Consider the following 55,471-nt stretch of genomic DNA (forward strand, 5'->3'; position numbering starts at 1 on the left):
GGGCTTCCCCATGTGAGAGTAGGTCATCGTCAAGCACCTATACGAAACCCCAGCTTCGAAAGAGGCTGGGGTTTCTTCTTTGTGCGCGGGAAAAAGCTGCCAGGCTGACTTTCGGAAATATCCGGCCTACTAAAAAGCCACCCGTAGGTGGCTTTTTAGTTTGTTCAGCGTTTCAGCTGGGGCTGGGTAAGTTCTCGCGACGCTTGATGTACTTCCAGTCAGCTTCGTCGATGTAGATACCCGCAGGGCCGCTGCCGGCCTCGAGGTCAATGGCCACGTGCGCGCACACCTGCGGCTTGACCGAAGCGAGGATTGGTACGAAGCCCAGTTGCAGGCTGGTTTCAATCAGGGCCTGTTGGTTACGTTCATCAATGTCGGCTGCCTCGTCGAGATAGTAGGGCAGGCGTACCTTGCCGGCCTGCTCGCGATCCATGAGGTGCAGCAGCAGATACATATTGGTCAGCGCCTTGATGGTCATGGTCGTGCCGTTCGACGCCGCACCATCGATATCGGTATGGATGATCGGTTGTCCCCCCATCTTGGTGATCTCGAAGGCCAGTTCAAACAGATCCTTGAGACCCAGTTGGTTGCCATTCGCCGCGACCAGGCGGGCCAAGTATTCCTTGGCTTCCTCGTTGCGCGCATCCTGATCGGCTGACTGGCTGAGGTCGAAGACCGACAGGGTTTCGCCCTCCTCGTATTGCCCGGCACTGTGAATGATCTGGTCGATGTGCCGCAGGGCTTCCTTGTTGGGAGCCAGTACGATGCGGAAACTCTCCAGGTTGGAAACCTGGCGCCGGTTGATCTCGCGGTTGAACAGCGCCAACTGGTGTTCCAGATTGTCATAGTCGCTGCGGATATTGCGCAGGGTGCGGGCGATATCGGTTACTGCGGCACGTCGTGCCTTGGCTAGGGTCAGCGCTTCGTCCTGGCGGTGCTGGTAAGCATTGAGCAATAGTTGCAGGCGTCGCTCGGGATCGTCTTCGCTGTCGAACTTGGCTACGCCTTTGAGGCGCACCTGGGCATACAGCGCTTCGATCTGCCCGTCGATGCGCTGCAACGCCTGCCAGCTGTCCTGGTAGTCGTTGAGCAGCGGCAGCAGGTTGTCCAGGCTGTCATCCAGCGCGTCCATGCAGGGCTGGCCGAAAGGCAGGTTGGCGGGTAGTAACTGGCGGCGCCGCAGGGCGTCATCCAGCGTGCGCTGTTTGGCTTCCATGTCGGCCAGCTGGCGGTTGACCAGCTGCAGTTTGGCGGCCAGTTGTTGAACGCGCTCAGTGAAGCTGTCGCTGTGCCGCTGGCATTCGTCCTGTGTTGCCTGCAACTGACTGAGTAGCTGCAGTTTGTCTTCTTCTTCAGCCGCCAGTGTTTCCAGTCGACGGTAATCTTCCAGCGCCTTCTGGGCATCCAGTACCGCCTGGTAGAGCTGCTCGGCCTGAGTCTTGCTGGCCGCGCGATCGGTGGCCACGGCCTGTTGTGCCTTGAGCTGCTTGAGTTCGCGCTCCAGGCGATCCTTCTGGTCGCGCAAGGCGGTACGGTCAGCCAGTGCCTGCAGTGCCGGAGGTTCGATGCTGGACAGGTCGATGGTCAGCCCAGGGGCCTGGAAGTGCTCGCCCTTGAAGTGCGCGAGGATGGCTTCCAGTGTCGGAATCCAGGCCTCGTCCTCGGTCTGAATGCCTTTTTCACCAACCGGCAAGCTGAACAGCTGACCATTGAACAGGCGCATCAGACGATCGACATCGGCCTGCGAGAACTCTTCGCGCAGGCGTGCGTAGCTGTTGTTGTCCGCGTGATCGAGCTGTTGGCGAACCGCTTTGAGGCGTTGCTGCAGGTCGCGTAGGCGTTCTTCGATGTCGCTGGTGGAAAACTGGCGGGCCTGGGCCAGCGCGCCGGCCAGTTCGTCATGCGCGTCCTTGGCCGCCAGCAACTGCTCTTCCAGTGGCCTGGCATCCTCCAGCAAGGCAAAGCGATGCTTGAGCACGGCCAGTTCGCCCAGCCAGCGTTGCAGTTCGCTGATCTCGCGCTGCAGGCGCAGTAGTTCAGCGGTGCCGTGGCGTTGTTCTTGTTGCAGGCCGTCCTGTTCGCGCTGGTAGTGTTCGGCCTGGATCAGCAGCTCTTCGCGGCGGGCACCGGCATAGTCCTGCCAACTGCCGAGCAGGTTGTCGAGCAGTGGCGACAGGCGATGCAGCCGGCCGCGCAGGATTTCACGCTGTGTCACGCCGCTGGCCAGTGCTTCGATCAGCGGCGCGGCATTGACCAGCGCCTGGTAGTCCTGCTCCATGCGGCGCACGTCGCGGAATGCCTCTTCCGTGGCGGCGATATAGTCGACGCTGCCGGAGCGCAGGCTGTGCTCGAAGGCATCGAGGAACAGCTGCTTGAGCTTCGCCGCGGTAATCTCGCGCATATGCAGCAGGTTGATGAACAGTGCGCGGAAGGTCTTCAGGCTTTGTTCGCTGGTCGAGCGCAGAGGGATCAGTGTCAGGTCCAGCGGTATGCTGGTATGCCCGCCGACCAGCAGTCGGCGCAGCTCCTCGGGCTTGATTTCATAAGCCTTGAGGCCGTGCTGCTCAAGGTTGGCGAACAATTCGCGTTGGCGCAGGCAGGTACCGTCTTTCTGGTAGTGGGCCAGATCCAGTGCGCCCTGGTAGGCGAAGAACTGGTGGCCAAAGCCCCCCCCGGGACCGCGACCGGCTACGCCGATGACATGCGGGCCGTGGGGCAGGGCGACTTCCACGAGGATGTAGCTAGTGTCTGCGGCAAAGTAGAACTTGCGCGATTGCTCCAGGCTGTACTTGCCGAAGCTCATGTCCGACATGCGGGCCAGGATGGGGAACTGCAAGGCGTTGATCGAAGCCGACTTGCCCAGGTTATTCGCGCCGTACACCGACAGCGGGTGCTCCAGTGGGAAGATCCCCAGGCTGTAGCCGGCGGTATTCAGCAGGGCAAAACGGCGAATGCCATAGCTTTCCTGGCTCATTGCAAGTCCTCCTGAGCCGCACGCTCCGCGGCGATGGCGCGGGCCAATTGCTGTTCTTCGTCGTCATCTTCAGCGGCGCTAGCGGATTCGCTGTCGTCGCCCAGCGCGGGGGTGGGCAGGGGCAGGTGGCTGTGCAGGCTGGCCGCCAGGTCGCGATCCTGCTGCACCGCCAGGCACACATCGAGAAAACGGTGCATGGGTGCCAGGAAGCGATACACCCCCTGTTCTTCGCTGGCGAAGCCCAGCTGGGTGAGGCGGCGCATGATTTTCTCTTCCAGTTCGTCCTGGCTGGCGACTTCGGCCTGGACGAACAGGTCGCTGTATTTGTCCAGCAGGCCGGGCAGTTCATCGCGGCCCAGGCTGCCGCCATCCAGCACGCTCAGGGGATCGCGCCCCTGGTCGGCGAGGTGTTCGACGAGGATGAAGGTGAACAGCGCCAGGCGTTGCGCAGTCTTGTTGACCTGGGCGCCCATCTGTTCCGGGACGAAGTAATAGAAACCGCGGCTGTCGCACACCAGCTCGAAGCCCTGTGCCTTGAACAGTGCGCGATAGGCGTCCTGCAGGTTGTTCAGCTGGGCATACAGCTCGGCATCGCGGCGGCTGATGTGGCCACCCTTGAGCAGCTCGCGAAAGATCGCCGCCAGCAGGGTCATTTCTTTGAGGTCGATGATCATGCGTGGGCCTCACAGACAGAGGGCGGTTGTGCGGGATGGCTGCCAGCACCAGCCGCTGCAAGAAAGGACAGGCCGCTCATGCTTGGCGTCCTGTCAGGGCATAGGAACTCAGGCTGACCTGATGTTCGCGGGTCAGGTAGTCGCGACGTGCCAGGCGCTCGCGCTGGAAGCGGCTGTCGCGCGACAAGCGGGAAAACCAGTAGAGCAGTTCGTCGGTAGCGCCCTCGGGCTCCTGATCAAGCAGCCATTGCATCAGGTCTGGCAGTGGCAGGGCCTGCTCGCAGCGCTCGATCATCTCCCGCGCAGTCAGTGGCGCCCTGCTGGTCATGTGGCGACGTGTCCCGCCTGCCCGCGGGAAGTGCGCCGGCTTGGCTTCGAAGCGCGCCAGCGCGTAGACATAGGCTTCCACCTGGTTGGCCGTGCCGAGGAAGATGCTTTGCGGGCGACTGAACAGCGGCAGCGCAGCTTGTGGGACGCCGTCCAGGCCCTTGCGGCGGATGGCTGCCAGGGCCAGCGCGGCGCCGCGGGTCACGGCATTGTGACGGCGCGCTTCTTCACGCAGCGGCAGGAGCAGCTCGCGGGCGCGGCGCAGCGTCAGTTGCGCGGTGGTCTGCATGTCGAGAATGCGTGCGTGGGTGCGTAGCAGCAGGTCGTCATCGACCAGTTGTCCCAGGCGCTGCTGCTCGCCGAGCAGGTGCAGCAGGACCTGTTCGGCGCGTCGCACGCCCTGCTCGAACGCGCCGTCGGCTGCCACCAGCTGGATCATTGGCTCGACGTACTCGTCCCAGGTGGCCAGTACCTCGGCGTAGCGTTGGCGCAGGGGAATCTGCCGGTCCGAGGTCTTGGCACGCTCGGCCACGCCAACCAGCGCCTGCTCATCGTTGGCGAGCTTCTTCAGGACGTCACGCACACGCATGTCGAGCAGGCGTAACTGGCGGGCGAGATCCTGGCTGTCGCGTTGCGCGAAGGCCTCCTGGATATGCCCGGCCAGGCGTTCCAGGTGGCGCAGGTAGGCTTCGATTTCCAGGCACAGGCCAAGCCGGTGTTCACGGCGCAGGTAGGCGAGGAAGTCGTGAATCTGTGCGTTGAGCTCAAAGCGGTTGGGGCTCTTGGCCACGGGCACCAGGATGTCCAGGCGGATCCACTGGTCAAGCAGGGCGGTGATTTCCGCCGCATCGGCCGTGCCGCGCTGAGCGGCCAGTTGGGCGCGCAGTTCGACCAGACTGAGCGTGCCGCTGTCAAAGCGTTCGCACAGTGGGTCGAGCAGCGACCAGTGTTCGGCAAGGGCGCGTAGCACGCGCTTGGGGTCAATCATGACGGGCTGTCTGGGCTGTCCATAATGGGCGCGCATTGTACTGCAGGGACCCGCGCGGTCGTGGAAAAACTCGACAGATCGGTGCTGCCGTGGATTGTCACAATGCAGCCATGCAGACGCTACATGCTGGCCAACAAATGACGAAAGGGTCACGAATACCCTTTCGATCCTGGCCGCGCATAGGCACAATTCGCCTCCGCTTTTCGGGGTGGGGACGCGGTGCCCCAGGTGGCCGGACCAAGAGGGGCCAGAAGATGCTCAAGACGCCTTACTATCTGATCGACAAGCAGAAGCTGCTGGGCAACCTGCAGAAGATTGCCTATGTGCGCGAGCACTCCGGGGCCAAGGCCCTGCTGGCACTCAAGTGCTTCGCCACCTGGTCGGTGTTCGACCTGATGGAACAGTACATGGACGGCACCACCTCCAGCTCGCTGTATGAGCTCAAGCTTGGCCGGCAAAAGTTCGCCGGTGAGACGCATGCCTACAGCGTGGCCTGGGCGGATGACGAAATCCCCGAGATGCTGGAAAACTGCGACAAGATCATTTTCAACACCATCAGCCAGCTGGAGCGTTTCGACGCAGCGACCGCCGGGGCCATTCGCGGCCTGCGCGTCAACCCGCAGGTAAGCAGCTCCGACTACCTGCTGGCTGACCCGGCGCGCCCGTTCAGCCGCCTCGGCGAGTGGGACCCGGTGAAGGTCGAGGCGGTGATCGGCAAGATCTCCGGCTTCATGTTCCACAACAACTGCGAGAATGGTCGTTTCGAGCTGTTCGATGAAATGCTCGGGGTGATCGAAGCGCGCTTTGGCCACCTGCTGCACCAGGTCGAGTGGGTCAGCCTGGGCGGCGGCATCCATTTCACCGGCGAAGGCTATCCGCTGGAACAGTTCTGTGCGCGACTCAAGGCGTTCTCCGAGAAGTACGCCGTGCAGGTTTACCTGGAGCCGGGCGAGGCAGCCATCACGCAGAGCGCGTCGCTGGAAGTGACAGTGCTCGACACCCTCTACAACGGCAAACACCTGGCCGTGGTGGACAGCTCGATCGAGGCGCACATGCTCGACCTGCTGATCTACCGACTGAATGCAAAGATGGCGCCTTGTGCCGGCGAGTACACCTACATGGTGTGCGGCAAGTCCTGCCTGGCCGGCGACATCTTCGGGGAGTACCAATTCGATCGTCCGCTGGCCATCGGCGATCGCCTGTCGTTCATTGATGCGGCGGGGTACACCATGGTCAAGAAAAACTGGTTTAACGGACTCAAGATGCCGGCGATCGCCGTGCGCCAGCTCGACGGCAGCGTCGAAGTGGTTCGCGAGTTTGGTTTTGACGACTACCTGCAGAGCCTGTCCTGACGGCCTGCGATTGGGGGAGCTAAATTGAAGAAAAACGTTCTGATCATCGGTGCGGGAGGTGTGGCCAAGGTTGTGGCCCATAAATGTGCACAACACAATGATGAGCTGGGCCAGATCGCCATTGCCTCGCGCAATGTCAACAAGTGCCGGGCGATCATCGACAGCGTGACGGCCAAGGGCAGCCTCAGGCAGCCGGCCGAGCTCAAGGCCTATGCCCTGAACGCGCTGGATATCGAGGCGACCAAGGCGCTGATCCGCGAGACCCACTCGCAGATCGTCATCAACGTCGGCTCGGCCTTCCTCAACATGTCGGTGCTGCGCGCCTGCATGGATACCGGTGCGGCGTATCTCGATACCGCGATCCACGAAGAACCGGGGAAAATCTGTGAAACCCCGCCGTGGTACGGCAACTACGAGTGGAAACACCTGGCCGAATGCCAGGAGAAGGGCGTCACCGCCATTCTCGGCGTGGGCTTCGATCCGGGCGTAGTCAACGCCTGGGCGGCGCTGGCGGCCAAGCAGCATTTCGATCAGATCGACTCGATCGACATCCTCGACGTCAATGCCGGCTCGCACGGCAAGTACTTCGCCACCAATTTCGACCCGGAAATCAACTTCCGCGAGTTCACCGGTCAGGTGTGGAGCTGGCAGAACCGCCAGTGGACCAGCAACAGCATGTTCGAGGTGAAGCGGACTGATGACCTGCCGGTGGTCGGCGTGCAGAACCTGTACATGACCGGGCATGACGAGGTGCACTCGCTGTCCAAGCACCTCGATGTGCCGAACATCCGTTTCTGGATGAGCTTTGGTGATCACTACATCAACGTCTTCAGCGTGCTGAAGAACCTTGGCCTGCTCTCCGAGCAGCCGGTGAAAACCGCCGAAGGTGTCGAAGTGGTGCCGCTCAAGGTGGTCAAGGCCGTGCTGCCCGATCCGGCTTCACTGGCGCCGGGCTACAGCGGCAAGACCTGCATTGCCGACCTGGTCAAAGGCCGCAAGGATGGCCAGGCGCGCGAGGTGCTGATCTACAACGTCGCCGACCACGCCGAAGCCTATGCCGAGACCGACAGTCAGGGCATTTCCTATACCGCCGGTGTGCCACCGGTCGCTGCCGCGCGGCTGATTGCCCGTGGTGACTGGGACGCCGGGCAGATGGTCAACGTCGAACAGCTGCCGCCGGAGCCCTTCCTGCACCTGCTGGATGAAATGGGGCTGCCGACCCGCATCAAGGATGAACAGGGCGACCGTCCCTGGAATCAATAAGGGCGTATCCGCTCGTCAGCCATCAGCAAAAGCCCTGCGGTCTTGGCCGTGGGGCTTTTTGCTGTCTGCCATGCGCCAGCGTGCAGCTGCTCCTTCCCGCCCGCGGTATTTCACGCGACAATCACTCGTATAAGGGCCCACCCGGCACGCGTGGGTTGAGATAGCCGTGAGGAGTTTTCCATGAGCAGCAATGATCGCGTCATCATCTTCGACACCACGCTGCGCGATGGCGAGCAGAGCCCTGGCGCGTCGATGACCAAGGAAGAAAAGCTGCGCATTGCCCGGGCCCTCGAACGCCTGCGTGTGGATGTCATCGAGGCGGGTTTTGCGATTGCCAGTCCCGGTGATTTCGAAGCGGTCAAACTGATCGCCGACAGCATCAAGGACAGCACCGTGTGCAGCCTGTCGCGGGCTGTCGATGCCGATATCGAGCGCGCCGCCGAGGCGCTGCGCGGGGCCAATTCCGGGCGTATCCACACCTTCATTGCCACCAGCCCGATCCATATGCAGTACAAGCTGCGCATGCAGCCCGATCAGGTAGTCGAGCAGGCGGTGCGTGCGGTGAAGAAGGCGCGCAACCTGTGCAGCGACGTGGAGTTCTCCTGCGAGGACGCCGGGCGCTCGGAGATCGACTTCCTCTGCCGCATCATCGAGGCAGCCATCGATGCCGGCGCACGCACCATCAATATTCCGGACACTGTCGGCTACGCCATCCCGCACCAGTACGCCGACACCATCCGCCAGCTGCTGGAGCGCATCCCCAATGCCGACCAGGCGGTGTTCTCCGTGCACTGCCACAATGACCTCGGCCTGGCCGTGGCCAACTCGCTGGCTGCGGTGGTCGCTGGTGCGCGCCAGGTCGAGTGCACCATCAACGGCCTGGGCGAGCGCGCCGGTAACGCCGCGCTGGAAGAAATCGTCATGGCCATCAAGACCCGCCAGGACCTGCTCAAGGTGCATACGCGCATCGAGACCGAGCATATCCTCGCCGCCTCGCGTCTGGTTTCCGGCATCACCGGGTTTCCGGTACAGCCGAACAAGGCCATCGTCGGCGCCAATGCCTTCGCCCACGAGTCGGGTATCCACCAGGATGGCGTGCTCAAGCACCGCGAAACCTACGAGATCATGTCGGCGCAGTCGGTGGGCTGGAACACCAACAAAATGGTCATGGGCAAGCACTCTGGACGTGCGGCGTTCCGTGCCCGCCTGGAAGAGCTGGGTATCGAGCTGGCCGGCGAGGCGGAGCTGAACGCGGCCTTTGCGCGCTTCAAGGAGCTGGCCGACAAGAAACACGAGATCTTCGACGAAGACCTGCAGGCGCTGGTCAGCGACACGCTGGCCGAGGAAGCGCCGGAGCACTTCAAGCTGGTGACCCTGGAAGTGGCCAGCAAGACCGGCGAGGTGCCCCAGGCGCAGATCGTGGTCAGCGTGGCAGGGCAGGAGCAGCGTGCCACGGCGCAGGGCTCAGGGCCGGTAGATGCCGCCTTCAAGGCCATCGAGTCGATCGCTCATTCCGAGGCCAGCCTGCAGCTCTATTCGGTCAACGCCATCACCCAGGGTACCGACTCGCAGGGTGAAGTGACGGTGCGTCTGGAGAAGGGCGGGCGCATCGTCAATGGCAACGGCGCCGACACCGATATCCTGGTGGCATCGGCCAAGGCCTACATCAATGCGCTGAACCTGATGCAGGCCGGAGCCCCCAAGGCCCATCCGCAAGCGGCTGACGTGTGATCGAAGAAAGCCGTCGTCGTGCCTACCTGAGCGCCATGCAGGTCGACTGCTGGCTGCCGCGCCTGTCGCTGCCGTTTGCCGCGCCCTCGCGCCCGGACTGCCTGGCCGAAGTGGTTGCCGCACCCAGCCTGACGCCGCCGCGCCCGGCCAGTGCCGCGCCCGCGCCGAGCGCAGTGCCGGCCGAGCCGGCGTTGCCCGGAGAAGTACTGGCGCGCCTGCCATTGCGGCGTCCGGCGCCCGTTGCCCGTGCGCCACTGGAAACCCCGGATAGTCCGCCCGAGGTGCCGGTCGAGCCCGTCGCCCGTCCGGTTACTCCGCGTTTTACCCTGCAGTTGTACCGCGCCGGCGCTTGCCTGCTGCTGGTTGAATTGCCGACCGGTGAGCCGTTTCAGCGGCGCGATCCCTCCTACCTGCTGCTCAAGGACCTGTTGCGCGCTGCCGGTCTGCCGGACAGCCCGCAACTGCTTGGCGAACCGCTGCGCTGGCCGTTGCTCAATAGCCGTGATTTCGACCAGGGCCCGCAGGCGGCGCGTGCGGTGATCGAGGACCTGCTGTACGCCCAGCGCGAGCGTGGCGAGCAGTGGGCCTGCCTGTGGTTGCTCGGCCTGCCGGCACTGCGCTATGCCGCGGGAGCGGATAGCCAGGATTACCTGCGCGAGCTGGACCTGGCGCAGCTGGGGCGTGCCTGGGCGCTGCCGGGGCTGGAGTTGCTGATCGACGAACCGCAGCGCAAGGCTGCGCTGTGGCAGGCCATGCAGGGTGTGCAGGCGCGCTGGAGGGATGATGAGCCAGGTTGAATTCAGCCCCATGCAGGCGGCAGACCTGGACCGGGTGGTGGCCATCGAACAGGCGGCCTTCTCGCATCCCTGGTCGCGTGCCCTGTTTGCCGACGCGCTGAACAGTTACCAGTGCTGGGTGATGCGTGTGGACGGCGAGCAGGTCGGCCATGCGGTATTGCAGATGATCCTCGATGAGGCGCACCTGCTGAATATCACCGTGGCGCCGGCCTGGCAGGGGCGTGGCCTGGGGTTGCGGCTGTTGCAGCAGATCATGCAGGAGGCCGGGCGACAGGGAGCATGCGAGTGTTTCCTGGAGGTACGCGCGAGTAATCAGCAGGCCTACCGGTTGTACGAGCGCTATGGCTTCAATGAAGTCGGCCGGCGTCGTGACTACTACCCGGCCGCCCAGGGCGGGCGCGAGGATGCCCTGGTGATGGTTTGCACCCTGCTCGACTGATGCGCCACTGTGACCCTTGCCGGGGCAGGCCAGTCCAACCGGGCCACGCACTGAGAATGACAGCCCCGCCGGGAGAGCTGACGGATGAATGAGCTGCAACACCTGTTCGACAACAATGCACGCTGGGCCGAAGCGATCAAGGAGGAGGACCCGCAGTTCTTCGCCAAGCTGGCCCAGCAACAGCTGCCGGAATACCTGTGGATTGGCTGTTCGGATGCCCGCGTGCCGGCCAACGAGATCGTCGGCTTGCTGCCGGGTGATCTGTTCGTGCACCGCAACGTCGCCAACGTGGTGCTGCATACCGATCTCAACTGCCTGTCGGTGATCCAGTACGCGGTGGACGTGCTCAAGGTCAAACATATCCTGGTGACCGGTCACTACGGTTGCGGTGGTGTGCGGGCGGCGATGCAGGACACCCAGTTCGGCCTGATCGATGGCTGGCTGCGCAGCATTCGCGACCTCTGCTACGAGCAGCGCGAGCACCTGGCGCAGTTCGCCTGCGAGGAGGAACGTGTCGACCGGCTGTGTGAGCTCAACGTGATCCAGCAGGTGGCCAATGTCAGCCATACCAGCATCGTGCAGAACGCCTGGCATCGCGGCCAGTCGCTGGCCGTGCATGGCTGCATCTACGGTATCCGCGATGGTCGCTGGAAGAACCTGAATGTCACGGTCAGCAGCCTGGAGCAGGTGCCGCCACAATACCGTCTGCGCTCGCCTGCTCGTGTGACATGACCCGCCCGCTGCTGTGGGCCTGGCTGGGTCTGGCCCTGGCCAGCCTGTGCTGGGCGGGCAATGCCCTGGTAGCTCGTGCCTTTGCCGGGGATATTCCGCCGTTCAGCCTGGGCTTCTGGCGTTGGGCGCTGGCCCTGGGCTTGTTGTTGCCGCTGGCTGGAGCCTCGCTGTGGCGACATCGTCAGGTGCTGCGCCGCGCGGGCTGGCGCCTGTGGCTGGCCGCGCTGCTGGCCATCACCACCTTCAACAGCCTGCTGTACAGCGCCGCGCATAGCACGGCGGCGATCAATATCACCCTGCTGAGTACCTGTTTGCCGCTGGCGACGTTTCTCATGGCCGGCCTGTTGCTCGGCGAGTGGCCGCCGCGGCGTGCCTGGTTGGGGTTGTTACTGGCGTTCGCCGGGTTGCTCTGGCTGCTTTCGCGGGGGCAGTTGAGCCTGCTCTGGCAGTTGTCCTTCAGTCGCGGTGATCTGCTCATGCTGCTGGCTACCCTCGACTGGGCGCTTTACTCGGTGCTGCTGCGCCGCTGGCAAGGCTATTTCCAGGTGCCGCCGCTGACCCTGCTGACGGCCCTGGTGCTGCTCGGCCTGCCATTGCAGGCGCCGCTCTACCTGTATGAGTTGAGCCAGGGGCTGCGTTTCGCGCCAAGCTCGGGCAACCTGCTGGCGATTGCCTACACCGCCGCCTGTGCCTCGGTGCTCGCCTACTTCCTGTGGAACCAGGGCGTGCGTGTGCTGGGCGCTGCACGTGCGGCGATGAGCAATTACCTGATGCCGGTGTTTGCCGCGCTGCTGGGCAGTCTGTGGCTGGATGAGCAGCTGCAGCATTACCACTGGAGTGGGGCGGCGCTGATTTTCATTGGCCTGCTGCTGGCCGGGCGCGGTACAGGCTTCAATGCGCCGCGCGTGCCGCCAGCCGCCACGGCTGGGGCGCCTGGCCGCTCCAGCGTTTGAACGCGCGGGAAAACGCAGTCTCGTCGGCATAGCCGAGGTGCAGGGCCAGGTCGGTGATCGACTGGTTGGATTGACGCAACTGCTGCCGTGCTTCGGCATAGCGCACTTCATCGAGCAGCCGGCGAAAGTTCAGGCCCTGCGCGTGCAGCGCCTGTTGCAGGCTGCGTGGGTGCTTGTCGAGCAGACGGGCAACCACCGGCAGGCTGGCTTCGCCAGTGGAGAGAATCGACTGCAGGACGAAACGAATCCGTGTGGCCAGGTCATCGACCAGTTGATGACGCTGGGCATATTGCTGCAGTAGGTGGGATTTCAGCTGCTGACGTTGCTCCAGAGGTCGCAGGGTGGCGGTCGCCGGATCGGCGACGAGCGCAGTGAGCGGTTGCTCGAACAGCACCGGGCAGTTGAAGAAGCGCTGGTAGTCGCTCGGCTGCCCCTGGCAGGCGTGGCGGATGAGAAGCTGGCGCAGTTGCCACTGCTCGCCAAACAGGCTCTGCATGGAACGATGTACCACGCCCAGACCCAGTTCAAGCAGCTGCCGCTGGTCGACGTTTTCCTGCAATTGCAGGCGGTATTCCACCTGCAGATGCTGGCGGTCCAGCCTGGCCTGCAGAGCTATGCCCTGGGCGTGCAGGTGCACGTACTGCTGGGTGAGCTTGAGGACATCGGCAAAACTCTCGGCCTGGGCGAGCAGCAGGCCGAAGGGGCCCAGCACCAGGTAGTCGTGGTATTCGCTGAGTTGCAGGCCGAAGCTCGGACACTCGGCCTGTGCCGCGGCGAGGCTGAGAACCTGGGCGAAGCGCGCATAGGGTAGGTAAAGATCCTGGCGACGCAGCAGCAGTGGGTCGAGCTGGCACTGTTGCAGCAGCGCATGGGGATTCAGCCCATGTTGTCGACACAGGCTGTCGAAACCGATGAATACGGCACTGCGGGCTATCTGGGTCATCGCGGCGTGTGGCTCGGTGTGCGGTGCTCCAGCGTGCCTGCGTATTCGTAAAATGTCAGCCTTTGCTTCGTAAAATGTCAGGCTGCATGACGGTTCTCTGCCTATTCTCTGCGCAGCAACAGGAGAAGCGGTCATGTCGAGCAAGCAATACCACTGTGACACCCTGGTTATCGGTGCCGGCCTGGCCGGTATTGCCACGGCCCTGGAGTTGCTGGATCTGGGGCGTAGCGTGCTGTTGGTGGATGGCGCGCCGCGCAGTCAGTGCGGTGGGCAGGCCAATGATGCCTTTGGCGGATTGCTGCTGTGCGACACCCCGGAGCAGCGGCGCAACGGCGTACATGACTCGCCGCAGTTGTTGCTGGATGACTGGCTGCGCAGCGCTGCTTTTGCCGAGGAAGACCTGTGGGGGCAGCGCTGGGCGGCGGCCTACGCCGAGCGCAACCGGGCGGACATCTACGACTGGCTGCGTGCGCGGGGCATTAGCTTCTTTCCGGCGGTGCAGTGGGTGGAACGGGGCAATCACGGCGATGGCAATTCGTTGCCGCGCTATCACGTGGCCTGGGGCTGTGGACGTGGCATTGTCCAGCCGCTGGTGCGGCAGCTCTTCGAACACTCCGCGGCTGAGCGCCTGCGTAGCCTGTTCGAACACCGCGTGGAGCGCCTGCTGCAACACAACGGGGCGATTGTCGGCTGCCAGGGGCGCGGCCCGGACGGTGACTTCAGCGTGGCGGCCGAGCAGGTAGTGTTGTGCAGTGGCGGCATCAACGGCAACCTGGAACTGGTGCGGCGTCACTGGGACCCGCTCTACGGACCCTGCCCGGACAACCTGCTCAACGGCACCGATCCGCGTGCCGACGGTGCTTTGCATGGCGAAGTGCAGCGCCTGGGCGGCCAGGTGGTGCGGCTGGGGCAGATGTGGAACTACGCTGCCGGCATTGCCCACCCGCAACCGCGCTTCCCGGCGCATGGCATCAGTCTGATCCCGGCACGTTCGGCGCTCTGGCTGGATGCCAGTGGCCGACGCATCGGCCCGCAGCCGCTGGTGACCGGCTTCGATACCCATGACCTGTGCAAACGGATTGGCCATCTGCCCGGGCAGTACGGTTGGCAACTGCTCAATTGGCGGATTGCCATCAAGGAACTGGCGGTATCCGGTACCGATGCCAATCCGTTGTTCCGTGACCGCAAGCTGTTGCGTCTGCTCTGGCAGACCCTGACGGGTAACCAGGCGCTGGTGCACGAGTTGATCGACACCTGTGCGGATGTGCTGGCCGCCGACAGCCTGGAGGCGCTGGCTGCACAGATGGCCGAGCTGGCCGGCGATGGGCGACTGGACCTGGCGGCCATGCGTGCTGATATCCAGCGCTACGATGCCATGCTGGCGCGGGGGGCGGCGCTGCACAATGATGAACAGTTGCGCCGCCTGCAGCAGTTGCGGCAATGGCGCAGTGACCGCCTGCGTACTTGCCGCTTCCAGGCGATCCTCGATCCCAAGGCCGGGCCGCTGATCGCCATCCGTACCCGGCTGATCAGCCGCAAGAGCATGGGTGGCATGCTGACCGACCTGCAGTCGCGGGTGCTCGATGCCCAGGGCCAGCCAATCCGCGGGCTGTATGCCGCTGGCGAGGCCGCGGGGTTTGGCGGCGGTGGCATCAGCGGTATTCGTTCGCTGGAAGGCACCTTTCTCTCCAACTGCATCTTCAACGGCCGGCGAGCGGCGCAAGCCATCGCCAACCGTCCGGCACAATAATGACAAGCGAGGACCGACCCATGAAGAAAACCGGCGCAGCACTGGCGCGCTTTGCCCTGGAGCAACTGGGCGTCAGCCACACCTTCGGCATTCCGGGTGTGCACAACACCGAGTTGTATGACGAGCTGAACGCCTCGCCACACATCCAGCCGGTGTTGGTCGCCCACGAGTGCGGGGCGGCCTTCATGGCCGACGCCTTCAGCCGCACCGGGCAGCGTATCGGCACGCTGGTGATCGTCCCGGCAGCCGGGGTGACGCATGCCGCCAGCGGCATCGGTGAGGCGGGGCTGGATGGCATTCCCATGCTGATCATTTCCGGCGGTATCCATAGCGAGAATGGCCGGCAGTACCAGTTGCACGATATCGACCAGCATGCCCTGCTCAAGCCGATCACCAAGGCGACCTTTCGCATTCTCAGCCATGCCGAGGTGATTCCCACGCTGTACGAGGCCTACCGCATCGCCACAGGTGGCGAACCGGGGCCGGTGTTTGTCGAACTGCCCTACAACATCGGCAATTTCCTCGGCGAGGTTGAGGACATGCCGTTGTTCCAGCCGGCGCCTCCGGCAGCGGTGGCCGACCAGCAGACCCTCCGCGAGATGGCCCGGCAACTGGTTGCGGCGCGTCATCCCGGGCTGTTTCTCGGCTGGGGGGCAATGGCTGCCCAGCGCGAACTGATCGAGCTGGCCGAATGGCTGGGCGCGCCGGTCTGTACCACCCTGCAGGGCTTGAGTGCGTTCCCGGCCAACCATCCCCTGCATGTCGGCATGGGCTTCGGCGCCTATGCCGTGCCCGCTGCCGAGCAGGCCTTCGTGGCATGTGACTGCCTGCTGGCGGTAGGCACCCGCTTCTCGGAAATCCCCACCGGCAGTTACAGCATGCCGGTGCCGGAACAGTTGCTGCACATCGACATCAACCCGCAGGTGTTCAATGCCAACTTCCCCGCCAGCCTGTGCCTGGCAGGTGATGCTGCGCTGATTATTCCCGCCCTGCTCGGTGAAGTGCGCGCGTTGCTCGGCCAGCCGCGCAGCAGCAGCCTGCCGGCGCAGATTGCCCGTGACAAGGCCGCCTACCTGCAGCAGTGGCTGCAGCACGACAGCGGCAGCCGGGTCAATCCGGCCGTGTTCTGTCAGGCCCTGCGCGCACAGCTGGCCGATGATGCGCTGGTGGTGGCCGATGATGGCAATCACACCTTCCTGCTTGCCGAGCTGCTGCCTATCCACGGTCCGCGCGGCTTCATTTCGCCCAGTGACTTCAATGCGATGGGCTACTGCGTGCCGGCCGTCATCGGTGCCAAGCTGGCCAATCCACAGCGACAGGTCGTTGGGGTGGTGGGCGATGGTGCGCTGCGCATGACCGGACTGGAGCTGGTCACCGCCAGTAGTCTGCAGCTAGGCGTGCCGCTGTTTGTGTTCAACGACGGCGAGCTGTCGCAGATCGCCCAGGCCCAGGAAATTCCCTACAACCGCAAGACCTGCACGGTGCTCAAGCCGCTCAACCTGGCCGCACTGGCCGAAGCCACCGGTGCGGCCTTCCTGAGTATCGAAAGCAATGCCGAGTGTGCCGCCGGTATCGCTCAGGCCATGCAGCTGGCCGAGGCCGGGCAGCCGGTTCTGGTGGATGTGCGCATCGACTACAGCAAGCGCACGCGCTTTACCGAAGGCGTGGTCAAGGCCACCCTCAAGCGCTTCACGCCGCGCGATAAGGTACGCGTTATAGGCCGTGCACTGTGGCGCCGGGTGACCGGCTAGGCCGAGGTACAGCCACCCCGTCACGGCAGGGTGACGGGGTGGCTGAGCAGGTTCCTGCCGGCCAATAAAAAGGGGCCTGCCTTGTGCTGCCGCTCGGCATTCCGCAGTGCCTACCAGCGTTGCGGCTTTGATACTCCGGGGCAGATGACCCACATTCTTCGGCGTACCTTCGCCAGCCATTACATGATGGCCGGAGGCGACATTCTCGGCCTGCAGCGGATCCTGGGGCATTCCTCAATCACCATGACCATGCGTTACGCGCACCTGTCGCCTGGTCACTTGGAGTCTGCATTGCGCTTATCTCCGCGTGCTCAGATTGGCAGCGTGACAGCTTGAGTGGGGCGGGGTATGATCACATTAACGCTTAACGTTAAGGATTAAAGCGTGATCCTGAGTTTCAGATGTGCAGAAACCCAGGCTCTGTTCGACTCAGGGAGTTCAAGGCGCTGGGCTAACGTTCTTAACGTGGCCACACGGAAACTGACGATGCTGAATGCGGCTGTTGAACTGCGGGATCTGCGCTCGCCACCGGGTAACCGGCTGGAGCAGTTACAGGGTGATCGCGCTGGCCAACATAGCATCAGGATTAACGATCAATGGCGGATCTGCTTTGTTTGGACTGACTCCGGCCCAAGCCAAGTAGAAATAGTCGACTACCACTGAGGAGGTGGAACATGGCAATCAACGGCATGCGCCCCGTTCACCCTGGTGAAGTGCTGCGCGAAGAGTTCCTTGAGCCGCTGGGAATTACCCCGGCTGCATTGGCTCGCGCTCTGCATGTGTCGGCTCCGACCATCAATGACATTGTGCGGGAGCGTCGGGGGATCACTGCCGATACGGCGATTCGCCTGGGTCGTTACTTCGACACGTCCGCGCAGTTCTGGATGAATCTGCAGACGGAATACGCCCTGGCGACTACGTATGCGGTGGCCGGCGAAGAGATTGAGCATGAGATCGAACCGCTGCGGGCAGTCGGCTAGCAGCAATCGCCCTGGGGCCTGTTAGCGTCAACGGTTCAAGCTGAGATCGGCGCTGAAGGCCTTGGGGAGCGATGTAGGCAAGGGGTAGTCACTTTGTAGTGACTACCCCAAAAGCACAAAGGCCTACCCGAAGGTAAGCCTTTGTTTTGTATGGTAGCAACGAGTGGACTTGAACCACCGACCCCAGCATTATGAAAATAATGCCTTTACTGTCGCTGCGTGTCGTTACCAGTAAAAATGCGGCTTTCAGGTGCTTGATCTTGTCGCAGGTGATCGTTGTTTATAGTGTTTTGCCCTTTTGCGGACACTTCCTTTGACTGCTCTTCCAGTCCTGATCTTACCTGGGCGTACTGTCCTATTCCTTGAGTCATTGTCCATACAGCCCATATTCCGGCTGCTGTAATTAAAACCTTCCAAATTTCCCGTTCCATATCTTCACTTCCTTGTAAACCAGCGTCGGGCCACTACTGCTGTTATCTGCTGCCCGTTTTTTGTGCTGCTAAATTTAAGTCTGCTTCGACATATGCCGGGCTTATTTGTCCTTTTGCTGGGTCTATTTCGCCCCTGATTATATAAAGCTCGAACTGCGGATATGCCTTCAAAAGTTCAGAAAGGTCTTCGACCCTTGTGCTTGTTCTAATGTCTGTTGCCACTGTCTGCCATCTACGGCGATTTGTTATTGCCGTATTTTTGGCCAGGTTTGACGGGCCTATATGCCTGACAACCTCTCTTAGCCTATCTTCCATATTCCAAATCCGTCTAAAGGATTGACGAATATTTCGACACGACGAATATTTCGTCATGTATCATTTGGCCATGTGACGAATATTTCGTCACGCGAAACACCCTTTAACGACAGTTTATGAGTATTTCGAGGGTAGGTATAGGGAATGGCCGCACAACACCTGGAACAGCCTCCGTTCGATGTGAGCTTTGATCTCGACGGCAAGCGCGTTGTCTACCTGGATTGCCGCAATGCTCTGCTTTGCAGCAAGGAAACGTTCGCAATGATGATGGGTGTCACTGAGGATACGGTCACTAGCTGGATGCAAACCGGCACTGTCCCCAGCGTCAAGATGGGCCGTCCCCGTCTTGTAAACCTTGCTCAGCTTCGTGCTGATCTGTCCAAGGGCAAGACTGTTTTTGCTCAGGGGGATTATGCAGATGAGTGATTTTCCTTCTCTTATGCTCTGCCAGGACTGCTTACAGGTTCTCCCTTACTCTGAGTCCTCACATATTGGTCAGTGGCGCTGTAACTGCGGTGGTGACTTCTGCGGCTGTGATTCCTGTAATGATTTTGCCCTTGGTAAGGGTTCCGCTGATCTTTCCAATGGCAAGACTGTTTTTGCTCAGGGGGATTATGCAGATGAATAGTTGCCTGAAAGAGCTTCTTCGTTCTCTGTGTTCGCTTCGCCTTTCGGCTGATGCCGGCATGCGTCAGTTTTATATAGGGCAAGTCCTTGGCGCTGTTAATGCCCTGGTCGCGGCTCAGGTTTTTACGTTTGAGCAGCGTTGCCTTGTTGAGTCCGTCGCTTTTAATGCTTTGGAGCATTCAGGTAAGCCGTTCCCTTGCCCTCAAAATGCCGGGCCTGTCATTTCTTCTTATCAACTGTGGCAACGCGAAAGGGCTGCTGCTTTGGAAAAGCAACAGGCGCAGGTGTTGTCTCATGAGCGCCCTGAATCGATACCTGCGCCTGCCTCACCCCGTGGATTGCGCTTGCTCTGTCTGCTGGTCGAAAAGTCAGGCCGCAAGCAATACGTACCTGCCGTTACTTTGCAACCAGTGCCTCCCCGTGCGCCTGTCTCAGGAAGCTGGGCGCTGGTATGTGACCCGGCCTTCTCCTTGCGCGAAACACAAGCCAAGCCTCCGCGCTCCTCGTTATTGGCACGTTATTTACGACAGTGGCAAGCCAACACCTTACGTCCCTCTTTTTGAATAGTTGGGGTGAGTTATGTTTTTTGAATCTGTTTATCTTATTTTTGGTTTGACCATTGTTTTTGTTGTTGTTTTCTTTATTCAGCTTCTCTGTGTTTTTCTTCTTGTTGAAGCTAAAAAGCCGTTCTCAAAATTTAAATCTTTACCCTCTGATGCCTCTTCCGGTGATTTCTTCCTTTGTCAGGACTGTGGAAAGGCTCAACGTTTTACCTCTTCGCCTACTGGTTTGAAGTGTGAGTGTGGCGGTTCTTTTTGTGGCGGTACTACCTGCGCCAGGGTTGCTTCTCTCAATTATCAGTTTCAGCAGGATTTTGATTTTTTCGACTCAAAACTTAGTAGGTCGCCAGGTTGACCAGGTGCTGCATGCAGCGCCTGGTTAAGGTGGCGAAACGGGATTACAAGGGCCGTGGCCCTTGGTTTAGGCGGACTAATTAGCGGCTTGGCATTTCGCTTGTTCTTGGCGGTCTTTGTGTAATTAAAAACACTTGCTGCCTGGTGTTCTGCGTCTTGCTTAAGTCATTTAGCGCAAATCGCGCATAATGTGAGGTGATGAAAATGGCACGTGCTACTGCAAACTTTGCTTTCCTGGGTATTCAGAAAACTGAATTTGATAACGTCAAGAATGCCCGTCTTTTTGTCGGTGATGAGCCGGACAATAAAACGGATGTTGGCCTTTCTGTTTTGTCTATGGTTATTCATGATGATGTTATTGATGAATTGTTTTCTCTCGGCGCTGGAATTGATCCGCTTGAGCAGATCGAAGTAACTTTCGATATTGATCGTGGTTCTAAGAATGCCGGGAAAATGATTGCCCTGGCTCTTAATCCTGTTAAGAAGCCGTCTGTTTCTCATGTGTCCGCTAAGCCTGCTGGCACTCCTGCCAAGCCTGAATAAGGTGGCTCCGTGAATTTCCTTGCTTGCTCTAGTGGCTGGGTTGCTGATGCTAACGGTGTTCCCGTTTGTACTGGCACCTTAGTTTCTATGAGTGAGCAGGAAATGCAGTCCCTTTATGGTACTGCGTTAACTTGGGATCATGTGGCTGAATTGCAGGGTGAGGTTATTACCTTATTTGCACTTGTGTTTGGCTTCCTGGTTCTTAAAAAACTCCTGCACTGAGGTTTGAAAAAATGAAACAACTGAAGACTATGTTTGCCCGTTCGCGTGTTGTTACTGGCGCGGTTGCTGCTGGTTCTGCTCTGATCGGTTCTTCTGCATTTGCTGCTGTACCGGCTGAAGCTACCACTGCGCTCACTACTGCCGGTGCTGATGTCGGCACTATCGGTTGGGCCGTGTTTGGCGTCCTGGTTGCTGCTGCTGCGTTCAAGTATATGCGCCGCGCCCTGTAAGCCTGCTCGCCACGTCCGTGCCGGGCAAGACTAACCCCGCTCCGGCGGGGTTTTCTTTTCTTGGTGTTTGTTATGACTCTTGAATGGTTTGTTTTGCTGGTAACTGCCGCTGCTGCTTGGGCTGTTTTTTTTGGGCGGGTTTAGCTATGCGCGTTTTCTTTTTTATCTTGCTTTTGCCTTGTGCTGCCTTTGCTTCTCGTCCTGTTACTAATGACATAACTGGGCCTGATGTTTTTTACGTTAACTCTACTGAGGCTTGCACTGCGGTCATTCCAAATTTGCAAAAAGTTATTAACGGGCTTTCTGTTACTCATACATTTGAGGGTGTGTCTGACGGTTCTTGCATTTATCGTTATGAGCGCTCTGACGGTATGAAGGGTTCTTCTGCTGCTTCGTCTAGTGATGGTGTTTCTTCTAGAGTTCGTTACGGTGATGCTTGTGTCTCTGGTAAACCTGATTCTGTAACTTGGCCTTTTGGCATGCGTGACCCTGCAACTGGTGAGGTTCCGCAATCCTCCGCTATTTTGCCTCCCTGGCCGTTGTGTTCTGCTGGCTGCTCTGTTGAGTCCTCTTCTCCTCCTGTTAATTCCTGCTTTTCGTTTCCTGATGATGGCAATCCTCATCAGGTCTTTTGCGAGTGGAACGCGCAACAAACTGGTTCTACTTGCTCAACTGGTGATTCTCCTGTTCCTCCTACTCTGCCTCCTTGCCCTCCTGGTTATTCGTCTGGTGAGTCAGGTTGTACAAAAGATGATACGGGCGGCGGTGATACAGGCGGTGGCGATACGGGCGGGGGTGATACAGGCGGCGGCGATACGGGCGGCGGCGATACGGGCGGGGGCGATACGGGCGGCGGTGATACAGGCGGTGGCGATACGGGCGGGGGTGATACAGGCGGCGGCGATACGGGCGGCGGTGATACTCCAGGTGGTGAGGTTTCCGGTCTTCTCTGTACCCAACAGTTTTCTTGCACTGGTGATGCTATTGCCTGCGCTCAAGCCCGTATTGCTAAAGAGCAATTCTGTAACTCTGAATACAGGGAGGTTTTTGATAAAGAAGTTAAGGATGATATTGGAAAATTCTTTCAGCATCCTGATTTTAAAGGCCAGGATGATGAGTTAATAAATGTTGGTGAGCTTTTTAATCAAGGCACTCGCTTTCTTCCTTCTTCTGGTTGTCCTCAGCCTAAAGTTGTTAATTTGCGTTCTTTTGGTGGCCATTCTTTTCAATTTGAATTTGACCCGCTTTGTCAATTTGCTACTGATTTGAGCTATTTGATTGTTGTGGCTGCTGGTGTCTTTTTCGCTGTTTATGTCGGTCGGGCATTTGGGGGGCAGTGATGCAATTTTTTTGGGCTTTACAAGTTTTGGTGTTTTTTGCGCGGCCTTTAATAAATTTTGTTTTTCGCGTTCTTGGTGTCGGATTTGTTACTTATGTTGGCTTTAACGCTTTAATCTCTCTTGTTGTTGATTACATTACCTCGAATATGAGCAGGGGGAATATTGATATTCAAATGATCCTTGGCCTTGCTAAAGTCGATGTTGCCATAAATATCATGATTTCTGCCGTTACTACTCGGATGATTATTGCCGGTCTTGATAAGGTACAGGATCGTAAACGCAATCAAGTTTGGCGTGCTCCTGGTGGCACCTCTATTGATGCTTGAGCTTAGGGAGGGGCTTTCTTATGTTGGTTATTCGTACAGGTAAGCCGGGTCATGGCAAAACCCTAAATTCTATTAAGGAGGTTGATCAAAAGGCATTTAAGGAGGGTCGCACTGTTTATTTTCATAACATTCGTGATTTGCAGACGGATAAGTTGCGTGCTTCTTGGTTTGAATTTGATGATCCTCTGAAGTGGTTTGAGCTTCCGCAAAATTCTATTATTGTTGTTGATGAGGCTCAGGGCTGGTTTGGCAAGCGCGATGATAGAACGCGCCCCCCTGAACATATTACGCGCTTTGAGGTTATGCGGCATGATGGGTTTGAGGTTCATTTAATTACACAAGACCCGCGCTATCTTGATGTTCATTTGCGTCGTCTTTGCAATCATCACATTCACTATTGGCGCGTTTTTAAGTCTACTCAGGTTATACGCTTTGAGTCTGAGGCTGTTGTTGAGAAGGTTGAACTAAAGACAAGCTTTAAGGATGCGGATAAGCGGCATATTAAGCTTGATAAAAAGTTTTTTGATATTTACTCAAGCTCTAAGGCTGATCATCATTTTAGATTTAATCCACCTAAAAAGATGATAATGGCTCTTTGTGTTATCTTTGCTGCTGGTTTTCTTTTATTTCGTGCTTATGATCGTTATTCGCAGGCTTCTCAAATAGATCAAGGTTCTGTTTCTTCTGCTGATCTTTCTTCTGTGGATAAAGTCAAGGAATCTGTTGTTAATATCATTAAGCCTGCTTCGTCGTCTGAGTCTCCTTTGTCGCCTGATCAATATATTGCCATTCATACGCCAAGGATACCTGATGTTCCTTCTTCTGCTCCCATATATGACGAACTAACCAAGCCTAAAACTTACCCTAAGCTTTCTTGTGTTATGTCTTCTGATCCTTCTTATATTGAACGAAACAAGCGTCGCTATCGTGTTGTCTCTGCTGGTGATCGTTCATATATGTGCGAGTGCTATACCCAGCAAGGCACCTGGTACAAAACCTCTTTTTCGTTTTGTCAGAATGCTGTTAATAGAGGGTATTTTGATCATGCCCGGCCTGATCGTGAGCTATTGGCAAAAAATGCTTCGCCTCCTTCTGACCGTCCACGCTTCGACTCTCCGCCTTCTGCTGATCCTTCTCCTGGTACAGCGGTTAATGTTGTCCCTTATGAAAAGGAACGTTTCCTATGGTGATTCTCTGCTATGTTGCGCTTGTAGGGACGCGGCTTGAGCCTGCGAGCGCCGCGCCCTACAAGCGCGACTGACGTCCTTGTAACACGTCAGATAAACGGATTTCGAAAGCGTCAAAAGCTGTCAATTTTGGGAAATTTGAAAAATGCAGATCAAGGATAATGAGGGACTGATATGAAACAAAAACGCCCGTCATACGTTAAACCTGACGCTTCAGGTTATTGGTTGCCGCCTAAGCGCTGGAAAATGCGCCTCTATAGGTTTTTTGGCCGTACCGCGCCTGATCGCTTCATTCGCTTTACTGATTGATTCTTTGGCTTCGCATAATGGGTGGCCTTATGTTTGGAACACGTCAGATAAACTGATTTCGAAAGCGTCAAAAGCTGTCAATTTTGGGAAATTTGAAAAATGCAGATCAAGGATTATGTCCGCATCGGTTTAGATGCTCTTCCGTCGCCTGTAGGTCGTATCTTTGTGCATCCTCGTGATGCTCAGATTGTCGATCTTTCAAGGGTTAAGATTCTTTCCTGTGGTGTTGATACAGTCCGTCAGTTATATCGTGGCCTTATTCGTCCTGAAGTGATGTGCCTTTTTGATAAGCCCGGTTCTATTGTTGATTTCGCTGGCCAGCGCTGGCATTCCGGTCGTGTTAGTAAAGACTCCGGTTATCAATATAAATTGCAGAATGCTGATCTCGGTTTAATTCTTCTTGTAAAGAATTTTAATTCTAAGATTGATACTGTCGGGCCTCATTTGAAAATTGAGGTTTCGCCACATGCTATTGATGCTTTCAGTCCTGGTCGTCTTCAGCAGCGACTTGATTATTACGCTGATTGCATTTTGACTAGCCTTGAGCGCAATCAGTGTGCTGTTCATTTGGCTTTGGATTTACAGGGCTGGTTGCCTCCTTCTGATCTTGTTTCTCGTATGCATTGTCGCGCCCGTACTCATCGTGATATTTCTGGCATTAGTGAGATTTCTTGGGCCACTAAATCAAGTATTTATGGTCGTGGTGAAACTTCAATGTTTGGTTCTGCTAGTGGTATTCAGCTTTCCATTTATAACAAAACTGAGCAGGCCCGTGCTATTGATAAGCTTGATTATTGGGAACAGGTCTGGCGGCGTCGTGATAGTTTAGACCCTTCTGATCCTCAAAATTATAATCCTGATTTTGATGTTTGGCGTATTGAATTGCGCTTTCATCATTCTGTTATTCAGCAGTTTGCATCAGGCTCCGTTGATGTTCATACAGGGGAGCTTCTTAAGACTAGCTCTTTTGCTGACTTCTCTGCTCACCTTGATGGCCTTTGGCGTTATGGCCTTCGCCAGTTTAAGCTTTTGGCTCGTCCTGGTTATTTTGATCCTCTTTGGACACTCATTCGTGATGATGTCCGTGTTGATTTGCCCGTTGATTCCCTGGTTGATCGCACTGAATATAAGCGCCAATACAAAACATCACGCGGATTTTCTGGCAAGAATGTTGAGCTTTTCTTAGGTAATTTTGTAAGCCTTGTTGCTCGTGAGCGTGTTGGTGCTAAGAAGGCTTTTGATCGTTTAAAGGATTGGGAATGCTGGCCTGTTATCCGTGATCATTATTCTTCTAAAGGCATGTCAGAGCTTGATATTTATAAGCATATAAAAAGCCTTCTTGAGGATCGGCATATTCGTTGGGGGCGGGCCGTATGATCTTCAAGGGTTCAAGCGGTTGGGATGTTGATTTTTGGCTTGATTACTCTGCGGGCATTCGTAAGCGTAAGCGCGGCTTTCGTACTAAGTCTGAGGCTGAACGGTGGGTTTCTGATCTTCGTCGCCAGTATCAACAGCGTGGCCGTGATCCTGGTGAGCGTCTTTCTGACTTGGTTGAAATATGGCAAGAGCTTCACGGCTCTACGCTTAAGGATAAATATCGCTTCAGCCGTACCATGGCCATTGTTGAGGCTTTGGGCAATCCTATTGCGTCCAGCTTCACTGCATTGGATTTTGGTCGTTATCGTACGAATCGCCTCAAGACGTGCACGCCTTCAACGGTCAATCATGAGCATCGTTATTTAAAGTCGGTTTTTAATGAGTTGATCCGGCTTGGCGTATGGCATCACGAAAACCCACTTGCCAAGCTTCGCCAGCTCAAGGTTGATGAGTCTGAGCGTGCTTTTCTTACATTGGATGAGTGTCGTGTTTTGCTGGCTGAATGTGCTGCTTCTTCAAACAGTCACACGCTCCCTGTTGCTCAGATTTGCTTGGCTACTGGTGCGCGATGGGATGAGGCTGAATCGTTGACTCGTCCTCATGTTCGCAATGGCCAGGTTAGGTTCCTTGGTACCAAAAATGGTTCCAATCGTTCTATACCTATTCCGCCTGACCTGGAGCGCCTCATTCTGTCCCGTGGCCTACCTGGTGCTGGTAGGCTCTTTGGTTCCTGTCGATCCGCCTTCCGCAAGGCTTATGAGCGTAGTGGTCTGCACACGCCAGGGCAGCTTACCCACATTCTGCGCCATACATTCGCAAGTCATTACATGATGGGTGGGGGTAGCATCCTTTCCCTTCAGCGTATCTTGGGTCACGGCGACATTAAGATGACCATGCGCTATTCGCACCTTGCGCCTGATCATTTTTCAACGGCTCTCTTGCTGTCCCCGTTGGCTCGGCTGACTGGTCAAGATGCGGACACTCTGCGGACAGTGCCGGAAACAAAAAGGGGCTAGCTTTCGCTAACCCCTTGATTTGTATGGTAGCAACGAGTGGACTTGAACCACCGACCCCAGCATTATGAATGCCGTGCTCTAACCAACTGAGCTACGTTGCCATTTGTGGCGCGCATTATTCTCTTGCTCTTGTGCGCTGTCAACCTTGGCGGGCAAATTTTTTTCTTTGTGCATTCAGTCGCTTAGCGATGCTCATTGAGAGCGCATAGTGGGTGCGGTATAGCGCCGCACAAACTCTTTCTTGACCAGGGTCAAGGGCAGTCTAAGGTTAGTCGGTAACCATGCACGCATCTTAACGGGCAAGTCAGAATTCTCATGTTCAGCCACGGGCGAGTCGGTACAGGGTTGCAGCTATCCATAAGATGGCTGTTGGTGTGGGGGCTGGTGCTGGCGGGGATGCAGCAGGCCCTTGCGGATCCACCGGGCGCGCTAGAGCGTGAGCGCATGCTGGTTGCCTTCCCGGCGCTGACCAGTATCTCCGAGCCTGCGGGCGAGTTTGCCGTACGTACCCTCAAGGCTGGGGAGGACGTACTGGGCTACGCCTTTCAGAGTAAGTCGGTGATCGATTTGCCGGCTTATTCGGGTAAGCCGATCAATATGCAGGTGGTGCTGGATCCTCAGGGGATCATCCAGGATGCCTATGTGCTTGAGCACCATGAGCCGATCCTGTTGACCGGTATTCCCGAGTCGAAACTGCATGAGTTCTCTGCCAAGTACACCGGCATCGGTGTCAACCAGCGCGTGGTGGTGGGGCGTTCCAGTGATCCCAATGCAGTGACTGTGGATGCGGTGACGGGGGCCACGGTGACGGTCATGGTACTCAGCGAGACCGTGATGCGTGCCGCGCATAAAGTGGCAGTGTCGCTGGGACTGGTCGAGGCGCATGCCGCGATCAAGAGTAAGCCGGCCACGATTCGCCAGGATGTCTACAGCCCCAGCGATTGGACAACCCTGACCGGCAATGGGGCGATTCGCCGGCTGCTGCTGACCCGTGGGCAGATCGACCAGGCCTTTGTTGGCAGTGAGGCCGAAGGTATTGATGAGGCAAGTGCCGAGCAGAAAGATGACACCTTCATCGATCTGTATGTGGCGCATCTCAATGCTCCGACCATCGGGCGCAATCTGCTTGGCGACAGCCAGTACGACTACCTGATGGGGCAGTTGAAAGAGGGTGAGCAGGCCATCGCGGTACTTGGCAATGGGCTGTATTCCTTCAAGGGCTCGGGTTATGTGCGTGGTGGGATTTTCGACCGCGTACAACTGCGCCAGTTTGGTGACCTGATCAGCTTCCGCGATCTCGATTTTCAGCGCCTGGATGATGTCTATCTGGACGGCATGCCGGCGTTTGCCGAGAAAGCGATTTTCATCGTGCGCAACCAGTATGCCTTCGATCCGGGGTCGGACTGGACGCTGGAGCTGTTGGTGCGTCGCCAGACCGGTCCTGTGGATGGCGTGTTCACCAGCTTCGAGATGTCCTACCAGATCCCTGAGGACTATATCGAGCGGCCACTGCCTACGGCTGAAGAACTGGCAGCCATCGAGGAGGCCAATCGGCCGATGTGGGTGAACATCTGGTATGCCAAGAGCTTCCAGGTGGCCGTGCTGGGCGCGGCATTGTTGCTGCTGATGGCCATTTTGTTCCTGCAGGATCGTTTTACCCGCTATCCGGCTTTCCTGCACTGGTTGCGCCGAGGCTATCTGATGTTCACCGTGGTGTTCATTGGCTGGTATGCCCTGGGGCAGCTGTCGGTGGTCAATGTGCTGACCTTCGTGCATGCGGTGATGCAGGACTTCCGCTGGGAGCTGTTCCTCAGTGACCCGGTGATCTTCATGCTCTGGGTGTTCACCGCAGGGAGCATCCTGCTCTGGGGGCGTGGCGTGTTCTGTGGCTGGCTGTGCCCGTTTGGTGCTTTGCAGGAGCTGATCAACGAGGCTGCACGCAAGCTGAAGATTCGTCAGTACGAGCTGCCCTTCGCCGTACATGAGCGGTTGTGGGCGGTGAAGTACATCATCCTGCTGTTGCTGTTCGGCATCTCCCTGGAATCGCTGGCCACGGCCGAGCGTTACGCCGAGGTCGAACCCTTCAAGACCGCGATTACCCTGAAGTTCGGTCGTGAGTGGTGGTTCGTGGCCTACGCCGTGCTGCTCCTGGTGATCAATATCTTCACCCGCAAGGTGTACTGCCGCTATATCTGCCCGCTGGGGGCAGCCTTGGCCATACCGACCAAGCTACGCCTGTTCGACTGGCTGAAGCGCCGCAAGGAGTGCGGTCAGCCTTGCCAGCTGTGCGCCAATGAATGCGAGATCCAGGCCATCCACCCGGATGGACGGATCAATGCCAACGAGTGCCACTACTGTCTGGATTGCCAGATGACCTACCACAACGAGCACAAGTGTCCCCCGCTTATCGCCCAGCAGAAGAAGCGAAAGCGCGACAAGGCGGCTCCGGCCGACCCGCAGCTGATCCCGGTAGTCGAGATGGATCCGCGCACTTAATAACGAGAAAGAAAAATCCCCTTCCCAAGGAGAAACACCATGTCTAACAGCAAGAAACCCGAGAACGAGGTGGAAAAAACCGGCCTGAGTCGCCGTGGCTTCCTCGGCGCCACAGCCATGACCGGTGCCGGTGCTGCCCTGGTGGGGGCTGCGGGTCTGGGTTCGGCGGTGATGAGCCGCGAATCCTGGGCGGCAGCGGTCAAGGATGCCAAGCTGAAATACCATGTGGCCCCCGGTGAACTGGATGACTACATCGGTTTCTGGAGCGGTGGCCACCAGGGCGAAGTGCGCGTACTGGGTATCCCGTCGATGCGCGAGCTGATGCGTATTCCGGTATTCAACGTCGATTCGGCTACCGGCTGGGGCATCACCAACGAGAGCCGGGCGATCATGGGCGAGAGCGCCAAGTTCCTCAACGGCGACTGCCACCACCCGCACATCTCGATGACCGACGGCAAGTACGACGGCAAGTATGTGTTCATCAACGACAAGGCCAACACCCGCGTTGCACGTATCCGCCTGGATATCATGAAGTGCGACAAGATGATCACTATCCCCAACTGCCAGGCCATTCACGGTCTGCGCCTGCAGAAGGTGCCCTACACCAAGTACGTGTTCGCCAACGCCGAATTCGTCATCCCGCACCCGAACGACGGCAAGATCTTCGACCTGCAGCATGAAAACAGCTACACCATGTACAACGTCATCGACGCCGAGAAAATGGAAGTGGCCTTCCAGATCATCGTCGACGGTAACCTCGACAACACCGATGCCGACTACACCGGGCGCTTCGCCGCTGCGACCTGCTACAACTCGGAAAAGGCCTACGACCTCGGTGGCATGATGCGCAACGAGCGCGACTGGGTCGTGGTATTCGATATCCACGCTGCCGAGAAAGCGGTCAAGGCCGGCAAGTTCATTACCCTGGGCGACTCCAAGGTGCCAGTACTGGATGGTCGCAAGAAAGGCGACCAGGACAGCGAATTCACCCGCTACATCCCGGTGCCGAAGAACCCGCACGGCTGCAATACCTCTTCGGATGGCAAATACTTCATCGCCAACGGCAAGCTGTCGCCGACCGTATCGATGATCGAGATCGCCAAGCTGCCTGACCTGTTTGCCGGCAAGCTCAAGGATCCGCGCGATACCATCGCCGCCGAGCCGGAGCTGGGCCTCGGCCCGCTGCATACCACCTTCGACGGCCGCGGCAATGCCTACACCACGCTGTTCATCGACAGCCAGGTGGTGAAGTGGAACATGGCTGACGCTGTGCGTGCCTACAAGGGCGAGAAGGTCAACTACATTAAGCAGAAGCTCGATGTGCACTACCAGCCGGGACACATCCATGCGTCGTTGTGTGAAACCAGCGAGGCCGATGGCAAATGGCTGGTGGCGCTGTGCAAATTCTCCAAGGACCGTTTCCTGCAAGTCGGCCCGCTGCACCCGGAGAATGACCAGCTGATCGATATTTCCGGTGAGGAAATGAAGCTGGTGCACGACGGCCCGACCTATGCCGAGCCGCATGACTGCATCATGGCGCGCCGTGATCAGGTCAAGACCAAGAAAATCTGGGAGCGCAACGATCCGTTCTTCGCCGGCACCGTAGCGATGGCCAAAAAGGACGGCATCAACCTGGAGACCGACAACAAGGTTATCCGTGACGGCAACAAGGTGCGTGTCTACATGACCTCCATGGCACCCAGCTATGGCGTGCAGGAGTTCACCGTCAAGCAGGGTGATGAAGTTACTGTGGTTGTCACCAACATCGACCAGATCGAAGACGTGTCGCACGGCTTTGTCATGGTCAACCATGGTGTGAGCATGGAAATCAGCCCGCAGCAGACCTCCTCGGTGACCTTCGTGGCCGACAAGCCGGGTCTGCACTGGTACTACTGCAGCTGGTTCTGCCATGCCCTGCACATGGAGATGGTTGGCCGCATGCTGGTAGAGCCGGCCTGAGTCCTGCCTGTGGATGTCCCGTTGCTTGTGCGACGGGGCAGCCGGGAGGCTTAGTGTCTATTGTTCCTGCCCGTCAGCAGACGGGCAGGAACAATTCTCTGGCTAGCTAAGGACAATTTCGTGCAGCTTTTCTCGGCGACTCGCCTGCGCCTGCTGGCGTTGTGCATGCCTCTTTTTTTCAGCGCGTCGGCCTTGGCCGAGTCGCGCGCGATCACCGAGCTGCCGCTGCAGGCGCTGGGTGATGATCGCTGGCAGCTGCCTGCCGGCGATTATTTCGGACAGTTCCATATCGAGAGCAGTCTGAGCCTTGAGTGTGCGCCAGGCGCGCGCATTGATGCCCAGGGAAAAGGGCACGCCCTGTTGATCAAGGCACCGCAGGTGCGCGTACAGGGCTGTACCCTGGAAAACTGGGGCCATGACCTCACCCAGATGGACTCGGCCATCTTCGTCGGCCGAGGTGCCGATGGCAGCGTGATACGGGGCAACCAGATACGCGGCCGTGGTTTTGGCATCTGGCTGGATGGTAATCGTGACGTGCAGGTGCTGGATAACCAGATTACCGGCGACGCCAGCGTGCGCTCGCAGGACCGTGGTAACGGCATCCACCTGTTTTCCGTGAAAGGCGCGCGGATTCTCGGCAATACCGTACGCGAGGCGCGGGATGGCATTTATATCGATACATCCCACGGTAACCACCTGGAAAACAATCTGCTGGAAGACCTGCGTTATGGCGTGCACTACATGTTCGCCAATGACAACACGGTGATCAGCAACATCACCCGGCGTACCCGGACCGGTTTCGCCTTGATGTCCAGCCGCAACCTGACGGTGGTTGGCAATCGCTCGGAGTTCGACCAGAACTACGGCATCCTGATGAACTACATCACCTATTCGCGCATTTACGACAACTACGTCAGCGATGTGCAGAGCGGCTCTACCGACGGCGACAGCATGATCAGTGGCGCCGAAGGCAAGGCGCTGTTCATCTACAACACGCTGTTCAACGATATTCGTGGCAATCATTTCCAACGCAGTGGCCTGGGTATTCACCTGACCGCCGGCTCGGAAGACAACCGCATCACCCTCAACAGCTTTATCGACAACCAGCAGCAGGTGAAATACGTCGCCATGCGTACCCAGGAGTGGTCTATTGATGGGCGTGGCAATTACTGGAGCGACTACCTGGGCTGGGATCGCAACGGCGATGGCCTGGGCGACGTGCCCTATGAGCCCAACGACAATGTCGATCGCCTGCTGTGGATGTACCCGCAGGTGCGTCTGTTGATGAACAGCCCGAGTATCGAAATGCTGCGCTGGGTGCAGCGAGCCTTCCCGGTGATGAAGTCGCCGGGCGTGCAGGACAGCCACCCCCTGATGCGTATGCCGACGGAAAAACTGCTGCCGGCAGCCAAGGAAACCCGACCATGAATGCAGTGGAAATCCAGCGCGTCCAGCAGCGCTACGGCAGCATGCAGGTGCTGCACGATCTTGACCTGACCCTCGGTGAAGGTGAAGTGCTGGGGTTGTTCGGCCACAACGGCGCGGGCAAGACCACTACCATGAAGCTGATTCTCGGCCTGCTCAGTGCCAGCGAAGGCAGCGTACGGGTGCTCGGTGGCGCGCCGGGCGATGCCCAGGTACGCCGTCTGCTTGGCTACCTGCCGGAGAACGTGACGTTCTACCCGCAGCTAAGCGGTCGGGAAACCCTCAGTCACTTTGCCCGTCTCAAGGGAGCGGAGCAGCGGCAGGTCGATCAGTTGCTCGAGCAGGTAGGCCTGGCTGGCGCGGCGCGGCGTCGGGTGAAAACCTATTCCAAGGGCATGCGTCAGCGCCTCGGGCTGGCGCAGGCCTTGCTGGGTACGCCCCGCCTGCTGCTGCTCGACGAGCCGACCGTGGGCCTCGACCCTATCGCCACCCAGGCGCTCTACCAGTTGATTGAGCGACTACGCAGCCAGGGCACCAGCATCATCCTCTGCTCCCACGTACTGCCGGGGGTGGAGCGCTATATCGACCGTGCGGCGATTCTCGCCAACGGACGCCTGCAGGCGGTGGGCGACTTGCCCAGCCTGCGTGCCGCGGCCGGTTTGCCCACGCTGATCCGCGCCAGCGGGCTGAGCCAGGCCCAGCACTGGCAGGCACGGTTCAGCGAGGCCGGGCATAGTGCCAGCAGCAGTGCCGAAGGCTTGCTTGAGGTGGCGGCGCACAATGGTCACAAGCTGGGCCTGTTGCGTCAGTTGCTGGGCGAGGGGCAGGTCGCGGACGTGGAAATCCAGCAGCCGTCCCTGGAGGACCTGTACTGCTACTACATGCAGCGTGCCGAAAGCACCGCACCTGCCGGGGAGTCGTGATGAATCAGATCTGGAATATCGCCCGCAAGGAACTCAGCGACGGCCTGCGCAATCGCTGGTTGCTGGCCATCAGCCTGTTGTTCGCCATGCTCGCCGCCGGTATCGCCTGGCTGGGCGCAGCCGCCTCCGGGCAGGTGGGGTTCACCTCGATTCCGGCGACCATTGCCAGCCTGTCCAGCCTGGCGACCTTCCTCATGCCGTTGATTGCCTTGCTGCTGGCCTATGACGCCATCGTCGGCGAGGAGGAGGGCGGTACGCTGCTGCTGCTGCTCACCTACCCACTGAGTCGTGCGCAGATCCTGCTAGGTAAGTTCATCGGCCACGGGCTGATCCTCGGTCTGGCGACGCTGATCGGTTTCGGCTGCGCAGCGCTGGCCATCGCCGTGCTGGTCGCCGATGTCGAGCTGGGCATGCTGGTCTGGGCCTTTGCCCGCTTCATGCTGTCGTCGACGCTGCTGGGCCTGGTGTTCATCGCCCTGGCTTACCTGCTGAGCAGCCTGGTGCAGGAAAAATCCAGCGCAGCCGGGCTGGCGCTGGGCGTGTGGTTCGTCTTTGTGCTGGTCTTCGACCTGGCCCTGCTGGCGATCCTGGTGCTCAGCGAAGGGCGCTTCAATCCCGAACTGCTGCCCTGGCTGCTGCTGCTCAACCCCACCGATGTGTTCCGCCTGATCAACCTGGCCGGTTTCGAGGGGGCCAGCAGCATGGTTGGGGTGATGGCTTTGGGCAGTGACCTGCCGGTGGGCAACGGTCTGCTCTGGCTGTGCTTGCTGGGCTGGGCGGGGCTGGCGCTGGGCCTGGCGTTTCTGGCCTTCCGCCGCCGCGAATTGTGAATTCTCCTGGGTGTAAGGTGATGACGATGCAAATCAATCTGGCAAAAAGTGCGGCGCTGGCCGCGTGTCTGTTGGGTGCCAGCCTGCTGGCCGGGTGTGGGGAAAAAGCCGAAGAGGTACGCGAGATCGTGCCGGTAGCCATCCATGACAGTGATGAATGCCATGTCTGCGGCATGATCATCGAAGAGTTCCCCGGAGCCAAAGGGCAGGCGGTGGAAAAGCGTGGCGCGGTGCGCAAGTTCTGTTCCAGTGCGGAAATGTTTGGCTGGTGGCTGCAGCCGGAAAACCGCCTGGCCACGGCAAAAATGTTTGTGCATGACATGGCGCGCAGCGACTGGCAGGCTCCCGATGATGAGCACCTGATCGACGCCAGCACGGCTTACTACGTGGTAGCGCCCAACCTGCAGGGGGCGATGGGTGTGCCGCTGGCTTCCTTTGCCGAGCAGGCGGCTGCCGAGCAGTTCGCGCAGATGCAGGGCGGTCAGGTGCTGCGCATCGACGACATCACGGCTGAGCTGCTGCAGCAGGGCGCCGCCATGGGACATGGGCATGCGCCCATGAGCCAGCAAGCCGACAGCCAGGCTGCCGAAGCCGGCCATGACGTCCACGCACACCATTAATCGAGGAGAGGACCATGGGAATCAGTGTCTGGCAATTGCTGATCATTTTGCTGATCGTTGCCTTGCTGTTCGGCACCAAGCGCCTGCGTGGCCTGGGCAGCGACCTGGGAGGCGCCATCAAGGGCTTGCGCCGTGCGCTAGGCAGTGACGAGCAGCCTGGCGAGAAGTCCTAAACGGCCGAGGCCGGATTCACTGGCTGGCCAGACGTTGCCGTTGCAGGCTGGCGAAACCATGCAGCAGCGGTAGCAAGACGGCCCAGCAGCCGGCGAGGATCAGCAAGCTGGGCCACAGGCCCAGCGGCATCCCGACACCGGCCAGTTGCGCGCCAGCGTAGTAGGACAACGGCCCGCCGCATGCGCCGAGCAGGCTGGCACGCCACCAGGGCCGTGCGCTCCAGGCCAGGCAATGATTGAGCGTGGTGCCGAACAGCAGCCACAGGGCGGCCAGCCAGAGTGGCAGCAGCAGGCTGTCGCCAGCAAAATCGAGCACGCCCATTTGCAGCAGGGTACTGTCCAGTGCCGCGCCGCTCAGCAGCACGCTGACCAGCAGGCGGCCTTCGGCGTGCCAGCCGGCCACCCAGCGCAGGTGGATGGCCAGCAGCAACGGCACGCCGAGCAGCAGCCAGGGCTGCTGAGCGGCGAATACGCAGAGGAACCAGCCGAGCTGAAACAGCAGGGCGTTGAGCAGCAGTTTATTCATCGAACTTTCCCAGGAGCGGCAATGGCCGGGCCTGCGGCTTGGCCAGCAGCAGGTGCGCGGTGCCGATGCTGCGCTCGAGGAAGCCGCCTTCGCAATAGCACAGGTAAAACTCCCAGAGACGGAAGAAGTACTCGTCGTAGCCCAGTTCGGCCAGTTTGCCGCGCGCCTGGCGCAGGCGTTCGTGCCAGTGGCGCAGGGTGCGGGCGTAATGCAGGCCGAAATCTTCCAGGTGGTGCAGGTTGAGGTCCGTGTCGCGGCCAACGATTTCCAGCATCTTGTGTACCGAGGGCAGGGCGCCGCCGGGGAAGATGTAACGCTGGATGAAGTCCACCGAGCGGCGGGCCATTTCATAGCGCTGCTCGCGGATGGTGATGGCCTGCAGCAGCATCAACCCGTCGGGTTTGAGCAGGCTGGCGCACTGGCGGAAATAGGTGGGCAGGAAGCGATGACCCACCGCTTCGATCATCTCGATCGACACCAGCTTGTCGTATTCGCCACGCAGGTCGCGGTAGTCCTCCAGCAGCAGGGTGATGCGATCCTGCAGGCCCTGAGCCTCGATGCGCGCCTGGGTGTAGGCAAACTGCTCGCGCGACAGGGTGGTGGTGGTCACCCGGCAGCCGTAGTGGCTGGCGGCATAGATGGCCATGCTGCCCCAGCCGGTGCCGATTTCCAGCAGGTGATCGCTGGGCTTGAGGTCGAGCTTCTGGCAGATGCGCTCCAGCTTGTGTAGTTGCGCCTGCTCCAGGTCGTCGCAACCGGGCGGGAACATCGCCGCCGAATACATCATGGTCGGATCAAGGAACTGCTCGAACAGGGCATTGCCCAGGTCATAGTGCGCGGCAATATTGCGGCGCGCGCCGCTGCGGGTATTGCGGTTGAGCCAGTGCAGGGCCTTGACCAGCGGTCGGCCGAGGCTGGCCAGGCCACGCTCCATGGCGTCGAGTACGTCGAGATTGGCGACGAACAGGCGCACCACGGCGGTCAGGTCGGGGCTGCACCAGTAACCATGGATATAGGCCTCGCCGGCACCGATCGAGCCGTTGCCGGCGATCAGGCCCCAGGCAGCGCTGTCGATAATTTCGATCTCGGCATGCGGACCGTGCCCACCCGGGCCGAACTCCATGCTTTCGCCCTGTTCGATGACGCGCAGCTGGCCATGGCGCAGTTGGCCAAGCTGGCGCAATACCGCGCTGCGCAGCAGGCCATTGGCCAGGCCGGTGTGGCTGAACAGGCGCGCTTTGCCGGTGAGGCTAGAGGTTTTCATCGGCTGACTCCTTGTGACGAAACTGAGCGACCTGGAACTGGCCCAGGGCCGGCTGATGGTCATGGATGGGGGTACGTTTGAGCAGCAGGCGCAAGGCCTGCCAGTAGATGCCTAGCACGGCCTTGCCGGTCATCCACGGAAAATGCCGCAGGTAGCGATGCAGGCTGCGCTGGTCCAGTGGCTCGCGGCGCAGGCTGAGGCTGGCATCGAACAGCTTGAGCGGGCCCTGCCAGTCGGCCATGTGAATGCCCAGGCGCTGGCCCGGTGGGCTGAAGTGCATGTGGTAATCCACCTCGCGGGGCAGGTAGGGCGAGACATGGAAACACTTCGCCACCGCGAAGAACTGCGGGCCGTCGCCCTGGGCGGGTAGCACGTAGTGATAGCGTTCGCGCCAGGGGGTATTGCTGACCTCGACGAGGATCGCCTGCAACTGTTCCTGGCGATCGAAACAGTAGAAAAAACTGGCCGGGTTGAAACTCAGTCCCCAGCAGCGCAGCTGGGTGAGCAGACGGACCGGGCCGTCGATATCGCGGCCGAGCGCCTCGTGCAGACGCTGGCGCACCGCTTCACGCAGTGACAGGCCGCTGCCGGTCAGGCCCGGCAGGTAGTCCTGCTCGCGGAACGCCAGTGGCCGCCAGCGCTGCGAGCCCAGGCAGCGACTGAGTTGCAGGAGCTGCGGCAGTTCGTCGAGGTCGAGGTAGAACAGGCCGATGGCATAGTTGAAGGCGTGTGCACGCGGAGCAAAACGCCGGTGCCCAACCTGGCCGAGGTACAGCGCGCTGTGCTGTAGCGCGCTCACAGTTGCTCCCCGAAGGCGCTGGCCACGCGCAGCGCGCTGACCACGCCGTCCTCGTGGAAACCGTTGGCCCAGTAGGCGCCGCAATAGTAGCTGTGCTGCACACCATGGATTTCTTCCCAGCGTGCCTGGGCGGCCATGCCGGCCAGGCTGTACTGTGGATGGGCATAGCGAAAGCGCGCCAGCACCTTGTCGGGTGCGATCGCCTCGCTCTGGTTGAGGCTGACGCAGAAGGTGTGCGGGGCCTTGATGCCCTGCAGGATGTTCATGTTGTAGGTGACCGCCGCCGGCTGCTGGCGTGGTCCGCCCAGCCGGTAGTTCCAGCTGGCCCAGGCCAGCGGGCGGCGCGGCAGCAGGCGGGTGTCGGTGTGCAACACCACATCGTTCTCGGCGTAGGGCAGGGCTCCGAGAATCTGTTGTTCGGCTTCGCTGGGTTTTGCCAGCAGGGCCAGCGCCTGATCGCTGTGACAGGCCAGTACTACCTTGTCGAAGCGTTCGCTACCCGCTGCGCTGTGTACGGTGACGCCGCTGGCATCGCGTTCGATGCGCTGTACCGGGCAGTTGCTGCGGATGTGCTGCAGGAAGTCGCGGGTCAGCGGTTCCACGTAGGCACTGGAGCCGCCCTCGATGACATACCACTGAGGGCGATCACTCACCGAGAGCAGCCCGTGGTTGCGGAAGAACCGCACGAAGAATTGCAGGGGGAAGCCGAGCATGCCTTCCAGCGACATCGACCAGATCGCTGCGCCCATCGGCACGATGTAGTGGTCGATGAAACGCTGCCCATAGCCATTCTGCTGCAGGTACTGGCCCAGGGTCAGGTCGGCGGCGATGCGCCCTTCCTCCAGGTCACGCAGCGCTTCGCGGTTGAAGCGCAAAATATCCTGCAGCATGCCCCAGAAGCGCGGTGACAGGAGGTTGCTGCGCTGGGCGAACAGGCTGTTGAGGTTATTGCCGTTGTACTCCACGCCGCTTCGTGGGTCGTGTACGGAAAAGCTCATCTCGGTGGGCTGGTAGCGCACGCCAAGCTGGCGCAGCAGGTGGATGAAGTTTGGATAGGTCCAGTCATTGAAGACGATAAAGCCGGTGTCGATGGCGTAGTGCTGGCCATCCAGGCTGACCGGTACGGTATGCGTATGCCCGCCTACCCAAGACTCGGCTTCGAAGAGGGTGATGGCATGGCGGCGATTGAGCAGGTAGGCGCAGGTCAGGCCGGCAATGCCGCTGCCGATGATGGCGATCTTCATGGTCGTGATTCCTTGTGAACGGGGCGCGCCAGGCGGCAGCCAATGGCCAGCTGCCAGCGTTGCGGCAAGCTGCCCAGCAGGCGCAGCAGGCTGATGAAGGGGCCGGGGAAACGGATTTCCAACGGGCGCGCCGGCAGGCGCGTGATGATCTCGCTGGCGGCACGCTCGGCTGTCCAGCGCATCGGCATGGGGAAATCGTTACGCTGGGTCAGCGGGGTGTCGACAAAGCCGGGGCTGATCAGCGTGACCGCGATGTCCTCACTGGCCAGGGCAATGCGCAGGCTTTGCAGCAGGTAGCGCAGGCCGGCCTTGGAGCAGCCGTAGGCTTCTGCGCGGGGCAGCGGCAGGTAGGTGACCGAACTGCCCACCGCGACCAGTTGCGCCTGTCGGCCACGGCGCAGCAGCGGCAGGCCCGCCTCGATGGCATAGGCCACCGAGAGCAGGTTGCTGCGCAGCATGCGTTCGATACTGGCTGCCTGGAAAGCGCCCGCTTCGACATATTCGCAACTGCCGGCATTGCACAGCAGCATATCCAGTGCGCCCCAGTGGGCATCGATGGCCTGGGCGACGGCCTGTACCTGGCTCTCCTGACCGAGGTCGCCCGGCAGGACCAGCACCTGTCCGGGATAACGTTCGGCAAGGGCCTGCAGCGGCGCCTCACGTCGCGCGCTGAGGGCCAGGCGTGCGCCCCGCTCGAGCAACTGTTCGGCCAGTGCCAAACCGATACCACTGCTGGCACCGGTCAGCCAGATCCGTTGTTCCGTCCAGCTCATGCCAACCTCCGTTTCAACCAGGCAATCACCCGCCCGAGTAGTGGCAGATGTTCATACAGCAGGGCGCCCGCATCGAAATAGTCGCGATGGCGGTAGACCCGGCCATCTCGCCACAACAGGTGCGAGCAACCGTCCACGCGGATCAGTGCACCACCTGCCAGACGCGGGTGGCGGTAGCTCATGGTCCAGCGCAGGTAGCCTTCGCCTTCGCGCAGGGTGTCGAAGGCGTAGACATCGAAGCGTAGTTCGCGCACGTTGCTGTACAGCTCGGCAAAGTAGCGCTGCAGGGCCGCCAGGCCCTGTATCTCGTGCAGCGGATCGCGGAACAGGATGTCCTCGCTGTACAGCTCCGCCAGCTGGTGCAAGTGTGCGGCATCCAGACTGGCGAAACGCTGGGCGAAGTGGCGCAGGAATTCACTCATGGCTGCGCTCCAGGGCCTTGAAGGCGGCAAGTGCGCGGCTGCGGCTGGCCGCCAGGTCGACCAGCGGACGTGGGTAGTCGGCTATCCCGAACAAGCCGCCGAGCCGCGCTGGGTCATGGATGTCGCGCTTGTTCAGGCCGGCCAGGGCTGGCAGCCAGTGGCGGATGAAGGTCCCGTCCGGGTCGAAGCGCTGTGATTGGGTGATCGGGTTGAACAGGCGGAAGTAGGGCACGGCATCGGTGCCGGTCGAGGCGCTCCACTGCCAACCGCCGTTGTTGGCGGCCAGGTCGCCGTCGATCAACTGCTCCATGAAGAAGCGCTCGCCATGTCGCCAGTCGATCAGCAGGTTCTTGCAGAGGAACATGGCGACGACCATGCGCAGGCGATTGTGCATCCAGCCGGTGGCGCGCAACTGCTGCATGGCCGCATCGATCAGCGGGAAACCGGTGCGTCCTTCCTGCCAGGCCAGCAGCTGGTGTGGAGCATCGCGCCAGGCCAGTGCCTCGGTCTCGCGGCGAAAGGCACGGCCCATGGAGAGGCGGGGATGGGCGACGAGGATATGTTTGTAGAACTCGCGCCAGAGCAGTTCGTTGATCCAGCAGACCACACCGGGGTTGCCGCTTTCGAACTCGCCCTGGTTGTGCTGCAGAGCCGCGTGCAGGCATTGGCGGGGCGACAGTACGCCGGCCGCCAGATAGGGCGACAGCTGGCTGGTACCGGGCAGGGCCGGCAGGTCGCGCTGGCGGTCGTAGTCCTCCAGCCGCGCTTCGGCGAAGCGCTGCAGACGTTGCAGGGCTTGCTGTTCGCCGGCCGGCCAGAGCTGGCGCAGACTGTCCGTGGGGCGGGCAAAGCCACTCACCTGCTCGGGCAGCGGATCGCTGGCCAGGGGCAGCGCGGGTTGCGCACGCGGGCGTGGCAGGGGCGTTGGCAGGTGACGGGCGAGTTGTCGATAGCAGGCCTTGCGAAACTGGCTGTACACCTGGAAGCACTGTCCAGACTGGGTCAGCAGACTGCCAGGGGCGAACAGCAACTGGTCGAGATGGCTATGCCAGGCGACGCCCGCGCGGGCCAGGCAGGCGGCTACCGACTGATCGCGACGGGTTTCGTTGACGCCGTATTCGGCGTTCACCTGCACGGCACGTACCTGCAGTTGCTGGCAGAGGGTGAGGAGCAGTTCGCCAATGTCCTGCCAGTGCTCGACCTGGCGAATCAGCAGTGGTACGCCGAGGGCGTTGAGCTCGTCGCGCAGTGCGTGCAGGTTGCGCAGCCAGAAATCGACCTTGTTCGGCGAGTCGTGGTGCGCCTGCCACTGGGCCGGGCTCAGCACATACAGGGCTACGGTCGGGCCATTGGCCATGGCTGCGTTGAGTGCCGTGTTATCGGTACTGCGCAGGTCATTGCGCAACCAGTAGAGCTGGGTCATGTGGGCGATCCTTGTGCGCTGCCAAGCAGTTCCAGATGTTGCAGGCTGTGCAGGGCGGCCAGCGGGCCGGCAGCCAGGTGCAGGCCTGGCAGGTCCTGCAGGCTCGCTGCATGAATCTGGCTGGCTGGGCCGGCGAGCAAGAGCGGCACCGGACTGCTGGCCAGCAAACGGGGCAGTTGTTGTTGCAGGAGGGGGCTCGGCAGGCTGTCGCTGGCATACAGCAGCAGGGCCCGCGGCTGCATGTGTTCAATGGCCAGCAGCAGTTCATTGGCCGGCAGCGGCCAGTCGAATACCTCGCTGGGGCAGGCCGCGCTGACACAGAGCCAGGCGGTCAGCCAGAGGCCAGGCTCAAGCGGACGCTGCGAGAGGTTGACCAGCAGCAGCGGGGCACCGCCCAGCTGGCGATTCTGGTGATAGAGGCGCGCGCCGAGTTTGCTGCGCAGCCAGGAGTGAAAAAACACCCGCTCCAGCTCGGCGCCGAACTGGCCTTGCCAGCGTTGCTGCAGGCTGTCGAGTAACGGCAGGAGCAGCTGTGCGCAGAGGGTAGCGGGCGGATAGAGGGTAAGCGCCTGGTTGAACAGGTCATCCAGGCGTCGCTCGGCTTGTTCGGCGATGGCTTGCAGAAGCTGCTGGCGCTGCTCCTGCCAGAGGTTGTGCGCCAGCGGCTGGTGTTCCTGGCGTTGCAGCAACTCGCTGACCTGGCCGACCGAGACGCCGCGCCCCAGCCAGGTGAGGATTTGTCGGATGCGCTCCACCTGGCCCGGTGGATACAGGCGGTGGCCCTTGCCAGTGCGCTGTGGTTGCAGCAGGCCATAGCGTCGCTCCCAGGCGCGCAAGGTGACCGGATTGACGCCGGTCTGCCGGGCTACGTCACGAATCGGCAACCAGCCGGCAGCCAGTGCGCTGCTGTAATCTTCGGGCTGCATGGTTTAGAGCGCGTTGCGCAGGCTGAGGCGCTCCGGATGCGGCTGCAGATAAGCCTGCTGCGCCACATAGGGATGCGGATGGCGACGGAAGTGGTACTTGAGCAGAGTCAGCGGGACCACCAGCGGGACGATACCTTCCCGGTACTGCTCAATGAGTTGCACGGTATCGCGTTTCTCCTCGCTACTCAGTGCATGCTTGAGGTAACCGAACAGGTGCTGCAGTACATTGCTGTGGCTGCCGCGGCTGGCGGTACGACGCAAGGCCTGCATCAGGCGGCTGAAATAGTCGGCGGCAAACTGCTCAAGGTCATGCTGGGCAATGCTGGCCAGTTGCCGGCCCAGCTCTTTGTAGGCCTGCGGATTATTGGCCAGCAGCTGGTACTTGTAGCGTGCGTGAAATTGCAGCACGCCACGTCGGCTCAGGCCGGCTCGGCACAAGCGTTGCCATTCGGCATAGGCGTATACGCGGGTGATGAAGTTCTCACGCAGCACCGGGTCGTTCAGGCGGCCGTCTTCTTCTACCGGCAGGTCGGGGCGCAGCGCCATGAAACGGGCTGCATAGATACCCGCTGCCCCTCCCTCGGCCGGATAACCATTGTCCTGATAGAGCTTGACCCGCTCCATGCCGCAGGACGGCGACTTCTGCATGAGGATATGCCCGCAGATATCGTCGAGTTCGCCGGCCATGCGTTCGGCGTAGTCGCGCAGCGCATCAGTGACATCCAGCTCGCGCTGGACGGTCCCTACGGCACGCGGAGATTGCGCATCACCGACCAGGCGGATCGGTTGGCGGGGGGTGCCGAGACCGATGCCGACTTCCGGGCATACCGGAACAAACTCGAAATGTTCGGCCAGGCTCTGGCTGCACAGGCGCGATTCCTTGTGGCCGCCGTTGAAGCGCACGTTGGCGCCGAGCAGGCAGGCGCTGATGGCGAGCTTGGGCTTGGGCATCGACGTATGCATGGAGCCTCCCAGGATGTGTTGTACAAAACTTAACTGTTGTACAGCTTGTGTTCATCTTAGGTGTGCCGTTGTACAAGTCAATACTTTTGTATAGCTCTGCTGGAAAAGTTGTACATAAAGATGACGGGCACACAGCAAAACGCCGCCCGGAGGCGGCGCTGTGCAGGTCGGCAGCAGTGTCAGTTATCGCTGAGGGCGGCAAGCTCGCGTTCCAGCAGGCTGCTGTCGCCCAGGTTGAGTTCGACCAGGCGGCGCAGGTGGCTGATCGATTCGAGGTCGATGTGCTGGCAGAGGAAGCCCAGTAGTCCCTGGCTGTCGCGGGTGAGCTGTACGTCCATCTGTACCTGGGTGCCGTCATCCAGGCTCAGGCGTGCTGTGAAGGGTTGTTGCGGATCGCCGTGCCAGATTGCCGGGCAGCGTACCAGCAGGCCGCGCAGGGAGATGTCGAGCAATTCTACCGGCCACTGATGATCCCCCTGGCTGAGCACGGTGGCGGCGTCGAAGGCAATGCGCTGGAAGCGCCGGCGCTCTTGGCTGGTATCGGTCATTGCTGCACTCCTGACTGGGTTTTCCACACTATAGCAAGTGTCGGGCGGAAGACGTTGTACGGCGTGTGCGCGGTGCGGCAAAGCCAGTAGATGGCTGGTGCGGGGAGTGCAGGGCAGGACGGGGGGCGGGTAAAACACAAAGGCCCGACATAGTGCTATGCCGGGCCTTTGCCTGTTTGGCAGGCCAGGAGGGAATCGAACCCCCAACCTGCGGTTTTGGAGACCGCCGCTCTGCCAATTGAGCTACTGGCCTAAACAGTGAATGAGTAGCAGGTTGGGCCTGCCACTCAGGTAACGCAGTGTATCAGTTGCCGTACACCGGCAGACGGGCGCAGACGGCCTTGACCTTCTCGCGTACCGCGTCGATCACCGACTCGTCGCCCATGTTCTGCAGGATGTCGCAGATCCAGCCGGCCAGTTCGCGGCACTCGGCTTCGCCGAAACCACGGGTGGTGACGGCCGGAGTGCCGATGCGCAGGCCGGAGGTGACGAAGGGCGAACGCGGGTCGTTCGGCACGCTGTTCTTGTTCACGGTGATGTAGGCGCGACCCAGAGCGGCGTCGGCGTCCTTACCGGTGATGTCCTGCTTGATCAGCGAGAGCAGGAACAGGTGGTTCTGCGTGCCGCCGGAAACCACGTCGAAACCGCGCTCGATGAATACGCTGGCCATGGCCTGGGCGTTCTTCACGACCTGCTGCTGGTAAGCCTTGAACTCCGGCTGCAGGGCTTCCTTGAAGCACACGGCCTTGGCGGCAATCACGTGCTCCAGCGGGCCGCCCTGGCCGCCCGGGAACACGGCGGAGTTGAGCTTCTTCTCGATCTCCTCGTTGGCGCGCGCGAGGATCAGACCGCCACGCGGACCGCGCAGGGTCTTGTGGGTGGTGGTGGTGACCACGTCGGCGAACGGTACCGGGTTCGGGTACACGCCGGCGGCAACCAGACCGGCCACGTGGGCCATGTCGACGAACAGGTAGGCACCGACCTTGTCGGCGATGGCGCGGAAGCGGGCGAAGTCCAGCACCTGCGAGTAGGCGCTGAAGCCGGCGATGATCATCTTCGGCTGGTGCTCGACGGCCAGGCGCTCGACTTCGTCGTAATCGATCAGGCCGGCGTCGGTGATGCCGTACTGTACGGCGTTGTAGATCTTGCCGGAGAAGTTGACGCTGGCGCCGTGGGTCAGGTGGCCGCCGTGGGCCAGGCTCATGCCCAGTACGGTGTCGCCCGGCTTGACCAGCGCTTGGAACACGGCGGCGTTGGCTTGCGAGCCGGCGTGCGGCTGGACGTTGGCGTAGTCGGCGCCAAACAGCTCTTTGGCGCGATCAATGGCCAGTTGCTCGACGATGTCGACGTACTCGCAACCACCGTAGTAGCGCTTGCCCGGGTAGCCTTCGGCGTACTTGTTGGTCAGCACACTGCCCTGGGCTTCCATGACGGCCGGGCTGGTGTAGTTCTCCGAAGCGATCAGCTCGATGTGATGTTCCTGGCGCTGGGCTTCTTGCTCCATCGCGGCAAACAGATCGGCGTCGAAACGGGCGAGGGTCAAATCACGGCTGAACATGGCAGTCCTCTGCGGGGCGGTGCTGGAAAAAGGCGGGCATTCTAACTCAAGGTTGGGGCGCTGGCATATGAAAGGCCGTCATCGGCATGACAAGTGGCGTTCACTCAGTGGTCATGCTTGGTCAGCTTGTCCAGATAGCCCATGGCGAACGCCGAGGCGACGAAGGTCAGGTGCAGGATGACGTACCACATCAGCTTGCTGTCGGGGATGTTCTTGGCATCCATGAATACCTTGAGCAGGTGGATCGAGGAGATGGCCACGATGGATGCCGCGACCTTCATCTTCAGCGAGCCGGAGTCCATCTTGCCCAGCCAGTTGAGCTTCTCCTTGCCTTCATCGATGTCCAGCTGCGAAACGAAGTTCTCGTAGCCGGAAATCATCACCATCACCAGCAGGCCACCGACCAGGGCCATGTCGATCAGTGACAGCAGCACCAGAATCAGGTTGGCCTCGGCCATGCTGAAGACATTGGGCAGGATGTGGAATACTTCCTGGAAGAACTTCAGTGCCAGGGCCAGCAAGGCAAGCGACAAGCCGAAATAGATGGGCGCCAGCAGCCAGCGCGAGGCATACATGGCGTTTTCCAGAAAGCGTTCCATGGGGTGACTCCAAGCCGGAAAAAACGGGTCGCAAGTATACCCGTGGCCCCCATCCAGACAAGCACGAGCCCATTCACAGATGTTGCGGGCAATACCAGGGACGGCTGTGCGGCTGGTGCTGGAGACGGCGTAGCTCGGCTTGGAGCGGCAGGCTCCACAGTGCTGGCTGGGCGCTGCTCTGGTAACCCAGCGCCTGCAGGTTTGTGATGATGGCTTGCAGCCCGCGCTGCGCCTGTAGTTCACCGTGGAACGGACCCTGGCTGCGCAGCGCACTGACTGGTTCGCCATCGCGGCCGGCGGCACATAGTATCCACCACAGGCCGCTGCCATCACGCAGGGCGCGGGCCTGACATTCGATGCGCAGGCGCAGGCCGAGGCAGTCGCGGATCAGACAGAAGGTCGTCGGCATGGCGGCAGTCCTCGCAGCGGGGCTTATCCGCAGCTTAGCAGCCGCCTGGGTCAGGCGCCGTCGCCGCTCTTGGCTTTGTCCGCGGCCGGTTGGCGGGTGCGCCGCGATTTGCTGACCGGGGCCTCTTCGGCCTTGTCGTTGTCGTCGTCCAGACCCTGTTCGGCAATCTCGCGCAGGCGGGCTACCACGCGGGCATTCAGGCTGCCCTCGGGGAAATTCCCCTGCGCATCGGCCTCGCCAGCCGCCTCGCCGGCCAGCAGGCTGAGTGCCTGGTCGGCATGGCTGACGGCAAATACGTGGAACTGTCCGGCGTGCACTGCCTGCAGCACGCGTTCGTCGAGCATCAGGTTGCTGACGTTGGCACGCGGGATAATCACGCCCTGCTCGCCGCTCAGCCCGCGCGCCTGGCACAGGCGGAAGAAGCCTTCGATCTTTTCGTTGACCCCGCCGACCGCCTGCACTTCGCCGAACTGGTTGATCGAGCCGGTGATGGCAAAGCACTGCTTGAGCGGCGCACGGGCCAGTGCCGAGATCAGTGCACAGACCTCGCCGAGGGCCGCGCTGTCGCCATCGACGTAGCCGTAGGACTGTTCCAGGGCGATGCTTGCGGAAATTTCCAGGGGAAACTCCTGGGCGTAGCGGCTGCCCAGGTAGCCGGTGAGGATCATCACGCCCTTGGAGTGAATCGGCTGACCGAGGTTGACCTCGCGCTCGATATCGACGATGCCGCTGCCGCCCGGGTAGACGGTGGCGGAAATTCGCGCCGGCACACCGAAGGCCGAGTCGCCTACCTCCAGTACGGTGAGGCCGTTGCACTTGCCAATGGCCGCGCCGGCGCTGTCGATAAGGATGGTGCCATCGAGCATGTCGTCGAGAATGCGCGCCGACACGCGTCCGGTGCGGTCGGCCTTGGCCTTGAGGGCGCGTTCGATATGGCCGACGTCGGTCAGCTCGGCACCGGCCAGCTGACGGACGAAATCCGCTTCGCTGACCAGCTGGAACAAGTCGCCGATGCGTGCCGACAGACGTCCCTGGTGTTCCGCCAGGCGCGCGCTGTAGGTGGCCAGGCGGGCCACGGCGGCGGCGCTCAGCGGGGCCATGCCTTCTTCGCTGGTGCGGGTTTTCAGCAGCTGGGCGAACTGTTCCAGGCTGTCCTCGGCCAGGGGGATCTCTTCGTCAAAGTCCACCAGGACGCGGAACATCTCCTGGAAGTCCGGGTCGAGGTCCTGCAGGGTGTAGTACAGCTCGCGGGAGCCGATGATCAGCACCTTGACCTGCAAGGGGATGCGCTGCGGATTGAGGGTGACCGTGGCGATGCGCCCCAGTTCGACCAGCGGCGCTTCCATCTTCAGCTGGCGCGAATGCAGGGCACGCTTGAGGGCGTCCCAGACAAACGGCTCGGAGAGCAGTTTCTCGGCCTCGACGATCAGGTAGCCGCCGTTGGCACGGTGCAGCGCACCGGCACGCAGCTGGCGGTAGCTGGTGTAGAGCGCACCCTGGTCGGTGTTGTACTCGATGCGCCCGAACAGGTTGTCGTAGGTCGGGTGCGGCTCGAAGATCACCGGTGCGCCGGCGCCCTCGGCATGGCCGACCAGCAGGTTGGGGGCATATTGCTCTTCGAGCAGCTCGCGCCGCTGCAGTTCGGGCTTGCTGTCGTCGACCAGTTGATCGACCACGGTGCGCCGCAGGTTGTCATGCATGGCCTGCAGGTAGGCGAGGATGCCGGGGTTGTCGGCATGCCGTTGCAGCAGCGGGTCGAGCAGCGGGGCCAGGGCCTGGCTGATGGTTTCCTCGTTGAGCTGACGCAACTGGTTGCTGGACTCGCGCTTCCATTGCGGGAGATTGACCAGTTCCTCGTTGAGGCACTCCTCGAGCTGTGCGATGTCCTCGTGGAACTGCTCGCGGACACTTTCGGGAAGCTGGGCGAACTCGGCCTCATCCAGCGCCTTGCCATCCTGCATGGGGGTGAAGGCGATGTTGCTGCTGTCGCGGTACAGCGCGACGTTCTTTTCCAGCGCACGCTTTTCCAGGTTGTCCAGGGCGCGGTCGTAACGCTGGTTGAAGGCGCGGTCGATGGCGCTTTTCTTCTGTTGGTAGGTCGGCGCCTCGAACACCGCCGGGAAGGTGGCGAGCAGGTTGTCGATCAGCTGGCTGATCTCATTGCAGAAGCTGGCTGCCTGTCCTGCCGGCAGACCCAGCGCATGGGGCTCGCGGGGTTCGGCGAAATGGTTGATATACAGCCAGTCGCCCGGGGTGGGCTGGCGCTTGGCTTCGGCACGCAGGTAACGCTGGCTGAAGGAAAAGCGTCCCGTGCCCGACTCGCCCATGACATACAGGTTGTAGCCGGGGCGCGGCATGGCCACGCCGAACTGCATGGCTTCCACCGCTCGCTCCTGGCCGAGCACGCCGCGGAACGGTTCCAGTTCATCGGTGCTGGCAAAGCTGAACTGCTCGGGACTGAATGGGCGGGCGAGGGACTGCACGGGCAGGCGCAGCGCGTTGGCAAGGGTATCGGGCATGGCGAATCCTGGGGGCGGTGGGGCGAATGCGCAGGCACATCACTGCATTGGGCGAACATTCTGGCCGTCACCTGCCCCGCCAGCAAGGTTGGCCGGCTGCACTCAGGCAGCCCGGGGCGCCCTTGCCGGCGTTTTTCCTGCTGCTCAGCCCGCCTGGTCGGCGCAGTTCAGGCAGTATTCCGCCGCCGGCAGGGCTTGCAGGCGGGCGGGACTGATGGCTTCACCGCAGCGCTGGCACAGGCCGTAGCTGCCCTCGGCCAGGCGTAGGCGGGCCAGACCCACCAGGCGCATGCCGGCTTCCGCTTCGGCGAGCAGGGCATCCAGCACTTCGTCGTTCTGTCGCTCGACGGCCTGTTCGGCGAAGTCGGCGTCGTGCGCCTGAGCGAGGTCGCGGCGGATCGCCGCAGCACGCTGGCTGTATTCGGCAAGCAGTTGTTCCAGTGCGGCGGCGGGGTCGAACGTAGACATGCGGGCACCTCGGTGTGCAGGAGAGTGCTATCAGTGTGGCGCGTGTGGTGATGGGCGCCGTGACATGGATCAAGCGTTGTATTTTGCGGGCTATTGCCGGCTCTGCGCCTTGACAGGGCGCGGCGCTTGCAAAATGCTGACACACAGGTTGGCAATGACGCCGACCCCATGACCAGAAGAAGAGATCAGCATATGAAACGAGTTCTGTTTGCTAGCTTGCTTGCAGTCACCTCCGCCAGCGCCTTTGCCGAGGCTCCGGGCGGCCCGAACTGTGGCTGGGGCAACATGCTGTTCAAGGGCCATAGCGGCATGCCCTCGCACTTTGTCGCCTCCACCACCAACGGCACCTCGGGCAACGCCACCTTCGGCATGACCTCGGGCACCAACGGCTGCTCCACCAGCGGCGTACTGACCTACGGTGGGAAGCCGATGCTGGTACTCAGCGGCATCATGGACGAGCTGTCCGAAGACATGGCCAAGGGTGAAGGCGAAGCGCTGACCACCTATGCCGTGGTACTGGGCGTGGCGCCGGAAGACCGCGCGCATTTTGCCGCGGTGACCCAGGCGCACTTCAGCGAGATTTTCAGCGCTGCCGATGTCAACGAGCAGCAGGTGCATGAAGCCACGCTGGCCGTGCTGAAGGCTGACGCGCGCCTGGCCAAGTACGCCAAGCAGGCCTGATTGGCGTTCTGACCCTCCCTGCGGCGGCCGGTGTAGATCGGTCGCCGCTGCTTTTTCCGGTTGTCCCCCCATGCGAAGATTTCTCTTGCCGCTGCTCCTGGCCAGCGCTGGCGGCGCTCAGGCGGCTGCGTCCGCGTTGCCTCTGGCCGAACTGGCTGAACAGCCGTTCTGGCTGGCCCTGGGACATTACGAAGCGGCGCGCCTGGGTGGCTGGCGTAGCCATGTCGACGATGCGCAGTTTTTCCTCGCCGAGCAGGGCGCGCACGATCCGCAGGCCGAACTGCGTGCGACCCTGGCGGCCCTGTACGCGCCGCTGAGCGACGCCGATCAGCATGCGCAGTGCCGCTATCCGGCGCGTACCCGCTGGCTGCGCGAGCAGTTGCAGCTGGATGACCTGCCGGCGGTGACCTGCAGTGAATACGAAGCCTGGCTGGCCGACGTCAATCCGCACAGCACGGTTTTGGTATTCCCCGCGGCCTACCTGAATAGTCCTTCGTCGATGTTCGGACACACGTTGCTGCGCATCGACCCGCCAGACTTTGCGCAAAGCACGGCGATGCTCAGCTATGCGCTGAATTTCGGCGCCTATATCGAGGGTAGCGACAACAGCATCCTGTATGCCTGGAAAGGCCTGATGGGTGGCTACCCCGGGCTGTTTGCCCTGTTGCCCTACCGCGAGAAACTCAGCGAGTACAGTCGTCTGGAAAACCGTGACCTCTGGGAATACCGGCTGAATCTCTCGGCCGAGGAAACCCAGCGCATGGTCGAGCATGTCTGGGAACTCAAGCAGGTCCGCTTCGACTATTACTTCTTTGACGAAAACTGCTCCTATCGCCTGCTGGAGCTCCTCGAAATTGCCCGTCCCGGCCTGCGGCTGACCGAGCAGTTCCCGCTGACCGCGATTCCCGCCGATACGGTCAAGGCCGTCAAGCAGGCGGGGCTGGTCGAGCAGATCGACTACCGGCCGTCGCGCGAGCGTGAACTGCTGACCCGCCGTGCCGGGCTGGACGCCACTGAACAAGACTGGGCACTGCGCCTGGCCGATGACCCTGCCCGGCTGGAGGACGCACAGTTCCGCGCGCTGCCCTTGCCGCGTCAGGCCCAGGTGCAGGATACCGCCTATCGTTTGCTGCGCTACCAGGCCACGGGTGAGGCGCGTGACAGCCAGGTGGCACAGCGCAGCCTGCGTCTGTTGCAGGCCATCAACCGCAACCCTCCCGAGCCCTTGCAGGTCGAGCGGCCGGGGTTGCCGGAAGAGGGGCATCAGTCACGTACCTGGCAACTTGCCCTGGGTAGCCAGGAGGGGCGCAGCTACGCCGAGTATGGCTTGCGCATGGCCTATCACGACCTCAACGACAACGCGCAGGGCTTCCCGTTGGGTGCGCAGATCGAGATCCTGGGGATGCAGGTGCGTCAGTACGAAGGCAACCACTGGCAGCTGCAGCGCCTGGACCTGGCCAATATTCGCTCGCTGACCCCGCGTAACCGCCTGTTGCAGCCGATCAGCTGGCAGGTCGGCGGCGGCCTGGAGCGTGTGCTGGGCGAGGAAGGGCAGCGCGAGCTGGTCGGGCATCTCAGCGGGGGTGCCGGCGGCAGCTGGCAACTGAGCGAGAGGCTGCTGGGCTTCGCTATGGGTACGGCGCGGGTTGAGCACAATGCCCAGTTCGGCAACCTGCTGGAGCCGGCGGTGGGTTTCAATACGGGGCTTTTGTGGCGCAACGGGCTGGGTAATCTGAGCCTCGAGGGGCGTGGCGACTACTTTGCCAATGGCGAGGTACGCCGCAGTCTGGCGCTGCAACAGCAGTGGGAGTTGGGTGCTGATCTGGCGCTACGCCTGGCGGCGCGCCGTGAGTTTAGTCAGTGGACGCCAGCGCAGAACGAGGTGCAGCTACAGCTGCGCTGGTATCACTATTGAGCGGGGAGCGCCTGCCCGGGGCCAGATGGCTCGGGCAGGCGTCGGCGTGATCAGACCACGCCCTGGGCCAGCATGGCGTCGGCTACCTTGACGAAGCCGGCGATATTGGCGCCCTTGACGTAGTTGATGCGGCCATTTTCCTCGCCGTAGTGCACGCAGGCGTGGTGAATGTTCTGCATGATGCCATGCAGGCGCTCGTCCACTTCGCCGGCTGTCCAGTGTAGGCGCATGGCGTTCTGGCTCATTTCCAGGCCGGAAGTGGCCACGCCGCCGGCGTTCGAGGCTTTGCCCGGGGCGTAGAAAATGCCGGCCTCGACGAACAGGTCAACCGCTTCCAGGGTCGACGGCATGTTGGCGCCTTCCGCGACGCAGAAGCAGCCATTCTTCAGCAGGGTGCGGGCATCGTTGCCGTCCAGCTCATTCTGCGTGGCGCAGGGCAGGGCGATGTCGCAAGGCAGTTGCCAGGGACGCTGGCCCGCGAGGAACTGCAGGCCGTAATGCGCGGCCATTTCGCTGAGGCGGCCGCGACGGACGTTTTTCAGGTCCATCAGGTACTGCCATTGCTCTTCGCTGAGGCCGGCCTCGATGAACAGGGTGCCTTCGGAATCGGACAGGGAAATCACCGAGCCGCCCAGCTCCATGACTTTCTGCGCGGCATATTGGGCTACGTTGCCCGAGCCGGAGATGGTCACGCGCTTGCCATCGAAATCCTGGCCATCGCGCTTGAGCATTTCCTGGGCAAAGTACACGCAGCCGTAACCGGTGGCTTCCGGACGAATCAGGCTGCCGCCATAGGTCAGGCCCTTGCCGGTGAGCACCGAGGTGAACTGGTTGGACAGGCGCTTGTACTGGCCGAACAGGTAGCCGATCTCGCGGCCGCCGACGCCAATATCACCGGCCGGAACGTCCAGATCGGCGCCGATGTGGCGGTACAGCTCGCTCATGAACGACTGGCAGAAGCGCATCACTTCACCTTCGCTCTTGCCCTTGGGGTCGAAGTCCGAGCCGCCCTTGCCGCCGCCCATGGGCAGCGAGGTCAGCGAGTTCTTGAAGACCTGCTCGAAGGCGAGGAACTTCAATACGCCCAGGTTGACCGACGGATGGAAGCGCAGGCCGCCCTTGTAGGGGCCGATGGCACTGCTCATCTGGACACGGTAGCCACGGTTGACCTGTACCTGCCCGGCATCGTTGACCCACGGTACGCGGAACAGGATGACCCGCTCAGGCTCGACCATGCGCTCGAGGATGCCGGCATCACGGTAGTGCGGGTTGGCTTCGAGGAACGGCCAGAGGCTGCGCAGGACTTCCTCCACGGCCTGGTGGAATTCGGGTTGTTCAGGGTCACGCCGCTTCAGGCGGGCGAGGAAGGCATCAACGTTTTCGCTCATGGCAGTTCTCGATAGCTCAAAAAATGGGAGTACGCGTTTTTTGCGCGGACTCTACCAAAGGAGGCGTGCCTTGCAATAGAGCAAAACGTCGCTTTCATGTACTTATTTGGTGCAAAAACATAAAAGCTTGTGTGAAAACAAGAAAAAACGGAGCCATTAAGGCTCCGTTTCGGTGCGGCTTGCGTCCTTTTATTGGGCTAGTTTCTTGTAGCGTACGCGGTGCGGCTGCGCAGCGGCATCGCCCAGGCGCTTCTTGCGGTCGGCTTCGAATTCGCTGTAGTTGCCTTCGAAGAAATTGACCTTGCCGTCGTCCTCGTAGGAGAGGATGTGCGTGGCGATGCGGTCGAGGAACCAGCGATCGTGAGAAATCACGATGGCCGCGCCGGGGAAGTCCAGCAGCGCTTCTTCCAGGGCGCGCAGGGTTTCCACGTCGAGGTCGTTGGACGGTTCGTCGAGCAGCAGCACGTTGCCGCCCTGCTTGAGGGTCAGCGCCATGTGCAGGCGGCCGCGCTCACCCCCGGAGAGATCCTTGACGAACTTCTGCTGGTCGGCGCCCTTGAAGTTGAAGCGCCCGACGTAGCCGCGCGACGGCACCTCGTAATTGCCCACCTTGATCATGTCGAAGCCGTCGGAGATCTGCTCCCACACGGTCTTGCTGCCGTCGAGCATGTCGCGGCTCTGTTCGACGCTGGCGATCTGCACGGTTTCACCAATCTCGATGGTCCCGGAGTCCGGCTGCTCCTTGCCGGTGATCATGCGCAGCAGGGTCGACTTACCTGCACCGTTGCCGCCGATCACGCCGACGATGGCGCCTTTGGGGATGCTGAAGGACAGGTCGTCGATCAGCACGCGATCACCGAAGGACTTCGACACGTTATGGAAGTCGATGACCTTGTCGCCCAGGCGCGGGCCGGCCGGGATGTAGATCTCGTTGGTTTCGCTGCGCTTCTGGAATTCCTGCGACTGCATTTCCTCGAAGCGTTGCAGGCGCGCCTTGGACTTGGCCTGACGCGCCTTGGCGCCCTGGCGTACCCATTCCAGTTCGGCCTTCATGGCCTTGGCATGCGAAGCCTCGGCCTTGGCTTCCTGGGCCAGGCGGTTGGCTTTGGATTCCAGCCAGCCGGAGTAGTTACCCTCGTAGGGGATGCCGTGGCCACGGTCGAGCTCGAGAATCCAGCCGGCGACGTTGTCGAGGAAGTAACGGTCGTGGGTAATGGCTACCACGGTGCCGGGGAAGTCGTGCAGGAAGCGCTCCAGCCAGGCCACCGAATCGGCGTCCAGGTGGTTAGTCGGTTCGTCCAGCAGCAGCATGTCGGGTGCCGACAGCAGCAGGCGGCACAGCGCCACGCGGCGCTTCTCGCCACCGGACAGGTGTTCGATCTTGGCGTCCCATGGCGGCAGGCGCAGAGCGTCGGCGGCCACTTCCAGCTGGCGCTCCAGGTTGTGGCCGTCGGAGGCCTGCAGGATGGCTTCCAGCTTGGCCTGCTCGGCGGCCAGGGCGTCGAAGTCGGCATCCGGCTCGGCGTAGGCGGCGTACACCTCGTCGAGGCGCGCCTGGGCTTGCTTGATCTCACCTACGGCCTCTTCGACGATGTCGCGCACCGTCTTCTGCGGGTCGAGCTGCGGCTCCTGCGGCAGGTAGCCGACCTTGATGCCCGGCATCGGCCGGGCCTCGCCGTCGATCTCGGTATCGACACCGGCCATGATGCGCAGCAGGGTAGATTTACCCGCGCCGTTCAGGCCCAGCACACCGATCTTGGCGCCAGGGAAAAACGACAGAGAGATGTCCTTGAGGATTTCACGCTTGGGGGGAACGACCTTGCTCACCCGATGCATGCTGTAGACGTATTGAGCCATGACGGACCTTGCTAGCGATCTGAAATAAAGCGCGTTGGCGGCGATTGGCTCGCCCGCGCGCGCGTGGCGCAAAGCTACCGGAATGCGCCAGACAGGGCAAACCGCCCGGCGCCTGCGGCTGGCACTTTGCCGGTGAAATCGGCATTCTTGCAGGTTGGCAGGCAACCCCTGATGTGCCGGATGGTCAGAGTGGTGGTGCTGCCTGTGTCTAGCAGGCCGTTGAAAAACTACCTGCGTTGGCAATACAGCGTTGAAAACAGCCTCAAAATGCT

54 protein-coding genes, 2 tRNA genes and 1 pseudogene are annotated in these 55,471 nt (G+C 60.7%); 32 read left to right on the forward strand and 25 right to left on the reverse strand.

The window, feature by feature from the left end:
- Nucleotides 1-172 precede the first annotated feature (172 nt).
- The 3 genes from mksF to mksB form a co-directional block, all read right to left on the reverse strand.
- Nucleotides 173-2,974, reverse strand: a complete 2,802-nt coding sequence (gene mksF, locus CW360_RS06975; RefSeq protein ID WP_101193199.1) for an Mks condensin complex protein MksF — start codon at nucleotides 2,972-2,974, stop codon at nucleotides 173-175.
- Nucleotides 2,971-3,648 carry an Mks condensin complex protein MksE gene (gene mksE / locus CW360_RS06980; protein ID WP_101193200.1) on the reverse strand — a complete coding sequence of 226 codons (678 nt, stop codon included), beginning with the start codon at nucleotides 3,646-3,648 and terminating at the stop codon, nucleotides 2,971-2,973. Before mksE ends, mksF begins: the two co-directional genes overlap by 4 nt.
- A gap of 76 nt (nucleotides 3,649-3,724) precedes the next feature.
- Nucleotides 3,725-4,963 (reverse strand): Mks condensin complex protein MksB, encoded by a 1,239-nt coding sequence (gene mksB / locus CW360_RS06985; protein WP_101193241.1) that lies wholly within the window; start codon nucleotides 4,961-4,963, stop codon nucleotides 3,725-3,727.
- A gap of 254 nt (nucleotides 4,964-5,217) precedes the next feature.
- Here mksB and CW360_RS06990 point away from each other — a divergent pair, with 254 nt between their 5' ends.
- From CW360_RS06990 to CW360_RS07020, 7 genes are all read left to right on the forward strand, one after another.
- Complete coding sequence (locus CW360_RS06990; RefSeq protein ID WP_093985216.1) at nucleotides 5,218-6,315, forward strand: carboxynorspermidine decarboxylase; 1,098 nt, start codon at nucleotides 5,218-5,220, stop codon at nucleotides 6,313-6,315.
- 24 nt (nucleotides 6,316-6,339) lie between these two features.
- Nucleotides 6,340-7,578 carry a saccharopine dehydrogenase family protein gene (locus CW360_RS06995; RefSeq protein ID WP_101193201.1) on the forward strand — a complete coding sequence of 413 codons (1,239 nt, stop codon included), beginning with the start codon at nucleotides 6,340-6,342 and terminating at the stop codon, nucleotides 7,576-7,578.
- Nucleotides 7,579-7,758: 180 nt separating this feature from the next.
- Nucleotides 7,759-9,309 (forward strand): 2-isopropylmalate synthase, encoded by a 1,551-nt coding sequence (locus CW360_RS07000; RefSeq protein WP_093985214.1) that lies wholly within the window; start codon nucleotides 7,759-7,761, stop codon nucleotides 9,307-9,309.
- Nucleotides 9,306-10,106, forward strand: a complete 801-nt coding sequence (locus CW360_RS07005) for an energy transducer TonB (RefSeq protein ID WP_101193202.1) — start codon at nucleotides 9,306-9,308, stop codon at nucleotides 10,104-10,106. Before CW360_RS07000 ends, CW360_RS07005 begins: the two co-directional genes overlap by 4 nt.
- Nucleotides 10,090-10,545 carry a ribosomal protein S18-alanine N-acetyltransferase gene (gene rimI / locus CW360_RS07010; protein ID WP_101193203.1) on the forward strand — a complete coding sequence of 152 codons (456 nt, stop codon included), beginning with the start codon at nucleotides 10,090-10,092 and terminating at the stop codon, nucleotides 10,543-10,545. Before CW360_RS07005 ends, rimI begins: the two co-directional genes overlap by 17 nt.
- 84 nt (nucleotides 10,546-10,629) lie before the next feature.
- Nucleotides 10,630-11,277 (forward strand): carbonate dehydratase, encoded by a 648-nt coding sequence (gene can, locus CW360_RS07015; RefSeq protein ID WP_101193204.1) that lies wholly within the window; start codon nucleotides 10,630-10,632, stop codon nucleotides 11,275-11,277.
- Nucleotides 11,274-12,230 carry a DMT family transporter gene (locus CW360_RS07020; protein WP_101193205.1) on the forward strand — a complete coding sequence of 319 codons (957 nt, stop codon included), beginning with the start codon at nucleotides 11,274-11,276 and terminating at the stop codon, nucleotides 12,228-12,230. The genes can and CW360_RS07020 overlap by 4 nt, the downstream gene beginning before the upstream one ends.
- Here CW360_RS07020 and CW360_RS07025 read toward each other — a convergent pair.
- The gene (locus tag CW360_RS07025) at nucleotides 12,169-13,173 is read right to left on the reverse strand and encodes an AraC family transcriptional regulator (protein ID WP_093985209.1); all 1,005 of its coding nucleotides are present in this window, start codon (nucleotides 13,171-13,173) and stop codon (nucleotides 12,169-12,171) included. The two genes, CW360_RS07020 and CW360_RS07025, sit on opposite strands and share 62 nt — an antisense overlap.
- 133 nt (nucleotides 13,174-13,306) lie before the next feature.
- Here CW360_RS07025 and CW360_RS07030 point away from each other — a divergent pair, with 133 nt between their 5' ends.
- The 5 genes and pseudogenes from CW360_RS07030 (at nucleotide 13,307) to CW360_RS07050 (ending at nucleotide 17,654) form a co-directional block, all read left to right on the forward strand.
- The gene (locus CW360_RS07030) at nucleotides 13,307-14,923 is read left to right on the forward strand and encodes an FAD-binding dehydrogenase (protein ID WP_101193206.1); all 1,617 of its coding nucleotides are present in this window, start codon (nucleotides 13,307-13,309) and stop codon (nucleotides 14,921-14,923) included.
- Nucleotides 14,924-14,943: 20 nt separating this feature from the next.
- Nucleotides 14,944-16,674 carry a thiamine pyrophosphate-binding protein gene (locus CW360_RS07035; protein ID WP_101193207.1) on the forward strand — a complete coding sequence of 577 codons (1,731 nt, stop codon included), beginning with the start codon at nucleotides 14,944-14,946 and terminating at the stop codon, nucleotides 16,672-16,674.
- 81 nt (nucleotides 16,675-16,755) lie between these two features.
- Nucleotides 16,756-17,010: pseudogene (locus CW360_RS07040) on the forward strand (tyrosine-type recombinase/integrase); the annotation flags it as partial.
- A gap of 48 nt (nucleotides 17,011-17,058) precedes the next feature.
- On the forward strand, nucleotides 17,059-17,337 hold the full coding sequence (locus CW360_RS07045; protein ID WP_101193208.1) for a type II toxin-antitoxin system RelE/ParE family toxin: 279 nt from the start codon (nucleotides 17,059-17,061) through the stop codon (nucleotides 17,335-17,337).
- Between the two features lie 11 nt (nucleotides 17,338-17,348).
- Nucleotides 17,349-17,654: a HigA family addiction module antitoxin gene (locus CW360_RS07050; protein WP_093985205.1), complete on the forward strand. Its 306-nt coding sequence runs from the start codon at nucleotides 17,349-17,351 to the stop codon at nucleotides 17,652-17,654.
- 206 nt (nucleotides 17,655-17,860) lie between these two features.
- On the opposite strand, the gene CW360_RS16750 is transcribed toward CW360_RS07050, so the two are convergent.
- Together CW360_RS16750 and CW360_RS16950 are read right to left on the reverse strand one after the other, a co-directional pair.
- A complete protein-coding gene (locus CW360_RS16750) occupies nucleotides 17,861-18,085 on the reverse strand; it encodes a hypothetical protein (RefSeq protein WP_157825260.1) in 225 nt (74 codons plus the stop codon).
- 42 nt (nucleotides 18,086-18,127) lie between these two features.
- Nucleotides 18,128-18,400 carry a DNA-binding protein gene (locus tag CW360_RS16950; RefSeq protein WP_101193209.1) on the reverse strand — a complete coding sequence of 91 codons (273 nt, stop codon included), beginning with the start codon at nucleotides 18,398-18,400 and terminating at the stop codon, nucleotides 18,128-18,130.
- A gap of 144 nt (nucleotides 18,401-18,544) precedes the next feature.
- Between CW360_RS16950 and CW360_RS07060 the strand changes: the two genes are divergently transcribed.
- From CW360_RS07060 to CW360_RS07105, 11 genes are all read left to right on the forward strand, one after another.
- Nucleotides 18,545-18,826: a DNA-binding protein gene (locus tag CW360_RS07060; protein ID WP_101193210.1), complete on the forward strand. Its 282-nt coding sequence runs from the start codon at nucleotides 18,545-18,547 to the stop codon at nucleotides 18,824-18,826.
- Nucleotides 18,827-19,321: 495 nt separating this feature from the next.
- On the forward strand, nucleotides 19,322-19,594 hold the full coding sequence (gene pflM, locus CW360_RS07065) for a lysogeny maintenance protein PflM (protein WP_101193211.1): 273 nt from the start codon (nucleotides 19,322-19,324) through the stop codon (nucleotides 19,592-19,594).
- Between the two features lie 12 nt (nucleotides 19,595-19,606).
- Nucleotides 19,607-19,942, forward strand: a complete 336-nt coding sequence (locus CW360_RS16755) for a hypothetical protein (RefSeq protein ID WP_157825261.1) — start codon at nucleotides 19,607-19,609, stop codon at nucleotides 19,940-19,942.
- Nucleotides 19,943-20,145: 203 nt separating this feature from the next.
- On the forward strand, nucleotides 20,146-20,484 hold the full coding sequence (locus tag CW360_RS07070) for a hypothetical protein (protein ID WP_101193212.1): 339 nt from the start codon (nucleotides 20,146-20,148) through the stop codon (nucleotides 20,482-20,484).
- A gap of 9 nt (nucleotides 20,485-20,493) precedes the next feature.
- Complete coding sequence (locus CW360_RS07075) at nucleotides 20,494-20,706, forward strand: hypothetical protein (protein ID WP_101193213.1); 213 nt, start codon at nucleotides 20,494-20,496, stop codon at nucleotides 20,704-20,706.
- Between the two features lie 11 nt (nucleotides 20,707-20,717).
- The gene (locus CW360_RS07080; protein WP_170307367.1) at nucleotides 20,718-20,936 is read left to right on the forward strand and encodes a major capsid protein; all 219 of its coding nucleotides are present in this window, start codon (nucleotides 20,718-20,720) and stop codon (nucleotides 20,934-20,936) included.
- Between the two features lie 146 nt (nucleotides 20,937-21,082).
- Nucleotides 21,083-22,276: a virulence factor TspB C-terminal domain-related protein gene (locus CW360_RS16760; protein WP_157825262.1), complete on the forward strand. Its 1,194-nt coding sequence runs from the start codon at nucleotides 21,083-21,085 to the stop codon at nucleotides 22,274-22,276.
- Nucleotides 22,276-22,602 carry a DUF2523 domain-containing protein gene (locus CW360_RS07090; protein ID WP_101193215.1) on the forward strand — a complete coding sequence of 109 codons (327 nt, stop codon included), beginning with the start codon at nucleotides 22,276-22,278 and terminating at the stop codon, nucleotides 22,600-22,602. The genes CW360_RS16760 and CW360_RS07090 overlap by 1 nt, the downstream gene beginning before the upstream one ends.
- A gap of 20 nt (nucleotides 22,603-22,622) precedes the next feature.
- Complete coding sequence (locus CW360_RS07095) at nucleotides 22,623-23,792, forward strand: zonular occludens toxin domain-containing protein (RefSeq protein ID WP_101193216.1); 1,170 nt, start codon at nucleotides 22,623-22,625, stop codon at nucleotides 23,790-23,792.
- Nucleotides 23,793-24,197: 405 nt separating this feature from the next.
- Nucleotides 24,198-25,475, forward strand: a complete 1,278-nt coding sequence (locus CW360_RS07100; protein WP_101193217.1) for a hypothetical protein — start codon at nucleotides 24,198-24,200, stop codon at nucleotides 25,473-25,475.
- Nucleotides 25,472-26,491: a phage integrase gene (locus tag CW360_RS07105; protein ID WP_101193218.1), complete on the forward strand. Its 1,020-nt coding sequence runs from the start codon at nucleotides 25,472-25,474 to the stop codon at nucleotides 26,489-26,491. The genes CW360_RS07100 and CW360_RS07105 overlap by 4 nt, the downstream gene beginning before the upstream one ends.
- Before the next feature lie 24 nt (nucleotides 26,492-26,515).
- Here the strand turns inward: CW360_RS07105 and CW360_RS07110 are convergent.
- Nucleotides 26,516-26,592, reverse strand: a tRNA-Met gene (locus CW360_RS07110).
- A gap of 214 nt (nucleotides 26,593-26,806) precedes the next feature.
- Between CW360_RS07110 and nosR the strand changes: the two genes are divergently transcribed.
- The 7 genes from nosR to tatA all read left to right on the forward strand — a co-directional run bounded on the left by nosR (nucleotide 26,807) and on the right by tatA (nucleotide 34,917).
- A complete protein-coding gene (gene nosR / locus CW360_RS07115; protein ID WP_101193219.1) occupies nucleotides 26,807-28,987 on the forward strand; it encodes a transcriptional regulator NosR in 2,181 nt (726 codons plus the stop codon).
- Between the two features lie 39 nt (nucleotides 28,988-29,026).
- On the forward strand, nucleotides 29,027-30,946 hold the full coding sequence (nosZ, locus tag CW360_RS07120; protein WP_101193220.1) for a TAT-dependent nitrous-oxide reductase: 1,920 nt from the start codon (nucleotides 29,027-29,029) through the stop codon (nucleotides 30,944-30,946).
- 165 nt (nucleotides 30,947-31,111) lie between these two features.
- Nucleotides 31,112-32,374 (forward strand): nitrous oxide reductase family maturation protein NosD, encoded by a 1,263-nt coding sequence (locus CW360_RS07125; protein WP_101193243.1) that lies wholly within the window; start codon nucleotides 31,112-31,114, stop codon nucleotides 32,372-32,374.
- Entirely contained in the window at nucleotides 32,371-33,294 is a 924-nt protein-coding gene (locus CW360_RS07130; protein ID WP_101193221.1) for an ABC transporter ATP-binding protein, read from the forward strand. The genes CW360_RS07125 and CW360_RS07130 overlap by 4 nt, the downstream gene beginning before the upstream one ends.
- On the forward strand, nucleotides 33,294-34,124 hold the full coding sequence (locus CW360_RS07135) for an ABC transporter permease (protein WP_093985201.1): 831 nt from the start codon (nucleotides 33,294-33,296) through the stop codon (nucleotides 34,122-34,124). The genes CW360_RS07130 and CW360_RS07135 overlap by 1 nt, the downstream gene beginning before the upstream one ends.
- 26 nt (nucleotides 34,125-34,150) lie before the next feature.
- Nucleotides 34,151-34,744, forward strand: coding sequence for a nitrous oxide reductase accessory protein NosL (locus CW360_RS07140; protein WP_101193222.1), 594 nt, complete (start codon nucleotides 34,151-34,153; stop codon nucleotides 34,742-34,744).
- Between the two features lie 14 nt (nucleotides 34,745-34,758).
- Entirely contained in the window at nucleotides 34,759-34,917 is a 159-nt protein-coding gene (gene tatA, locus CW360_RS07145) for a twin-arginine translocase TatA/TatE family subunit (RefSeq protein ID WP_101193223.1), read from the forward strand.
- A gap of 16 nt (nucleotides 34,918-34,933) precedes the next feature.
- On the opposite strand, the gene CW360_RS07150 is transcribed toward tatA, so the two are convergent.
- The 16 genes from CW360_RS07150 to CW360_RS07225 form a co-directional block, all read right to left on the reverse strand.
- Entirely contained in the window at nucleotides 34,934-35,443 is a 510-nt protein-coding gene (locus CW360_RS07150; protein ID WP_101193224.1) for a DUF2878 domain-containing protein, read from the reverse strand.
- Entirely contained in the window at nucleotides 35,436-36,707 is a 1,272-nt protein-coding gene (locus CW360_RS07155; protein WP_093985197.1) for an SAM-dependent methyltransferase, read from the reverse strand. Before CW360_RS07155 ends, CW360_RS07150 begins: the two co-directional genes overlap by 8 nt.
- Nucleotides 36,694-37,506, reverse strand: a complete 813-nt coding sequence (locus CW360_RS07160) for a DUF1365 domain-containing protein (protein WP_101193225.1) — start codon at nucleotides 37,504-37,506, stop codon at nucleotides 36,694-36,696. The genes CW360_RS07155 and CW360_RS07160 overlap by 14 nt, the downstream gene beginning before the upstream one ends.
- Nucleotides 37,503-38,750: an NAD(P)/FAD-dependent oxidoreductase gene (locus CW360_RS07165; RefSeq protein ID WP_101193226.1), complete on the reverse strand. Its 1,248-nt coding sequence runs from the start codon at nucleotides 38,748-38,750 to the stop codon at nucleotides 37,503-37,505. Before CW360_RS07165 ends, CW360_RS07160 begins: the two co-directional genes overlap by 4 nt.
- Nucleotides 38,747-39,523 carry an SDR family NAD(P)-dependent oxidoreductase gene (locus CW360_RS07170; protein ID WP_101193227.1) on the reverse strand — a complete coding sequence of 259 codons (777 nt, stop codon included), beginning with the start codon at nucleotides 39,521-39,523 and terminating at the stop codon, nucleotides 38,747-38,749. The genes CW360_RS07165 and CW360_RS07170 overlap by 4 nt, the downstream gene beginning before the upstream one ends.
- On the reverse strand, nucleotides 39,520-39,945 hold the full coding sequence (locus CW360_RS07175; protein WP_093985193.1) for a nuclear transport factor 2 family protein: 426 nt from the start codon (nucleotides 39,943-39,945) through the stop codon (nucleotides 39,520-39,522). The genes CW360_RS07170 and CW360_RS07175 overlap by 4 nt, the downstream gene beginning before the upstream one ends.
- Nucleotides 39,938-41,368 carry a deoxyribodipyrimidine photo-lyase gene (gene phrB, locus CW360_RS07180; protein ID WP_101193228.1) on the reverse strand — a complete coding sequence of 477 codons (1,431 nt, stop codon included), beginning with the start codon at nucleotides 41,366-41,368 and terminating at the stop codon, nucleotides 39,938-39,940. The genes CW360_RS07175 and phrB overlap by 8 nt, the downstream gene beginning before the upstream one ends.
- On the reverse strand, nucleotides 41,365-42,294 hold the full coding sequence (locus tag CW360_RS07185; protein ID WP_101193229.1) for a MerR family transcriptional regulator: 930 nt from the start codon (nucleotides 42,292-42,294) through the stop codon (nucleotides 41,365-41,367). The genes phrB and CW360_RS07185 overlap by 4 nt, the downstream gene beginning before the upstream one ends.
- 3 nt (nucleotides 42,295-42,297) lie before the next feature.
- Nucleotides 42,298-43,257, reverse strand: coding sequence for a YbgA family protein (locus tag CW360_RS07190; RefSeq protein WP_101193230.1), 960 nt, complete (start codon nucleotides 43,255-43,257; stop codon nucleotides 42,298-42,300).
- Nucleotides 43,258-43,436: 179 nt separating this feature from the next.
- Nucleotides 43,437-43,805 carry a PilZ domain-containing protein gene (locus CW360_RS07195; RefSeq protein WP_101193231.1) on the reverse strand — a complete coding sequence of 123 codons (369 nt, stop codon included), beginning with the start codon at nucleotides 43,803-43,805 and terminating at the stop codon, nucleotides 43,437-43,439.
- A gap of 177 nt (nucleotides 43,806-43,982) precedes the next feature.
- A tRNA-Trp gene (locus tag CW360_RS07200) sits at nucleotides 43,983-44,058 on the reverse strand.
- A 51-nt stretch (nucleotides 44,059-44,109) separates the two neighbouring features.
- On the reverse strand, nucleotides 44,110-45,363 hold the full coding sequence (gene glyA, locus CW360_RS07205; RefSeq protein WP_101193232.1) for a serine hydroxymethyltransferase: 1,254 nt from the start codon (nucleotides 45,361-45,363) through the stop codon (nucleotides 44,110-44,112).
- A 104-nt stretch (nucleotides 45,364-45,467) separates the two neighbouring features.
- Complete coding sequence (locus CW360_RS07210) at nucleotides 45,468-45,962, reverse strand: TIGR00645 family protein (RefSeq protein WP_093985187.1); 495 nt, start codon at nucleotides 45,960-45,962, stop codon at nucleotides 45,468-45,470.
- Between the two features lie 73 nt (nucleotides 45,963-46,035).
- Nucleotides 46,036-46,371, reverse strand: coding sequence for a PA4575 family protein (locus CW360_RS07215; protein ID WP_101193233.1), 336 nt, complete (start codon nucleotides 46,369-46,371; stop codon nucleotides 46,036-46,038).
- A 50-nt stretch (nucleotides 46,372-46,421) separates the two neighbouring features.
- A complete protein-coding gene (locus tag CW360_RS07220; protein WP_101193234.1) occupies nucleotides 46,422-48,890 on the reverse strand; it encodes a Lon protease family protein in 2,469 nt (822 codons plus the stop codon).
- Nucleotides 48,891-49,034: 144 nt separating this feature from the next.
- Nucleotides 49,035-49,358 (reverse strand): TraR/DksA family transcriptional regulator, encoded by a 324-nt coding sequence (locus CW360_RS07225; RefSeq protein ID WP_101193235.1) that lies wholly within the window; start codon nucleotides 49,356-49,358, stop codon nucleotides 49,035-49,037.
- Between the two features lie 192 nt (nucleotides 49,359-49,550).
- Between CW360_RS07225 and CW360_RS07230 the strand changes: the two genes are divergently transcribed.
- A complete protein-coding gene (locus tag CW360_RS07230; protein WP_093985183.1) occupies nucleotides 49,551-50,039 on the forward strand; it encodes a DUF3015 domain-containing protein in 489 nt (162 codons plus the stop codon).
- Nucleotides 50,040-50,109: 70 nt separating this feature from the next.
- Nucleotides 50,110-51,954, forward strand: a complete 1,845-nt coding sequence (locus CW360_RS07235; RefSeq protein ID WP_101193236.1) for an Lnb N-terminal periplasmic domain-containing protein — start codon at nucleotides 50,110-50,112, stop codon at nucleotides 51,952-51,954.
- A gap of 50 nt (nucleotides 51,955-52,004) precedes the next feature.
- Here the strand turns inward: CW360_RS07235 and gdhA are convergent, their stop codons facing one another.
- Both gdhA and ettA read right to left on the reverse strand, forming a co-directional pair.
- The gene (gdhA, locus tag CW360_RS07240; RefSeq protein WP_093985181.1) at nucleotides 52,005-53,342 is read right to left on the reverse strand and encodes an NADP-specific glutamate dehydrogenase; all 1,338 of its coding nucleotides are present in this window, start codon (nucleotides 53,340-53,342) and stop codon (nucleotides 52,005-52,007) included.
- A 189-nt stretch (nucleotides 53,343-53,531) separates the two neighbouring features.
- Nucleotides 53,532-55,199 (reverse strand): energy-dependent translational throttle protein EttA, encoded by a 1,668-nt coding sequence (ettA, locus tag CW360_RS07245; protein ID WP_101193237.1) that lies wholly within the window; start codon nucleotides 55,197-55,199, stop codon nucleotides 53,532-53,534.
- Nucleotides 55,200-55,471 lie beyond the last annotated feature (272 nt).

Source organism: Pseudomonas fluvialis, from assembly GCF_002835605.1.
In the GTDB taxonomy this organism is placed as follows: Bacteria; Pseudomonadota; Gammaproteobacteria; order Pseudomonadales; family Pseudomonadaceae; genus Aquipseudomonas; species Aquipseudomonas fluvialis.

Coding starts and splice junctions, on each gene's coding strand:
- mksF (WP_101193199.1), bottom strand. CDS start 2,974: ATGAGCCAGGAAAGCTATGGCATTCGCCGTTTTGCCCTGCTGAATACC.
- mksE (WP_101193200.1), bottom strand. CDS start 3,648: ATGATCATCGACCTCAAAGAAATGACCCTGCTGGCGGCGATCTTTCGC.
- mksB (WP_101193241.1), bottom strand. CDS start 4,963: ATGATTGACCCCAAGCGCGTGCTACGCGCCCTTGCCGAACACTGGTCG.
- CW360_RS06990 (WP_093985216.1), top strand. CDS start 5,218: ATGCTCAAGACGCCTTACTATCTGATCGACAAGCAGAAGCTGCTGGGC.
- CW360_RS07000 (WP_093985214.1), top strand. CDS start 7,759: ATGAGCAGCAATGATCGCGTCATCATCTTCGACACCACGCTGCGCGAT.
- rimI (WP_101193203.1), top strand. CDS start 10,090: ATGATGAGCCAGGTTGAATTCAGCCCCATGCAGGCGGCAGACCTGGAC.
- can (WP_101193204.1), top strand. CDS start 10,630: ATGAATGAGCTGCAACACCTGTTCGACAACAATGCACGCTGGGCCGAA.
- CW360_RS07020 (WP_101193205.1), top strand. CDS start 11,274: ATGACCCGCCCGCTGCTGTGGGCCTGGCTGGGTCTGGCCCTGGCCAGC.
- CW360_RS07025 (WP_093985209.1), bottom strand. CDS start 13,173: ATGACCCAGATAGCCCGCAGTGCCGTATTCATCGGTTTCGACAGCCTG.
- CW360_RS07030 (WP_101193206.1), top strand. CDS start 13,307: ATGTCGAGCAAGCAATACCACTGTGACACCCTGGTTATCGGTGCCGGC.
- CW360_RS07035 (WP_101193207.1), top strand. CDS start 14,944: ATGAAGAAAACCGGCGCAGCACTGGCGCGCTTTGCCCTGGAGCAACTG.
- CW360_RS07050 (WP_093985205.1), top strand. CDS start 17,349: ATGGCAATCAACGGCATGCGCCCCGTTCACCCTGGTGAAGTGCTGCGC.
- CW360_RS16750 (WP_157825260.1), bottom strand. CDS start 18,085: ATGGAACGGGAAATTTGGAAGGTTTTAATTACAGCAGCCGGAATATGG.
- CW360_RS16950 (WP_101193209.1), bottom strand. CDS start 18,400: ATGGAAGATAGGCTAAGAGAGGTTGTCAGGCATATAGGCCCGTCAAAC.
- CW360_RS07060 (WP_101193210.1), top strand. CDS start 18,545: ATGGCCGCACAACACCTGGAACAGCCTCCGTTCGATGTGAGCTTTGAT.
- pflM (WP_101193211.1), top strand. CDS start 19,322: ATGAGCGCCCTGAATCGATACCTGCGCCTGCCTCACCCCGTGGATTGC.
- CW360_RS16755 (WP_157825261.1), top strand. CDS start 19,607: ATGTTTTTTGAATCTGTTTATCTTATTTTTGGTTTGACCATTGTTTTT.
- CW360_RS07070 (WP_101193212.1), top strand. CDS start 20,146: ATGGCACGTGCTACTGCAAACTTTGCTTTCCTGGGTATTCAGAAAACT.
- CW360_RS07080 (WP_170307367.1), top strand. CDS start 20,718: ATGAAACAACTGAAGACTATGTTTGCCCGTTCGCGTGTTGTTACTGGC.
- CW360_RS16760 (WP_157825262.1), top strand. CDS start 21,083: ATGCGCGTTTTCTTTTTTATCTTGCTTTTGCCTTGTGCTGCCTTTGCT.
- CW360_RS07090 (WP_101193215.1), top strand. CDS start 22,276: ATGCAATTTTTTTGGGCTTTACAAGTTTTGGTGTTTTTTGCGCGGCCT.
- CW360_RS07095 (WP_101193216.1), top strand. CDS start 22,623: ATGTTGGTTATTCGTACAGGTAAGCCGGGTCATGGCAAAACCCTAAAT.
- CW360_RS07100 (WP_101193217.1), top strand. CDS start 24,198: ATGCAGATCAAGGATTATGTCCGCATCGGTTTAGATGCTCTTCCGTCG.
- CW360_RS07105 (WP_101193218.1), top strand. CDS start 25,472: ATGATCTTCAAGGGTTCAAGCGGTTGGGATGTTGATTTTTGGCTTGAT.
- nosR (WP_101193219.1), top strand. CDS start 26,807: ATGTTCAGCCACGGGCGAGTCGGTACAGGGTTGCAGCTATCCATAAGA.
- nosZ (WP_101193220.1), top strand. CDS start 29,027: ATGTCTAACAGCAAGAAACCCGAGAACGAGGTGGAAAAAACCGGCCTG.
- CW360_RS07125 (WP_101193243.1), top strand. CDS start 31,112: ATGCCTCTTTTTTTCAGCGCGTCGGCCTTGGCCGAGTCGCGCGCGATC.
- CW360_RS07130 (WP_101193221.1), top strand. CDS start 32,371: ATGAATGCAGTGGAAATCCAGCGCGTCCAGCAGCGCTACGGCAGCATG.
- CW360_RS07135 (WP_093985201.1), top strand. CDS start 33,294: ATGAATCAGATCTGGAATATCGCCCGCAAGGAACTCAGCGACGGCCTG.
- CW360_RS07140 (WP_101193222.1), top strand. CDS start 34,151: ATGCAAATCAATCTGGCAAAAAGTGCGGCGCTGGCCGCGTGTCTGTTG.
- tatA (WP_101193223.1), top strand. CDS start 34,759: ATGGGAATCAGTGTCTGGCAATTGCTGATCATTTTGCTGATCGTTGCC.
- CW360_RS07150 (WP_101193224.1), bottom strand. CDS start 35,443: ATGAATAAACTGCTGCTCAACGCCCTGCTGTTTCAGCTCGGCTGGTTC.
- CW360_RS07155 (WP_093985197.1), bottom strand. CDS start 36,707: ATGAAAACCTCTAGCCTCACCGGCAAAGCGCGCCTGTTCAGCCACACC.
- CW360_RS07165 (WP_101193226.1), bottom strand. CDS start 38,750: ATGAAGATCGCCATCATCGGCAGCGGCATTGCCGGCCTGACCTGCGCC.
- CW360_RS07170 (WP_101193227.1), bottom strand. CDS start 39,523: ATGAGCTGGACGGAACAACGGATCTGGCTGACCGGTGCCAGCAGTGGT.
- CW360_RS07175 (WP_093985193.1), bottom strand. CDS start 39,945: ATGAGTGAATTCCTGCGCCACTTCGCCCAGCGTTTCGCCAGTCTGGAT.
- phrB (WP_101193228.1), bottom strand. CDS start 41,368: ATGACCCAGCTCTACTGGTTGCGCAATGACCTGCGCAGTACCGATAAC.
- CW360_RS07185 (WP_101193229.1), bottom strand. CDS start 42,294: ATGCAGCCCGAAGATTACAGCAGCGCACTGGCTGCCGGCTGGTTGCCG.
- CW360_RS07190 (WP_101193230.1), bottom strand. CDS start 43,257: ATGCATACGTCGATGCCCAAGCCCAAGCTCGCCATCAGCGCCTGCCTG.
- CW360_RS07195 (WP_101193231.1), bottom strand. CDS start 43,805: ATGACCGATACCAGCCAAGAGCGCCGGCGCTTCCAGCGCATTGCCTTC.
- glyA (WP_101193232.1), bottom strand. CDS start 45,363: ATGTTCAGCCGTGATTTGACCCTCGCCCGTTTCGACGCCGATCTGTTT.
- CW360_RS07210 (WP_093985187.1), bottom strand. CDS start 45,962: ATGGAACGCTTTCTGGAAAACGCCATGTATGCCTCGCGCTGGCTGCTG.
- CW360_RS07215 (WP_101193233.1), bottom strand. CDS start 46,371: ATGCCGACGACCTTCTGTCTGATCCGCGACTGCCTCGGCCTGCGCCTG.
- CW360_RS07220 (WP_101193234.1), bottom strand. CDS start 48,890: ATGCCCGATACCCTTGCCAACGCGCTGCGCCTGCCCGTGCAGTCCCTC.
- CW360_RS07225 (WP_101193235.1), bottom strand. CDS start 49,358: ATGTCTACGTTCGACCCCGCCGCCGCACTGGAACAACTGCTTGCCGAA.
- CW360_RS07230 (WP_093985183.1), top strand. CDS start 49,551: ATGAAACGAGTTCTGTTTGCTAGCTTGCTTGCAGTCACCTCCGCCAGC.
- CW360_RS07235 (WP_101193236.1), top strand. CDS start 50,110: ATGCGAAGATTTCTCTTGCCGCTGCTCCTGGCCAGCGCTGGCGGCGCT.
- gdhA (WP_093985181.1), bottom strand. CDS start 53,342: ATGAGCGAAAACGTTGATGCCTTCCTCGCCCGCCTGAAGCGGCGTGAC.
- ettA (WP_101193237.1), bottom strand. CDS start 55,199: ATGGCTCAATACGTCTACAGCATGCATCGGGTGAGCAAGGTCGTTCCC.